Genomic DNA, 57,671 nt, shown 5'->3' on the forward strand with positions numbered 1-57,671 from the left:
GGCCCATGACAGCACCGGCAGCGCTGACAAAGGTCAATTGCCCTTGCCCCTCGAAGAGTGATGCACTGGCTTTTTGCGCAATGTTTTGCAAGCTGCTCAACGGCAGATCGATACTGACCACACCGATGAATTTCCCGCCGTCCATCAACGGTACCGCGATGCTAGAAGTCAAGGTGGGTACATCGTTCAGCAGGAAGGAATACGGCTCGATCAGACAAGGCTTGCGAGTTTTCTTCGGACAGTTCCACCATTCTTTGGCAGGATCCCCGTCATCCTGCATTTCCTTCTCTTCAAGGATGAAGTTTTGCATCGAAGACACGTACACCCCGAAGCGGCCAACGGCATTGCCGGAGAAGTCGGCACCGTTGATGGCACTCGCGTCGGCACCGTCCAGTGCATTAGGCTCGAATGAGACGCCGACCCCGAGTATCTCCGGCGTAGTCGCGACCTGGGCGCGAAGCAGCCGGTACAGGTCGCCACGCAGTTGCATCGGCGCCAAGCCATTTTGGCGGGCTTGACGGCGCATCATGACAATCTGGGTCGCCAGGGAACGGGTGAACATCATGCTGCTACGAAATCGCTGCTCGATGCCACTGGCCTGCAGAGATCCCGTCGCCTCCAAGTACCGCATGGACGCCAGAGACAATGACTCCGTGCTGGACTGACTGACCATGGCCGATGTATCGCGCATCTGATGGATCGAAAACCCCACCAGACAGAGCACCATCGCAAACAGACACCCCCCGGCAGCCAGCGTAATTCTCGTTTTGATCGATAAGCTACCCATCGCACCCCTCCTCTGATTCAAGCCTGGAACAAGCGCTTATCCACGGCTCAAAAAAAAGCTCCCCGAATGGGGAGCCTGAAAACACTTGGAAAGACGGTAAGCGTGACCAGCAGCACCGAGAAACGACCCTTTTCTCGCTGCCCGCTCGCCAAGTGCAATAACTGACTGTCCGCCCTCAGGCGGATTGCTTGTAACGACGAATACGGATATCGGCCTGTTCCTTGTGCCCGGCGAAACCTTCCATACCGCACAAACGCGAGCAGTATTCACCAACCAGCACCGAGGCCTCATCCGTCAGGACGCGTTGATAGGTGCAGGTCTTGATGAACTTGCCCACCCACAGCCCGCCGGTATAACGCGCGGTGCCGGTGGTAGGCAGCGTGTGGTTGGTGCCGATCACCTTGTCGCCATAGGAGACGTTGGTCCGCTCTCCGAGGAACAGCGCGCCGTAGTTGGTCATGTGCTCAAGGAAATAGAGCGGGTCGCGGGTCATGACCTGCACGTGTTCGGAAGCAATCCGATCGGCCTCTTGGACCATTTCGTCCACGGTGTCGCAGAGGATGATTTCGCCATAGTCACGCCAGGCGACCGAGGCGACTGGGGCGGTGGGCAAAATGGCCAACTGACGCTCGATTTCCGCCGGCAGGGTTTCTGCCAATTCCGGGCTGTTGGTCAAGAATACGGCTGGGGAGTTGACGCCATGTTCAGCCTGGCCGAGCAAGTCGGCGGCAATAATTTCCACATCGCTGCTGTCATCGGCAATCACCAGGGTTTCGGTCGGGCCGGCGATCAAGTCGATGCCGATCTTACCGAACAGTTGACGCTTGGCTTCCGCAACAAACGCATTGCCTGGCCCGACGATCATGTCGACCGGCTTGAAGGTGTCGGTCCCCAGTGCAAACGCTGAGATCGCTTGTACACCGCCAACGCAATAGATCTCATCCGCACCCGCCAGGTACATGGCCGTCACGATGGCCGGATGCGGCTTGCCGTCAAACGGCGGCGCCGCGGCGACCACGCGTTTCACACCCGCCACCTTGGCGGTCAGCACGCTCATGTGCGCCGACGCCAGTAGCGGGTATTTCCCACCGGGGATGTAGCAGGCCACGGAGTTCACCGGAATATTGCGATGGCCCAGGATCACGCCCGGCAGGGTTTCGACTTCCACATCATGCATCGAGGTTTTTTGCACTTCGGCAAAGCGGCGGACTTGCGCCTGGGCAAAGGTAATGTCACCGATTTCCTGCTCCGACAGACTTGCCACACACGCGGCGATTTCTTCATCGCTCAGACGGAAAGAGACCGGATCCCACTTATCGAACTGCTTCGAGTACTCCCGAACGGCGACGTCCCCGTTCTTGGCGACATTGGCAATGATCTGCTCGACCGTATCGCGGACTTGGGCAGCGATCTCGGCCTGAGCTTCGACAGGCTTACTTTTTTTCAGATAACGAATCATCAATTTGCTCCAGGTAGTTCTTGATGCACGCGGCATGCACTCGCACTGACGCCCATTTTTTCCTACCCCCCCTGCCCCGGGCAATTTCGCAGCCTACCGATTGATGACGCGATCTGACGCAGGACAGACGCAATGCTGAAGCACTCGTGCAAGCGCTGACCGATCTAGAACGGCCTCAGCGTTATTCGTATAACCTACTACCCAAAAAATCTCCCGGCTGAATTCGCCAGGAAGCTTTGCTGAGTCGTGAATGCGAGCCTAAACAACAAGCAATCATTAGGCTTGCACATTAAAAAGGCGATCCAGGGATTGACACCTCGGTTTTGAGTGATAGCTTAAATAAGCGGTTATACGTATAACTGAATAATCACGCCCAACCTTAAGAGGTGATCAACCGTGAGTCGAGTCTTGTATCTGTACGGTGGCTGGCCCGGCCATTTCCCCTACGAAATTGCGGCATGGGCACGGACCGTTTTCCAGGAGCTGGATTTCGACGTTGAAGAGTCGACCGACATCTTCACATTGGACAGGGACTTGACCGGTTACGACCTGATCGTGGTCGGCTGGAACAATGCGGTCACCACGGAAACGCTGACCGCTTCACAGGAGAACCGCCTGCTCGAAGCGATCGAAAGCGGCACCGGGCTGGTAGGTTGGCACGGTGCCGGCGCGGCATTTCGCGCCAGCCTCAAGTACCACTGGGTACTGGGCGGCTCATTTCTTGAGCACCCGATGGGCGAAGGGTTTCCCCATCCTTACCAGGTCAACATCATTGATCGCACCCATGAGGTCACGCAGGGCGTGGAGGATTTCGAGGTTCGGTCCGAGCAGTACTACATGCAGGTTGACCCGAATATTCATGTGCTGGCCGAAACCACGTTCGACGGCAACCCATTCCCTTGGATCAAGGGGCATCGCAGCCCGGTCGCCTGGGTTCGTCAGTGGGGCGAAGGCAGAGTGTTCTATCACTCGATCGGACACGACACCAGCAACCTGGCCGACCCGAACATCCGCCGCCTGACCAAACAGGGCCTGAACTGGGCAACCCGTGGGCGCACGGCAAGCACCGGTAAATCCACCGTATACACCACACTTTCATCAACCCAAGGAGTGCTGTCATGACTAAATTGACCGGCAGCCAGATCGTGGCCCAAACCCTGAAAAACTACGGCGTCGAATACGTCGCTGGCATCCCGGGCCACGGGATCTGGACCCTCACCGATGCCTTCCTCGAAGAAGACTCGAAACTCAAATTCATCCAGGTCTTCCACGAACAGAGTGCGGTTCATCTCGCGGATGGTTACTACCGGGTGTCTGGCAAGCCGATGGCCGCCGTTACTTCCATCGGTGCCGGCGCCGCCAACACCGTGATCGGCATGGCCACGGCCTTCACCGACTCCACCAGCCTGATGCTGATCACCGGCGGGCCACCCACGCACATGCGCGGCCATGGCTTGTTGCAAGAGCTGGAGCGCTACACCGACAACGACTTCCCCAAAATCGCCGAAGCTGTCACCAAGCGCCACTGGGTCGCCACTCGCGTCGAAGAGCTGCCCTTCATGATGCACCGTGCCTGGAGCGCGATGGTCACCGGTCGCCCGGGTCCGGTTCATCTTGAAATCCCGATGGACGTTCAGGCCGAAGCGGCTGAAGTGACCCTGCACACCCTGGAAGAACGCACCCCCATCGGCAAGTGTTTCCCGGACCCAGCGGCGACGGCCCGCGCGGTTGAGGAATTGAAGGCGTGCAACCGCCCGGTGCTGGTGATCGGCGGCGGCGTCATCACGGGTGAGGCAAGCGCCGAAGTGCTTGCACTGGCCGAAGCCTGGAAAATACCCGTGGTCACGACCTGGAACGGTAAAAGCGGTTTTCCCGAAGATCATCCGCTGTTCGCCGGCAGCGTCGGTCAAACCGGCACGATGTGCGGCAACAAAGTGGCCTCCACCGCCGATGTCATTATCGCTGTGGGTTGCCGCTTTACCGACTGGTCGTCCTCCAGCTATGCCAAGGGTGTGACCTTTGCAATTCCGCCATCGAAATTGATCCACATCGACATCGACCCGCACGAGATCGGCAAGAACTACCCGGTGACCGTGGGCATTTGTGCCGATGCCAAGTACGCGCTGGCCCATATCGTGGAAGGCTTGAAAGGCCACACGGTTGATCGCCAGGCGTACATGAGTGACCTGCGCGGCTATCAAGAGGAATGGGAAACCAAACTGGCCGGCCGCCGGGACTCCGACCGTTTCCCGTTTACCTCTCAACGTCCGTTGGGCGCGCTGCGCAAGGTTTTCCCCCGTGACACCATCGTGGTGGTCGGGTCCGGCAACACCCAAGGGGCAGTCAAACAGACCTTTCCTGTCTATACCCCGCGCACCCACCTGACCTCTGGCGGATTCTCCTCCATGGGTTGGGCAGTCCCGGCAGCTATCGGTGCCAAGCTGGCGGCACCGAACCAACCGGTGGTGTGCATCCTGGGCGACGGCGATTTCCTGATGACCTCTCAGGAAATTGCGATCTGCGTGACCAACAACATCCCCGTTGTGTTCATGATCCAGAACAACGCCGGCTACATGTCGATCCGCGGTGGCCAGCGCAAGCAAACCAGTCGCCATATCGGCACCGAGTTCAACCATCCTGACGGCACGCCCTACAGCCCGGACTTCAAAGCCGTCGGCGAAGCCTTCGGCCTGAAATCCTACCGCGTGGAGCGCCCTGAAGATCTCGAGCCGACCCTACAGGAGGCCCTGGACCTGAACGTGCCGGTGCTGATCGAAATCCCGACCGATCGGGACGCCGCGGGTCCTTGGGTTCCAGGCTGGTGGGACTTCCCGATTCCGGAATACATCACCGATGAACGTCAGGATGAGTACTGGCAGATCCGGAACTCAGAACAACACCTGTAAAACCTGGAGCGGCTTAAATGAGTGATGCATTGATTTCGCATCATGCAAAGCTGAATCCACAGCCGGGGGCGCCGCACCATCAGCGCGCCCTCGACGTGGTGACACCTGATGCAGATGGCAATATCAACTGTGACGTAGTGATCATTGGCTCGGGCATGGGCGGTTCGACCTTTGCCCATGCCCTGCGCGATAGCGGGCTGGACGTCGTTATCGTTGAACGGGGAGATTTCCTGCCCCGTGAAATACAGAACTGGAGCGCCGAATCGGTGTTCGCCGAAGGCCGCTATCGCAATGCCGAGCAGTGGCTGGATAAAGCCAACCAACCCTTTTCCCCCGGTGTTTTTTATTATGTCGGTGGCAATACCAAATTCTATGGCGCCATGCTGCCCCGGTTTCGCGAAGAGGATTTTGCCGAAATTCAGCATGCCGAAGGCGTGTCCCCGGCATGGCCCATCCGTTACGCCGACCTGGAACCCTGGTACGCCGAAGCCGAAAAACTCTATCGGGTTCATGGCTCGGCGGGCTCGGATCCCAGCGACCCTTGGCGCTCGGGGCCTTTTCCCCAGCCTGCGCTCAAACATGACCCGGCGCTGGTGCCACTGGAGCAAAGCATGCGCCGTTCAGGGCTCAAGCCGTTCGTGATGCCTGCGGCCGTGGATTATGGCGATGGCGGTGATTGCGTATTGTGTTCGACCTGCGATGGATATCCTTGCCTGGTGGACGCCAAGGCCGATGCTGAAGTCAGGGCCTTGAGACCGGCCCTGCGCAGCCCGAACATCAAGTTGTTGACCCGTACCCTGATCAAACAACTGAGAACAGGCGCGGACGGTCGGACGGTGACAGAGGCCCATGGGCTCAGCGGTGGCCGCGACGTGACACTTCGTGCGAAACGATTCGTCCTGGCGTGCGGAGCGGTGAACACCGCCGCCCTGTTGTTCAAATCAGCGAACGAGCATCACCCTGAGGGCTTGGGCAACAGCTCGGGGCAAGTGGGTCGCAACTATATGGTGCATAACAGCACGTTCATGCTTGCAGTAGACCCGCGGCGCAAAAACAAGGTGACCTTCCAAAAGACCCTCGCCCTCAACGACTGGTACCGCGCCAGTCCGCAAAATCCGTATCCGCTTGGCAATGTGCAGATGCTGGGGAAGATCCGCGAGCCGATGATCAGCGCCATGCGCCCATGGCTTCCAAAATTCGCCTCACGGTACATTACGGACCATAGCGTCGACTTGTACCTGACCTCGGAAGATCTACCGACACAGGACAATCGGGTCATCTACGACAGGCAACGCGATGCAATCAAAGTGCTCTGGACGCCGAACAACCTCAAGGCCCATGAAGGCCTGGTAAGCAAGACCAGTAAAGTCATGCGTCAGGCAGGTTATCCCTTGATTCTCAGGGCACGCATGGGCATCGCCACCAATTCGCACCAGTGCGGTACCGCTGTCATGGGCAAGGACCCCGCCTCGAGCGTGCTGGATGTGAACTGCAAGCTGCATGACCTGGACAACGTCTGGGTGGTCGACAGCTCATTCTTCCCTTCTTCGGCAGCGGTCAATCCGGCGCTGACCATCGCAGCCAATGCCCTGCGGGTTGCAGCCAGTTTCAAGCGCCTGCCGGGTTGACCGGCAAACCCACCTGAAAAAAGCCGCAGGGTATTTCTACACTGCGGCCTTGGCACACCCTCTCAAGCGTCGGTCGGCTGCACCTGCTGCGTTGAAGTCCGCACGATGAGTTTCGTGGAAAAGATTTTCCGTTCCGGTTCGAGTCGCGAGCCTGCCGGAGCATTCAGCTGCTTTGTCAACATCCGTGCGGCATACAGGCCCTTCTCCACCATCGGCTGGCCAATGGTGGTCAAGCCAAGCTGAACAGCCTCGGGAATATCATCAAAGCCGATCACGGAAAGCGCTTGCGGGACTTTACGGTTGAGCGCATGTGCGGTTTTCATGCAAGCGATGGCCATGACATCCGAGCAAGCCACGACCGCCGTGACATCGCTGGAGGTCAACAGCGTAAACGCTGCCGCTTGCCCGGACGTGGAATCCAGCCCACCGGCTTCGATGATGCTCAGGTCCTCAAATGCCAGGCCGGCCCTGCCCGCCGCTTCCACATACCCGGTCAGCCGCTCCCTGACGATGCGCTCACTGGCAATCTTGAAGCGCTGCTGGTCAATCGGCCCGCGGTAACCGTCAGGATTTAGCCGGTCGATGATGATGCCGATCTTGCGATGCCCCAGGTCCAGCAGATGTTGCACCTGAGCTTGGGCGGCGCCTCGATCGTCGATCCCGACGAAGAAAGAATCTTCCACCAGCGGCGAGTCGATCACCACGAACGGAATGTTCTGTTTCACCACCGCCAATACCGCCGGGTGATCGTCCGGCAGTGTCGAAATGATCAGACCATCCACCAGGCCGCGCAAGGCAAGGCTGCCGTGACTCTCTGCCTGGGCCCGGCCGACGAGCCGGTTGTTATTCAGGGGAAACAACGTCAGTGCGACATTTTCCAACTCGCCGACTTCACTGATCCCCCGCAACAGGGCAATGGTGCACGGATCGGCGAACGCCAGGGACAATTTGTCCATCATCATCAACCCGATCGCGCCGATCTTGCCCGAGCGCAGGCTTCGTCCCAGCACGTTCGGCCCTGGATAGCCCAGGGACGCCGCGACCTCGAGGATATGCTCGCGCTGCGCTTGCGACAGTTTGGAGGGACGATTGTAGGCGTAGGACACCGCAGGCTGAGAAACCCCCGCCGCCAGTGCTACATCTTTCATTGAAACGGATGCCATCGCTTGCTTCCCGATTTTTTGAAAACCTCATGGGAGGTTATGAAAACATGAGGTCAGTGTAACCGTTGAGCGCAAACCTTCGGTATCAGTCGAGTCGCACTGATCATCACCGCAATCATGGATGAGGCAACAGCGAGCAGTGCGACGGACAGGCTGGTGGAGTGCGCGAGAAAACCGATGAGCGCAGGGCCCATCAGGATACCGAGGTAGCCTATGCTGGTTGCCGCAGCGATGGCTAACTCGCCGGGCATGGCCCGTTGCGCGCCGGCCAATGACAGATAGACCGGGGCAATGTTTGCCAACCCAGCACCGATGACCGCGAACCCCACCAGGTTCAACCACCAGTTTGTGATCAGTACGACCATCAAAAAGCCCAGGACGACGATCAAACCACCCCCGATGAGCGCTACCCGCGAGCCCAGCTTCAGCACAATCCTGTCACCGCTCAGGCGCCCTAAGGCCATCATCACAGCAAACGTTGCGTACCCCAGACCGGCAATGGAGTGCTCAACCCCGCGTTCTTCGGTGAGAAAGACCGCGCTCCAGTCGAGAATCGCCCCTTCAGCGAGAAAGGCGAGCAGGCAGAGCGTGCCCAGCAGCAAAACCTTGCGGTTGGGCCTCACGAATATCGGACTGCCCTCCTCACCGCTTCGTCCCAGCATCTGACGGCCGGCAGCCAGGACAAATGCGACCAGTGCCGCCATCACCGCGCTGCTCGCCAACAATGGCGTAGCGCCGAGCCATAACAGTGCAGTCATGCCTGCGGCGCTGACAATCGTACCCAGGCTGAACAAGCCATGGAAACCGGACATCAGCGACCGGCCAGTGGCACGCTCGACCATCACCCCTTGAACGTTCATCGTCACATCCACCGCGCCACACCCAGCGCCGAACACGGTCAAGGCGACCATCAAGCCGGCGAACGAATGAGTCGTCGCCAGCATCGGCAACGTCAGCAATACCAATGCGATACCGATGTGCATGGTAAAGCGGCAGCCCTTCCTGGCGTTCATGACACCGGCAAGCGGCATCATCACCAGTGAGCCCAGGCCAAGGCAAAGCAACAGCAAACCCAACGCACCGTCGTCGACTCCGGCCCGAGTGCGAGCATAGGGAACCAGCGGCGCCCAGGCGCCCATGCACAGGCCCGACATGAGGAACGTCAGTCGATAAACCGCCATATCCGGGGTGGCGCAAGGCATTTCCCAATCCTGAGACGACACGGAGACCTCTTTATTCTGAAAACGAGGTTATACGTATAACCTAAATTATGCATGGAAGCCAATGCGTCTTCGCAAAGCAGGCCTCTTCCCCGCGCACAAATTTGGAGCATTCCGCTTGAAGATAAGCCATGCATCTAAATTAAGTTGACAAGACGCTCACAGGCGAAGATATTTTTTAGGAGTTATACGTATAACTTGAACCTCATTCCAAGCACATGCACACCACAAAAACAAAAAGGGGCGATGCAGCCTGATGAACAACCTTCAAAGAACACCCGTACCCAGCCGTATCCGCAAGGCACGCATCGCGACGTTCCTGGGTTTCATGATGATCGGCGCCATGATGTACATCTGGTCGACAGGCGTAAGCGTTTTCAGGGCGCAGCTGGGTTTTACCGGCGAGTCGGGGGATTCGAACTTCGGCTTGATCGCACTCGGGGTCGGGGTGGGTTCCGCGGCAGGCGCGTTATGGGTGGGCCGCTTCCTGGATAACTTTGGTGCAAAGCCGGTGATTACGGTGTGTGCACTCGCCTATCCGCTCTCCATCATCCCACTGGGGTTCGTCAGCGGCTTCTGGTTCGCGCTGTGCTTCGGCGTGGTCCTTGGGCTCCTGCGCGGGGCACTGGACACTGCCCTTAATGCCCATGGCGTTCAAGTCGAACGCTTCTACCAGCGTTCAATCATGTCTGGCTTCCACGCGTTCTATTCGCTGGGCGGCTTCCTGTTGGGGATGGTGTGCAGCTGGTTGACCGGCATCTACACCGACAGCGTGCAGGTGCCCTACACCGCGCTTGGCGTAGCGCTGTTCATCGTCGGCTGTTTTTTCAGTCGATGGTTGCTCGGCAAAGATGACGTTCCGCTGCCGTCAATCAACGATTGGCAAGCCAGCGCACACCTGCCTGAAGAGGCCGGCAAGCGACCCTCGGCCAAAACGTTGCTGGTGATGATTGGCCTGGGCGTCCTGCTGCTAGGCAGCATGATGGGGGAAAATGCGATTGCCGACTGGGGCCAGGAATACATTCGTCGTGAGCTCTCGACGAGCACCTCAATGGCCGGCATGGCAGTTTCCATCTTTGTCGGCGCGGCGTTCGTCGGACGGCTGTTCGGTGACCGATTGGCCGCGGCGTTTGGGAATGCACGGGTGGTGTTCGGATGCGGCGCAGTGTGCGTCCTTGGCATGATCATCACCCTCGGTGGCGGCACCGCCTTGACCGGCATCGTCGGTTTCGCATTGTTCGGCCTCGGCCTGTCTTGCATCGCGCCCCTGATGATCTCCGCTGCAGGGCGCAGGGACCCGAAACATGCAGGCCGCAACATCGGCATCGTCAACTGCATCGGCTTCTCCGGGATGCTTATGGGCCCCGCCGCCATCACCGTCATCGTCAGCAACTTCGGCTTGAGCAAGCTGATGTTCTTCCCGCTGATCATGCTCGCTATCCTGGCGACCTTTGGCCCACTGCTGATGCGCGCACCTAAAGTCGTCACGCCCCAACAACGTGATGCGTGCAAAACCGGCGCGGCATTGAACAAGAGTGCCTCTAGCGTTTGAAACCCCGGGAGGTGGTTGAGCGATCAACCACCTCGACCTCCCGAGCCCTAGATCATCGGTGAGCTGCTCACCATCCGCAGCGCCAACCCCTCGAACGCATCCAGCGTAATGGTGAATGCGCCTTCAGGTGTAAGGTCACCTTCGACCCGTTCATTAATGATGTCGACCACCGGCCCCGGTGCGATATTGGGCAGGTGCAGGGTTTCAGTGATCGGGGTCGAACCGAAGTTCAGCGCAGTGATTTGCGTACCTTTGCCGGCCGGCAACTCGCGAACCATGATCAGCAGTCCCGGATGCTCGACGTCCGGAATCAGCATCTGGCGACTGGCGCCAGACAATGCGAACACGCCGGGTTGCATGGCGTTGTTCATCGCCAGCAGCAGATGAACCTGGCGAATCTGCTGAATATCCGCCGTCGTAATGGTGTCGAGATCGCGAATTCCCAGCGCTGCGGTGATGATGCTCGCGGTGGTGCGGGACACGCCATTGGTGACGAATTCAGATTGTAAGGCGCATGCTCGCCAGTGAGGCGTTCGTACATCTGCTCACGGATGTGCTCGCGCAGGAGGCTGCCTGGAAACGTCTGGCCTTGATAGAAGTACGTATCGTGCGCGAGCGGGGTCCAGAAATGCACCAATTCCAGGGTCAATTCATCATGATTCTGCAACGCATGAATCAGCGAGCCCGGATCGATGCCAAGGGTGTGCATCTGCCGCAGCATCAAGCAGAGGAATTCGACATCGCCCATCAGCAAGGCGTGCTGGTAGGCGGGTCGGGTGATGAAGGCGTAGGAGAGATCCGCTTCTTTTTTTGATTTCAAACGGGAGCTGACAGTCTGCTCCCCTAGACTTGAGCGGGTCAGCCCGGGCGATCAGGAAATGAGCCGTTGTCTGAGGAGCGTCTCCCATCAAAACAACCTTCCTAGTGCTTCCGGTTCCCAGTTCATTATCACCAGTTCACCGCTGAGCTAGGCCTTGCCGGGCTTCTTTTTCCAGCTGCTGACCGTATCGCCAGCTTTGGACCGCCCAGGCGATGGCCGCCGAAGCGGCGACTAAAACGTGCGGTAGAAGGCCGGCAACCAACACGCGGTATTGCAGCGGAATCAGGTCGACTAGACGCATAACACCGTCGGCAGGCCTCGACTACAGTTCCGTGCCAAGCAGTACTCAAGCAAGCGGTGACACCCATTTGTCACCGCGCTAGGACAACAACTCAGCTTGGGCTCAGGGCGCTGCAAACGATCCGCACAGTCGCGTCGAAATTCTCCGGAGTGAGCACATCGATTGGCGCACGCCTCTTCAGTCGCTCATAAGGCTCACAGACCGCCCGATAAAGCCTCCACACATCGACATCCGGAAATCGCGCTAACGCCGTAAGCACCAACTTGTGCCGCAGTGCTCATAGGAATTGATGCCTTGGGCGACCAAGGCGCGCGCCTCGTCACGTCGGGCACGGGCTTCTTCAAGGCTGATTTGCGGATAACTACCCAGAGACATGCGCTTCTGCACGCCCGCCCAGTAGTATCTGAAACGCCAGATTTTCCCGCCGCGGGCGGTCACGTTGAGCGCGAGCCCATCCGTGTCGCCTATCATGTAGTCATTGCCGGTGATTCGGGCTTGCCGAACGGTGGTATCTGAGAGTGCCATCGCGAGCTCCTGAACAGAGTCAGGGCCGGATGCTCGTCTCGCTATCCAAGCTGCTCCAGCAAAAAACCGCTTCAGTGCACATCCAAATCCAAGATCCTCGTTCGGAACTTAAATCGGGACTTAAATCGGGACTTAAAAGCAGTGGATAGTGCTGGATTTCAGTGGTTCCCGCTGGAACGAAAAAAGGGCCTAAAGGCCCTGATTTCAATCACTTACAGAATTCAGTGGAACTCTGTAGCGCAATATTTGGAGCGGGAAACGAGACTCGTATCTGGCGTCCGACTCATTGAAATCTAAGGGGTTTATTTTCTTGCAGAAGCAGGAAAAGACTTAATTTTGGACTTGTTTTTGGGGTGTATCAAGGGCTAAGAAAGCATGATTCCGGGCGATGCCATTTTCTCTACCCATGGTCAGTCGGCCGCGAAACGTCCAGGCCGACTTTTCAACAGAATCGGCCGATTCCTGCAACTCGACTTGAAAATCCCCGGCAACACCATCGTCGTTTACATTTTTATTCACTGGGGCGCCCAATCTGATCAATCCACCCACCAGGAAACATGATTGAAGGGCTTGGCCACATCAACCCAAGTCAAAGCATCCAGCCGGGAGATGACCGACCTCGGGCCTTGCATACAAGTATCCCTGCTAATGCTCAGCAAGCAATCTGGAATGTCCAGCAGGCCCAACCTTGCGGCTTCCTCGATGGCTTTCACCCGGCAAGCCTGGTCGAATCGGTAGCGGTGGCTGTCGTTCACGAGCCCCAGGATGGTAGCCAGCCGATTCGCCATTGACACCTCTGACCAACGCCTCATACGCAAACGCAGCGTGTGTCCGGCCGTTGAAAATAGGCTGGAAGGCCATGGTGAAATCGAACCCCAGCGCCTCACGGTTGCGGCATTCGGCGCATCCGAGCGATTGGAATGGAGGGCTTTTCGTCATGAGCAATGTTCCGTGGCGGTCGTGATACATTCCTGCGGTTACAAGGGACGGTAGTCGACACCACCTGAGTCGGCGCGGGCCGAAGTGTGTGGCGCACCAAATCGGCACAATCCGTCACCGTATTCACCGTGACGGCGGGCAACTCGCCTGGGAGGTGATCCATGCTTAACTGCTTGGAAAAAGCCAACGCTACCTTGCCCAGGGCGTTGCAATGCAACTGCAGTTCAGTGTCGATGCGCACACCAATATCAACGATAATGGCAGTCTTTGAGTTCGGCTATGCCACCGTCAAACCGGTAGACGAATATCTATCGGCTTAGCCGGGTGTCGACTTGATTCTGGGCCCCGTCGAGGCCCTTGTTTTCAACATCACGTACATACAATCTGACACTCCCACACCAAGGCACCAGGTGTAGCCCAAGGCGAAAACGCACTACTCCTACTCATCACTCACAACCTCTCTTTACAGTTTTCACTTCATATTCGACACAATTGAGTGTAGAGCAGATGAATTCAAAAGCGTCATCTGGATTGCACTTGCTACCACACGTGAATATATCGAGAAACAGAGCCCCGAGTTCCGGATAGGTGTGAAAGGAGGCGTGAGATTCCTCTAACAGAACTAAAACCGTAACGCCTTGAGGCTCAAATTGTTTAACGATAGTTCCACAGACAGTTGCGCCTGCCTTATTCACGGCCGCGCATAAGAGCGCCGTCAAAAAGCCCGTATCATTCAGCTGTTCCGGGTCGACACTGTACAGTTCACCCATGGTATGTTTTCCAAAGAAAGTTCCAGAAAAATTCTCCATGCAAGCGCCGCCTCCAAATTCTTACAATTGACGAAAGCCCCCTCGAACAACCTTCTCATGCAGACAAAACGACACGTCAAGGCCTTCACGCCTGCACAAGAGCAACTGATCAAGGGTCTCTCAGGACAAAGCCATTCGCTTATTCTATGAGTAGTATCTTTTTATTTTTCAAACCGTAATTATCCAGGCGCAGATAACGTTCGTTCATGCTCATAAAGGGTTTTATCAGCGGGGCAATGACGAGCAAAAATGCAAGGGTGCCAATACCGAAAGGGCCGCCCAGGCTCCAGCCCACCAGGAAAATGGATATTTCCAAGAGCATTTTTGCCAGTGTGAAGGAACACCCCGTCTTTTGCATGATAGTAATCACCAGTAAATCAATGACTCGAATACCGATGCCGCTCATGATGATCAGGGCCGACGCATACGCGCACACACCCAACCCGATGGCGAGTAACCAGTAAGGGCCGACACTCGACGCCAATAAGTGATCCAGCGACATATACAACCACAGGTCGATAAACAATCCGGTCAACGTAGTGGTGACAAAAGGGCTTAACGGTGGCCATTGCTTGTTCCAGATGGCCCACCAGATCAACAAGGCAATGGAAAAGATCGCCGAGCAGGCGCCGATGCCGACGCCTAACTTGCCATTAAGGCCAATCACAAACACATCCAGCGGGTCAGTGCCCAGACGACTGACAATAAAGAACAGCGCGCCCATCGAAAACAGCATCACGCCGATCAGATACATGCTCAATCGATCCAGCGATAGCCAGGCACGCAGCGTCCTGATCAGAAGGCCTCTGACCCCGCTTGGCGCTTCCATTTTCTCTTTGCTCATTGAGTGACGCTCCATGTGTGTCAGGGTTTGTGTGTTTGCGGTGCGCAGAGGCGCCACTTAGCGAGTGCACATGGAAATGAAGCTCAGGCCATTGCCCACATGACGAATAGTGGTTTTGGAGGTGTCGATGCCGCCTTCGCAGATTTCGTTCTGGACGTCATGCGATGCCTCGGCCAGATACAGCCCGCCCAACACAGAAGCTTCGGTACCTTGTGGAGACTGCATCACCAACGGAGCGGTGAGGGTTGCTTTCAAATAGCCAGGCTCACGCAGCAGAGCTCCCACCAGTTGCGGCATTTCTGGAAAACGCCCCAACATGCCGCCGCCCAGGCACACCACTTCCACCCGGAAAAGCTCCACCAGGTTGGCAATCGCCAACGACAGTGCCTGCACGGCACGCAGTCGCCAATGAACGAGCGTGGCCTCGTCCGAAAACCCCATCGACGCGACGAATTTGTCCAGTGAGCGGAACGACGCGTAAGCCTGCAGGCATCCCGCACGCCCGCAACTGCAAGGCGCGCCCCCCGGCCAAACCAGCAAATGCCCCAGCTCCCGATCAGGCAACATCCGGCCTTGATAAACCACGCCGCCGCCGACGCCGGTGCCCAGGGAAAAGTGCACCAGGTTCGAGGCCCGCATCACCGTGGCGTCACCGAAGGTGGCGGCGGTACCGTCATCGCACCAAATCACCCGTTCAACCTTGGCGATGCGCAACGCAGAACCGATGGCCAAGCCCTCCCAGTCGGGCCGGTTAGGCCAACGAACGATAGTGCCGTCGGAGTTCAGCGTCGGAGCACTGGCGATCACCAGCGTGTTGATCGGGCCGTATAGGCCAATCTGCTGCTTGAGCAGGGCCACGGCCTGGTTGAGAATGCTTTGCGGCGCGCACCCTGCAGGAATTTCAATACGTTCACGCTGAACCACTCGCCCCATAACACTGAAGTGAATAGCCATTTTGCTGCCACCCAGATCAACACTCGCGCAATGCATCAGAAACGCCCCCCGCCATCGACCGCGATGATCGCGCCATTGATATAGGAGGCCCGTGCCGAGGCCAGAAAGCTCACAATAGGGGCGATCTCCTCGGGGCGCCCCAGACGACGTAACCCGATGTTGCGGCAGACCTCCTGTGCATCAGCCTCGCTGTAATGCGTCTGTGGGCCAGCCACGGCACCGGGTGCCACGACATTCACGGTAATGCCGTACTCACCGACCTCAAACGCCAATGACCTGGCAAAACCGTGCAGCGCAGCCTTGGACGCGGCATATACACTTTGCCCCGGCATGCCCTGTTCGCCCGCACGGGAGCCGATCAACACGATGCGTCCCACGCGTTGGCGCAACATCGGGCGCAAGACCTGCCGGACCAGCCGTGCCGTAGCGTCGAAGTTGAGGTCGAACAACTGATCGCAATCCGCCTGGTTCGTCAGCAAGGCAGACTTACGCAGCATCTTCGCGGCGCAACAGATCAATACATCGATGCCGCGCCCCCCCTCGGTCAAGGTCGCCAGCATGTGCGTGGTCGCCTCCGGGGACGTCAGATCACACGCCAACGGCGTGAGGGTGCCGGGCAATGCTTCGGTCTTTGCAACCAAGGCATGCATCGGTTCAACATTGCAATGGTACAGCCCGACGACAAACGCGCCTTGGCGAACCAGTTCTTCACATATTGCATCACCCAGTACACCGGAGGCTCCTGTGACCAGGCATACCCGTCCATTCAGTTCCAGCATAATCTTCCCTATCTGCGATCAATTAAACCGGCAGCTGAACCGCTACCCTGTATGACACCTGATATTGTGCGGTGCATGCCGTCGCCACAGGGAGCTGGCGGAAATACTGGTGTTTGAAACAACTCAGGCAGGGTGCCCCGTCCCGATCATAAGCCTCGACAGGCGAGAGCCTAAGCAAGGCGCCCATCGGTGATCGGTACAATGGCCACGCGTTTTGCGACAATCCCGCGTGCTGCGACAAGAGGCGAATCATGAGCGGGTCCACGGCAATCCACTCATCTCGAACCCTAAATTCAGCCCAGTAATGGCCCGTGGCATAGGGAGCACTGAGCAACAGGCCGAACACTTGCCTGGCCGGCAAACCGCGCCGATGCGCCTGAGCCACCAACAACTTGGAAAAGCCGCCGCATTCCGCCAGTTTGTGCATGCCCATGAACTCGACATCCCAACGCACGGCGTCGTGCAACATATAAAATTGCATGTCGGCACTGATCTCTTCGACCAGTTCCCGGAATGGACTCGGCAGCAAAAAATGTCGGCCGGATATGACCAAAGCCTCTCGGTATAAGTCGCCGGTTTCAGGCACCGGCACGGACAGCAGATTTCCAGCACGTGTCAACACCTGCACCGGCCCCGTGGGCAGGGGTTTTTCGCTGAGCGAATAGACCAGGTCGAGGTGACGTTCCCGCTCGGATTCACGAAATGCCGCTGCCCAACTGCGCATGGCCAGTTTGTGCAACGAAGGCCTGCGCAAATGCAGCGACAGGTTGTACAGGTCGTCCGGATCAAAGGACTCATCACGCCCTGGCCCTGTTGAGGCCAACCCCATGAACTTGAGCGATTCAAGCTCTGCGGCCGACAACCCATACAAGGTCGTATCGGCCGCCGTGACACTGAAGCGCCGATGGCGATCATCGACCTTCGCCAGGTTGCCCAGAATCTCTTGAGCCGATGCTTTGTCATTCATGCCTGGGTTCAGCATATGAAACTCGGCATTTCGCACTGCGCCGGCGCCGCGCAGCCACTCAACGCGGCGATCGAGGGAGCAATCTGCTGCAACTGCAAAGCCCCTTCAGGCGCCTCAATCGACGCGCCGTCGAGCAGCACGAAACCTTGGTCCCGATGCCAGCCCGATTGTGAAGTGCGCCGGACATGATTGGCCCAACGCGGGTCGCCCAACGGTGGCCGTCGTGCATCCGCCGGGGTGACGATCAAGGTCGGCGCGAGATGCGTGAACGGGCCCTGGTAAACCTGTTCCCGATGGCGAACCTGGGCCAGCGCAGGGCTGCCATCGCCGAAGCGGATGTTACGCAGGCATTGTTCGACCAACTGCCGCTGGTGCAGGCTGGAACGTCCTTGATTGCATAGGTCGGCGCACAGCATCACGCCATGGGAGCCCTGCACGGTTTCCAGCGCCACACTGCGCTTGAGGTCCACCCGACCCTGCGCGTCGAGCACCTGCAAACCCGCCGCCTGCAGATGCTCGTCGATGGAGAAAAAACCATTCAACTCGCCAAAGCCCATCTCCGAAAACACCAACATCGACTCGGGGTCGAGTGATTGCAGGCGCTGACACGCTTGATCAATAAAATCATAGGCGCGCAGCACATGCGGGCGCTCCCCTGCATCGTCTGCCTGCATCTCATACCACAGGAAATGCGACAAACGATCCGCCAACGTCAGGTTGACGATCATCACGTCCGCTTCTGCGCCGAGTGCCATGGCGGTATCGAGTTGATGCTCAGCAATCCGATAGGCCTGCGTGGCAAAGTCCTCGAAGGGTTGCCCCGTATAGAACAGCGAGACGTCGTGGGCATAACGCACCCCACGACCATTCAAGTCTCGCAGCAGGCTCCGTGGATGGCTGGTGTTCATGGAGTTTTGCATCGGGTAGGTGATCAGCGTGCCGTTGACAGGCTGTGGCGGTTGGGTCAGCTGGACATTGATCACTGCAAAACGCTGATCGGCCATTTCCGGCCACTCCCAAAGGCGCGCCGACATGACATCGGTGGACTCAAGGATACGCGGGATCTCTCCGGAGCTATGGGCGCTCCAATAGGAAAAGCAACCATGCTGCCCAGGGTTGACACCCGAAAAAGCCGTCGCAAGATTGCTCGGTTCGTAAGGCACCGGACCACAATCCAAATGCCGATAAGAGTGACCGTGCATGCGCTGTGAAAACCACGGAAGTCGACCTTTGGCAACTTCGGATTCCAACACTAACGGATCCATCCCTTCGGCAATGACGACGAGTGTCTTCATATTACCTGCAACCTCTTATCATCCATGATTGAAGTCTGCCAATCCCTTTTCAATAGGGGCAAGCAGAACTTTACCGCGACACCGCTCGGGCAGCCTGGCTGCATCTTAGTTGCTCAAGCCATTTAACAAGCACGACATTGCCTACGTCTAATTATTCAACAGACGCTTATCTATCAGCCTCATTGCTTGACCCTCGCTGCTAGAAAATCCGGGCGAAAGGCGCCAAACCACGGCGGTCTGGCGCCACCGCCGGGAATCCGGTGCAATTGGCGATTTTTTAACACAGAAAATCGTCACGTACGATAAATGCGAAAACCAGGTTATTTCACAATATTACAAAAGATTTCCAAAAATAACCTTGCAATAAGTTTTTCAAGCCATGCTATCTTTTTCCCGACGCTTCGCTTACAACTGAAAACGCGAGCGGCGCAAAAGTAAAACTTGCCAGCTATAACTATCGACGCACGAACAACCGAGCTTGAAGATAGTTGAAATATTTCGCGGAGCAGTACATCGGCTGCTCTTATTTACCTCTCCAAGGGACTGGATAAATGACCTTAGCTCTTCATGGTGGTACCCCTGTGCGTCAAGCGCCGTATCCAAGCTGGCCACAGTTTGGAGCCGCGGAGGAAAGTGCTTTACTGCGCAGTCTGCACCAAGGCCATTGGTGGCGGATGCAAGGCAATGAGAACCTGAATTTCGAGAAAGCCTTTGCCCAATTGCACGGTGCCCACTCAGCATTTGCCGTCGCCAATGGCACCGTGGCCATTGAAATAGCCCTGCAAGCCGCCGGCATCGTCGCAGGCGACGAGGTCATCGTTCCGGCGTTCACGTTTATCTCGACCTCAATGGCCTGCCAGCGTATCGGTGCGACTGCCATTCCCGTCGACGTCCTGTCCGATACGTTCTGCATTGACCCGGCCGCTGTGGAAGCCAACATCGGCCCGCGCACCCGGGCCATCATTCCGGTGCATATGTCTGGGCACATGTGTGACATGGTCCGCTTGCTGAGTATCGCCGACCGTCACCAACTGGTGATCATTCAAGACGCTGCCCATGCTCATGGCGCCCGCGGTCGTGCCGATACCGGCATTGGCGAATACGGCACCCTGGCGTGCTTCAGCTTCCAGAACTTCAAACTGATGACCGCCGGCGAAGGAGGCTTGGTGCTTTGCCCAAATGAAGAACTGCGCGAAAAGGTCTTCCTCTACGGCAATTGCGGGCGGCCGCAAGGCGATCGCAGCTATCAGCACACGGTGGTTGGCACCAATGCCCGCCTGAGTGAATTCAGCGCGGCGGTGCTCAGTGCCCAGTTAACCCGCCTGGACTTCCAGACGCAGGTGCGCCAGCGCAACGCGGCGCTCTTGTTCGAGGTGCTCGAGCGTTCCGGCCTGGTCACCCCACAGGCTCGCACTCAAGATGCTCACACCCACCCGTACTACATGTTTGTCTTCACCCTCAATACGCGTTCGGGGCAAGCAAAGTGGGACCGCAACCACGTCGTCGAAGCGCTGATTGCTGAAGGCATACCCGCGTTCCGGACGTATCAGGCGCTCTACCGCATCCCGAGTTTCTGGCAACCGCCTGCGCCTTCCGAGCACAACCTGGCCCATTACATTGCCGCCTGCCCTGTGAGCGAACAGGTTGCCCAGCACGGCATCTGGATACACCACCGCGCCCTGCTGGGCAATGAACAGGACACGCTGGACATTGCCACCGCCATTACCAAGGTCCTCACACTCCTGGCCAACGAGCCATGAAAGACCCGTGCGTCGCCTTCATCGGCGCGGGTTGGGTGGTACGCACTATCTGGGCACCGTTGCTGGCGCAACAGGCGGCTCGGATTGTCTCGATCATCGACCCCCATCTGCCCTCCCGAGAGGCGTTCAGTGACTTGCCTGTCGCGCCTCGCCAACACGGGTGCGTCAGCGACAAGGCCCTGGAGGGCTGCAACCTGGCGTTCATCTGCTCTCCGAACGCCAGGCATGTCAGCCAGGCAATCAGGGCGATGAACAAAGGCTTGCACGTTATCCTGGAGAAGCCCGCGTGCCTGAGCGCCAACGATGCCCATGCCTTGATCGAGCACAGCCGCCAGGCCGGAGTCGAGGTATTGGTCACCGCGGCCGCTTCACACCGCAGCGACGTAGGCGCCATGCTGGAAGCCGTCGCCCGGGGCGATGTAGGCACCCTGCACTGCATCGACGTGAGCTGGCGCCGGCGTAACGGAGTGCCCCGCCCCGGTTCCTGGTTCACCCGCGCGGACCAGGCACTGGCGGGGTCCGGAGCGGACTTGGGTTGGCACTTGCTGGAGGTGGCCTTACAGGTACTGGGCTATCCCCTTGTCGACGCGGCACTGTGCAATCACGTCCCCGCCGCCCCCGACGAGGCCAGCCGCGAGGCCACCTGGCGGGAGGACGAGGATGGCAACAGCACCAGCGCGATCGACGTTGAATCGCAATCCTACAGCTGCCTGCAAACCCGCGGGGGTGCGCTGATCCGCTTGAGCACCGCCTGGGCCTCCCATCAACGGCAGGACGAAACAGTGATCACGCTGTACGGCAGCGCCGGGCAATTGTGCTTGCGCACCACCTTCGGCTTCAGCCAGAACCGCGTCAAACACCCCAGCCTGGTGTTGAGCGTTGCGGGAATCGATACCCCGCTGGGATTTGCCGACGAGGAAAACGTGGCGCCTTACCGACAGTTCCTCGCGCGCAGGATTGCGCTGATTGGCGAATGCGCAGCCAGCCGAGAGCTGGAATACCGCAAGTTGCAGTCGCTGGCCAGCGCCATGTCGGCCATGTACCCCCACCAGTCACCCCCCGGCGGCGCCCTTCATCGCCAGCCCTGATGCTGCTTGCAACGCCCAAGGAGAAAACACCATGGCAGAGTTCACACTGCTCAAAGACAAGCTTGTGCAATTGTCCAAGCTGTCAGGGCCGATTGTCGTGTCGCGCATCGGCTTTTTGTTGTTGTCACTGGTCGACACCCTGATGGTCGGCCGCTATGCCACCGAGTCACTGGCGGCCATCTCCATCACCCATGCCATCGCCGACACCTACATGCTGATCGCCGCCGGCCTGCTCTTCGGCATTCTGGTCATGGGGTCGATCGCCATGGGCAAGCAGGCGCCAGGAGAGGCCGGGCTCGCTGCTCAACGCGGAGTTGTCTGTGCCCTGGCCCTTGGCCTGGCTTGCGCGCTGGCAAGTGTCGCAAGCTTGCCTTTGCTGGTGCTGTTCGGAGTACAGGCGCCGCTGGCTGCCGCGATTTCCGAACTCATGGTGGTGGTCGCCCTGGGGTTGCCGGCGATCCTGATCTACATCGCCTATTCCTTTTTCCTTGAAGGTATTTCCCGCCCCCTGCCGGCGACCGTGGTGATTCTGGGCGGTAACCTGATCAATGCCGGCTTGTGCTACGCCATGGTGTACGGCGAGTTCGGCTTTACTGAAATGGGCGCCTTGGGTTCTGCCTGGTGCACCACGTTCGTCAGGGTCCTGATGGCGCTGGCGATTATTGTGTATGTACACCGTGTGATGGCAGATCGTGCCGATTTCGGGGTCAATGAACGCTTCAAATGGGCATGGGCCGACTGGAAGATGCAGCGTCAGATCGGTTATGGCGGGGGCCTGAGCTTTGGCATCGAAGCCGGCGCCTTCATGTTGATCGCGATCATGGCCGGGGCGGCCTCGCCGGTCATCGCGGCGGCCTGCGCAGTGGTGGTCAATATTCGCTCGATTCTGTTCATGATTCCCATGGGAATCGGCTTCGCCACTTCGATCCAGGTTGGCATGGCCTATGGCAACGACGACGCGCGAGACATCAACCTTTCCACCTGGAGCGGCCTGTTTCTCGGGGTGTCGCTGACGGCTGCCTGTGCGCTGCTCCTGGCCGTCGTGCCAGGCCCTTTGCTCGCTCAATACAGCAACGATGACCAACTGTTGCAGGTGGCCGTACCGGCCCTGTTGGTGCTTGCTCTGGCCCTGCCCTTCGATGCCTGGCAAGGCGTCATGTCCAATGCCCTGCGCGGGCGGGAGGACGCCATGGCGCCGACGGCAATTCATGCAATCGCTTACCTGCTCGTCATGACCCCGCTGGGGTGGCTGCTGACGCTGCATTGGCAACGGGGCCTTAACGGCATCGTCGAGGCTATTCTGATCGGCAACCTGCTCGCCGCCGGGCTGATGACCCTGCGCCACTACCGGCTCAACCAACGAGCCCGGCTACCGGACCTTGCATGAGCGCGTCCGTGGGGAAGAGTCTTATGCGACTTTCAGTGATCATGCCGGTGCATGCCAAGGCCGAACGTTTGCGCTTGTGCCTGGCCAGTTTGCGGCGCCAGCACCAGCGCTGCCATTTTGAAACGATTATCGTCGCCGACGCCGCACAACCTGCGGTCCTGGCCCAGGTCAAGGCCCTGTCGTTCGCCCGTGTGCTCACCACACCCGGGCTGGGGCGGGCCGCTGCCAGAAACCTGGGGGCCAGTGTGGCAAGTGGCGACATCCTGCTGTTCATCGATGATGACGTGCTGGTCCAAGATGGTTTTATTGAAGCGCATATCCAGGCCCAACGACGTCAGCCGGGGCTCGTGCATGGCCGGCTGCGCGAACTGATCGCCCTGACACCTCTGACAGACCCGGCCCAAGGCACCCCGGGTTGCCCGCCAATCCTGGAAGAGGACCTGCTCCAGGGGCGCTGGTGCCCCCAGTCGGCGCGAGTCATGGCCAACCCGCTGGAACAAGCGGCAGAACACCCGCGCGCAGTGCAGTGGCCATGGTTGGCGAGCGCAGGGGCGAACATTTCGGTGAGCCGCCAGGCCTGGAACCTGGTCGGCGGCTTCGACGCCTCCTATGGCAAGCGCTGGGGCATGGAAGACCTGGATTTCGGCTATCGGCTGTGGCAAGCCAGGGTACCGATCGCCTTGGAAATCCGGGCCTGTGGCTACCACATGTCCCATCACAACCCTATGCGCTGGGATGATCACCGACACAACCTGACATTGTTCCAGCAACGAGCAAAGACCCCTGAGGCCATGGCCCTCGACGATTTGCTCTCGCCCACCGGTTCGCTGGTGCGTTACATCGAACGGGTCGACCAGATCCGGCAAATCGCCTCATCGCCTTGAACCTGGCAGTGTTCGGCCAATTGCTCGAGAAAACGCCCCTGGCTCCCGAACAACATCAATACCTGGCTGCGGTAGCACAGCGCAGCCTCCCGCCAGGCCGACCATGAGCACCTGAGTGTTTCTTCGCAGGCACTCAGACCCAGGCTGTCCAGATGCTCGCGTAACGTCTGCTCGCCCAGGCCATGGGCATACGGGAAGTCGGCGTAGTAATACACCCTGTTAACGAGCTGACGGGCCAGGCAATGGGTCAGGCAATGATCGACGTGGCGGCCAATGGCCAAGGGCGCAAAGACAATGTCTTCTGGCGTTAGCAATGCCTGAACGCGGGCCACCTGCTGCGGGTCCAACGCCGGCCAGCGTTCAGGCTCTGGTGCAAGGAACAAGGCTTGGGGCGCATCGTAGGCAAAGTCCCCTGCGTAGTCCCGTCGCAGAGCGGCATCTTCGAATCCCATGCTCAGGCGCTCAAAAGACAGGCGTGCGGCGCCATTACAGTCCTCCTGGCGTCGCCACTCAGGCGCTGCAAACCGCCGCCAGCGCTCGTGCGCCGGCAGGTTTGCAACACAGTCTGGCGCCTGCTCGCCATCGAACAGGGTCAATAACACGATGGTGCGCCCGGCAGCCCAGCGACCAATGCCACTGCCAAGGGACCACACCGCGTCATCCGGATGAGGGGACAGCAGCACCACGCGAGCGCTCACGGAACCGCCACCGCCTGGGTGTTATGAGCATACAACTGCCCCAAGCGCAAAAAGCGTGAGACCTCTCGATCATTACGCTGTACCACACGGCAACGCCCCATTTTCAAGGGCGAAAGCTGGATGTCGGGAAAATTGTCCATCGCCACCCACGACAGATGTGCAAAACGTTGGCGCAGCACGCCTAAGGTGTCGTCACACGCCTGCCGACGGTGTTCTGCCGATTGCCGGGCCAGTGCCGGGATGCTTGCGCCAAAGGCGTCTTCGAATGCCGCGCACACATGGGTTTCAGGACACGGCACGGTGTAATCCATGTACACCCCGAACCGCGCCAGGGTTTGGTGCATTTGCGCCTCCAGGTTGAGCTGGTGTGCGCACTGCACTTCATGGCTGCCAAAGTTGAGGTAGCCGCTACGCATCGCCGCAGGGGCCTTGAGTGACTGAAGCGCACGGCAGATAAACATCAGCAACCCGCCCTGGTCCTTGAATCCATTGACCGCGAAGCAATCGAAACGCCCGACTAACGCAGGCGGCAGCGGTTGGAAAACGTCGTATTCGACCACCTCGATGTTGGTGAACCCCTGCGCCTTGGCAACTCGGTCGATGGTTGCGAGCAACTGCGGGTCGATATCGGCCACCACGATCGGCTGGCGGTATCCGTGCACGGCCAGAAACAACGAGAACAGTGCATCATCGCCCAACAGCAATAGGCTGCCGTGGTTCAGGTCACCCAGGCTTTGCATGATCTTGTAGCGGCGGATCAACGTTTCGTAAGTCTCTACGGACTGGCTGTACTGGCTTTTTTTGTCATTGAGCAAATCGGCAAGGATGTCTCTGAACCTGGGGTTCAACTGCAAGCAGTCATCACCCACCAGGTGCAGGCCTTGACCGGGCAGACGCTGTTCGCTTTCCTCTGCCCTCACCCAGCGATATTGGCCGGCGTCTATGACTTGGCGAAGCTGCCCATGCGCCAGCAGATCAACCAGGCACCACAAGACCTGGCGTACCGTCAGCCGGGAGGATAAGAGCTGGTAGATCCGCCGCGGCGCAGCCAGCTTGGAAAGCAAGTCATCCAGCGCCGCCTCATCCACCGCGACGCGTGATGGCAGCGCTGACAAGCCCATCCGTAAGCGTAATTTGATTTCAACGAAGTCTTCCATGCAGCCTCCTGCTCGTAAAAAATGCGGGTGCCGTCAGAGCACGGCTTGAAGAATATGGCTGGCGCAACGGCCATGAAAAAAATTGACCCCCACTTCAAGGGTCTCGCCACGGCGATCGGAAAACCCCAACCCCGTACCAAACAGCCCGCCCACCGCAACTCCCTGGACCATGAGTTCACCCGTGTTCCGGTGTTTGCACAGGTTGCCCTCAAGCTGATCGAGCGTCATGGCCGTGCCCTGCTGGTCGAACAAGGCGGGCAGCCGCGGGAGGTAGCCCGTGGCATTGATCAACAAAAAACCGTCTTCCAGCCAGGGCTCGATATCCGCATCGCCGATGTGCAGTGCCACACTCGGCTGCTGCCCGGCCTCGACACTCAGCAGCGTCTGTTGCGCTGCGCCACGCAAGCCGCAGAATCGATTGACTTCACCGCTCTCCTCATCCACCACATCCGTTGCCTTCAAGAGCCGCGCCCCAGGGCTTGACGCCGACCACAAGGCCGGGCGCCTGCGGCACAGCACCGCAATGGCCTGAGGTGCCAGGCAGTCATGGAAACGCTCAAGCAAGTAGCCGACCGCGGAGAACGCACTGTGGCTACCACCCACCACCAGCACTCGCTGCCCTTGCGCCAGACTCTCACGCAACTGCGCATCGGCCTGCCCCCGCAGCAGGCGATCGGAACAGATCGGTGGCGATCCCGGTTGCTGAGCCGTGCCGGCACTCATCTGAAGATCGCGGATCCGCGCGCCACACGCCAGCACCAGGTAGCGGCTGGAACGGATACCCCAGTCTCCCGTCACACAAAAGCCGCTGCTGACGACTGTTACGGCGTCGACGTTGTGCCCAAAATGTATTGCCGCACGGGGATGTCCTGCGCAAAGCGCCACGACGATTTCGGCCAATTGACGCAGGAATATCGAGACGTCGGTCAATTGCACGACATTCCCCGGCGCCTGCAGCCAGCGCTGAACCATGGGCTGGTTCAAGCATTCGGCAAACACTCCGTCCACGCGAATGCCCTTGAGAAAATCCTCAATCGGCGAATTGGCCTCGATGTCATACGCCAGGCAATTCCACTGCGCGAGGGATGCGCTGCGCTCATGCACCTGAACACCGCGCTCCAGCAAGCTGTGCAACTGGCCGGTGCGGTCCGCGGTGATAAAGAGCCCGAGGGCCGCTGGGCCGAACCCTATGATCTGTAACAACGTTTCCATATCAGAAACCTCGGTAATTGAACGCTGGACCGAACCTCAGGCCACGGCCTGTGGGTCGATCAGAATGAATAGGAAACCTCCAGCGCGACATGGGAGTCGCCGGATAACGCATCCCAGGTTGGGTCGCTGCGCGAACTATTGATGAGCACCGCACTGAGGGTCGTGCGCAACGCGTCGCTGAGCCCCAGATCCAGCGATGCGTTAATCATGTTGTTGCCCTGGTCAGACGCTTGGGCGGTGTAGCCCAGGAACAACGAAGACAGGTGCGCGTCGTTGACTTCCAGGCGAGCCCCCAGCAGAAACTTGCGATTGAAGATGCTCACCGGCGCCAGGCGTTGATCACGGTCGCGATGATATTCAGCGATCAGGCTCAAGTCCGCGTCGCGCCATGCGCGGTTCATGGCGTACTCAAGCCCTACCGACAGCTTTTGCGAGTTGTAGGCGCTGTCCGAAACCCGCTGAGTCAGTGCCTCGACTTTGTACAGCCATTGCTCGTTAACCCAGATCGCGTCCAGCCCCCATTGCGACAACGCGGTGTACTGCGCCACCAGGCTGTCACCAACCTGGCGCAATGCCGGCGTGCGATTAGTCCCCTTGAAGTAACTCAAGCCAATGTCCACATCCGCCAATGACACGAAGTAACGCGCCGCCAAATCAATCCCGTCGGGGTTGGCGCCGTGGATGTATTCAGCCCCGGGTTGCACCCGATACGCCGCGAATCGGGCAGGCTCGGCGTAAAACTGGACGGGCTCGAACCCGTCCAGCAGGTACAGGCTCAGATGCCCAGGCCCCAGGGTGCTGCCGAGTTTGAGCGCCTTCTGCGACAGCTTCTCTTCAGGCTGCAGACCATCCAGGTTGTCGTAGGTATTGATCACGTCCACCAGTTGCCGGGTTTCCATCACGCCCCAGTGCTCCTTGATGCGCCCCAGCTTCATCTCGCGCCCATCCTGTTCGAGCAGCACAAACAGCTCGTCCCAGTAGAAGTTCGGGCGCGGGTCGTTGTGATCGCTGGCCCTGTAGCGCGGGTTGGCCACCACCCGCATGCGCCATTCATCCCAGTTTTGCAGGTACTGATAATCAAGGCCGAACTGCACGGTGCTCGGCAGCTGCCGGTCATCCACACCATCGGCCGGCGTCGAGGGGAAGTAATAGCTTTTGAACCCGACCTTGGCTGACAACGAATGGAGCGACTCGGCCACAACCTGGGTGCTGCTACACAGCAGGGTCAATGTCGCCAACTGCGAACTAACCCGCCAACAGCGTGAGCCCTTGATCATTGCGTGAGGTTTCCGAGCCTGGCCGGTTCGAATGCGTCCTCCCTGATCCCGGTTTTAAACTGCACATCGGAGCTGACCAGAATGGTCTGGCGCCCCGTGACGTGGTTGACCATGGTCATGTTCAAGGCACGCCAGTAACGGCCCAGGAAAAGCTGGTAGTTATCCAGGGACAGCGTCTTGAACTTTGTGCCCTTGCGGTCGTAGTACTCCGTTTTCATCTGCCGGTAATCGGCCTTGTTGTACCAGACCCAGATCGCCGAATACCCCGAGTAGGGATAGAGCGGAACCTGCTTGACCACTGCGCACTGGAAATCGCCGCAAGGTTCATCGCGCAACCATTGGTAATCGTAGTTCCCGACTTCCATGGAACCAATGTCTTCGTAGGAAAACTCGCTGCCGGAAAACGCGCCGGAACGATCAGCGGCGGCGACGCGCTTGACCCGTTTCAAGGCCGGCAGATACAGCCAGACCTGGTCGCCTTCCTTGATCTTGGAGTGGATCAGCACCCTTGAATTCTTGATGTTGTCGGGTGCCTCGAACGTCAGCAGCACCTTGTCCCCGGCGGCCTTGCTTTCAGTCTCGAAGCTGTTCATGCGCATGAATCGATCCGTGCTGGCGCCGCCTTTTTCCACCAGTGTGAGACGAATTTTCGCCGAGGTGTCCTGATACCCAAGGTCACTGTCCCGCCAGAGATGGGCATAGTGCTGCCCGCGTTCCTGCTCCGTGTCGGCATGCAATAGACGGTGTTCGAATGTGCCCCCGACCATCAGGCAAACGGCAAGCAGTGCTTTGTAATTCATGGTGTTTTCCTTGTGTTATTGCTGCTCGAGGACGGGTCAGGCTTCGCGGGGCGCAAGTTTTATTACCGACCGCCCCCACAGGAAGCGATCGAAGGTCAGCAGCACCAGCGGCAGGCACAGTGCGTCGAAGATCAAGCCGAGGAAGATCGCCAGGACGGCCAACATGCCGAAATCAGCGTTCATGGAAAAAGGGGACAAGGTCATGACCATGAACCCTGACGCCAGAATCACCGAGTTGGCGAACACCGACGGCAGTACATGCTGGTAGGTGCGACGCAGTGCTTCGCGTGGCGGATGCCCATGCTCCAGGCGCTGGGTCTTGTAATGGCTCATGATGTGGATGGTGGCCTCCACGATCAGCCCATAGACCACCACACACACGTTGATCGCTGCGGTGTTGACCTCACCGCGCAGCAGGCCCCAGATGCCGAACATGATAAAAAACGGAAACATGTTGGGCAGAACGCTGATCAACCCAAGACCCGCGTTGCGCAAGAACAGCGCGACCATCAAGGTAATGACCACCAGTTCGAACACCAGGCCGTTGACCATGTATTCGATGCTGATATGCGTCAGGTTGGCGAACACCACCGCCTCCCCTGTTCCCAGCCCCGGGACCAGCGCAGCACGGTCGGCGTTATCGCGCCACCAGTTGTCGGCGCGCTCTTTGATGTCGCGAATCTGTTGGGTATCCAGGCGAGTCAGGGTCACCACCATGCGGGTGGCCGACTTGTCGATGTTGATCTGGCTGCCCAGGTCCAGGCCGAACGGCAAGGACATCTCATAGACCAACAACATCTGCGCCGCCATCGCCGGATCATCCGGCAGTCGGTATTCCTCGGGGCGCCCGCCATTCATGGTCTGGTTAAGTTTCTTCAGGGCATCACTGAGCGTGGTCACCGAGTCGACTTCCGGCTGGGTCCTTAGCCACTGGGTAAAGCGGTCCAGGTCAGCCAGAAAGCGCGGATCAGAAATGTCACCCGTGCTGGAGGTGGCGACATACTCCAGGCGATAGATACCGGACAAGTTATCCATCGCAAACTCGGTGGCCGTGCGCACAGGAATGCTGGTGTCGAAATTTTCGACGATCCGGTCATTGATGAGGTTATTGCGCGCCGGTTCGATCGCGATCACGAACAACACGACAAACCCCAGCAACCAGAGTTTGGGGTAGCGCAACAGGGGTTCCATGTACAAAAAGTAACGGCGACTGGCCGCGCCTTCGAGCGGTTTGAGCCGCAGCAGCGGAATCAACACCGCCGCCACCGAAATGGTTACGACCAGCGCAATGACCGCACCGATCGCGGCCAGCACACCAAACTCCTTGTAAGGCGGTGACGCCGCGAACACCATGCTGTAGAAGCCCACGGCATTGGTGGCCGTGCCTATCGCTATCGGCTTGATGGTGTCTTTTATCGCCGCGCAGGCCAGGTCCACCCGCCGGTTTCCATAGTCACCACTCATCTGTCGAGCCGCCGATAGTACATGCATGATCTCGGCAACCGATGTCGCCAGCACGATCGTCGGCAACAGGCCGGTCAGCGCCGTCGCCTCGAAGCCGAGCCAGCCGCTGGCGCCCAAGGTGGCGGCGGTGGCCATGCTGATTGCAGTCAATACCACCAGCAACGCGCCGAGGCTGCGCAACATCAATACCGAGACCAGCAAAATGATCACGTACATCAGCGGCGTGAGCACCGCCATGTCTTGCTGAGCGGCTTCGGGATAGGCCGCCTCGACCGCCGCCAGCCCCGTCAGATGCACCTGCAGCTCAGGATTTTGCAGCTTGAAGGCCTCCAGCATCCGCTGCCCTTGCGCCGTGGCGGCAATCGCTGCATCCAGGGTCTCTGGCGGGAATTGCAAGGTCACCAACACGCCCACGGTCTGGCCGTCTGTCGATACCAGGCGCTTGACCAGTTCAATATCGTTGCGACCCAGGCGTTCCATCAGGCTGATGTGCTGCGGTGTCAGGTCCGCGGGCTCGCGAACAAGGGCCTCGACGTGCACTGTGTCGCCTTCGGCAAACACATGCTGGAAGTTAGTCACCGAATCGACGCGATACGCATGCGGGATACGCCAGGCCTGCTCGGTCAGCTGGTGTATCTGTTCCAGGTAACGGCGGGTGAACAGACTGCCCTGGGGGTTCTTGATCACGAAAAGCAACGTATCGGACTTACCGAACTGACGATGCATCGCGTCCAATTGCTCGACGGTTTTTTCCCCTTCGGGAAAAAACGAGCGGTAATCGGCGGCGAAACGAATCGAGGTCATGCCCCAGGACAACCCGGCCACCAGCACGAGCACGAGGGCAAACAGTAGGTAGCGATAGCGCTTCAACAAGCGCTCGAATGTCGACGTCGGCATCAGCCTCGTTCTCCGTTGCAAGGTAATTGAGCCATTTGCGGTTGCATCGCCGGGTGCGAGGTGGGTACCGCGCAACGCTTGAGCACCATCGCCAGCACCTGCTGCACGCTCTCATCGATGCTGCGATCAGCGGTCTGAACCACACACTCACAGGACAGCGGCGGCTCATAGGTGCTACCGATGCCGGTGAACTGTGGCAGCTCTCCGCACCGGGCCCGTCGATACAGCCCTTTGGGATCACGCGACTCGCACACCGCCAAGGAGGTGGCGACGTGCACCTCGACAAACTCTGCCGCGCTGAACAACATCCTGGCCCGCAGGCGGTCCTCGGCGAACGGCGAGATAGCACTCACCAGCACAACGTAGCCACTGTCACAAAACAGCTTGGCGACTTCGGCGAGGCGCCGGACATTTTCCTTGCGATCTTCGGCGCTGAAACGTAGATCGCTGTTGAGGCCGGTACGCAGGTCATCGCCGTCCAATACCCGTGCGCGTATGCCGGCATCGCCCAGGGATTGCGCCAGGAGAGTAGCCAGGGTTGTCTTGCCGGCCCCGGACAAACCGGTAAACCACACGCATAACGCGCGATAGGCCGGTGGCTCCGGCATTTCGGCGCGCCGGGGAACCTCACAACGATTGATCAGGCTCATGTCATCGATGCTCATAAAATGTTCCTGTAAATTCACTCATAAACGGAGCGAATGATTCGGCAAGGGTTACCGGCTGCCACCACCCCGGCGGGTATCGAACGGCTGACCACACTGCCCGCGCCAATCACGCTGTCGTCACCGATTTCAACGCCACCAAGCAGCGTTGCCCCCGCGCCGATCCATACATCATTGCCAACGGTGATCGGAGCGGCGCGCAGTACGCATTTGAGTTGGCCGTCCACCCGTACCGAACGCTGCCGGGGGTGCACCGGGTGGGTCGTGGTCATCAGTTGCACGTTGGGCGACAGGTAGACACGGTCACCGATAACAATCCGATGGCCGTCCAGAAACGTGCAGTTCATATTGATGAACACGTCATCGCCAATATCGATATGAATGCCGTAGTCGCAATGAAAACTGGGTTCTATCCAACTGTTCTCCCCTAACTTTCGGAGTAATTTCTTGAGCAACGCTTGTTGCTCTTTCAAGGCCAGCGGCGATGTATTGTTAAACGCGTATTGCAATGCCTTGGCGCGAATATGCAGGCGTGTAAGTTCCAAGCTGGGGGAATGAAACCACTCCCCCGCGAGCATTCTTTCGCGCGAAGAACGGGTGTCTCCCGCCTGGGTGGACGGGACGTTTAAAACATCCATGGTGAACTCCGACGTTCAAGCGCAATCAGCGAAGGGGGCGCTTTTCGTAGACCGAAATATGTTTGAACGCGCCGTCGACAAACGGCGCTTGTTCCCAATTGGCCCAGCGCTGGACCAGGCGCATCCCCGCCAATTGCGCCATCAGGTCGAGTTCGGCCGGCCAGGCGTAACGCAGCTCCACGGGAATCACCTTGACCCCTTCGCTCTGCATGCGGATGAACCGGCAACTGACCCGCTGCTTGACCGCCTCATGCCGCGATGCTTCCAGCAGTACCTCGTTGCGCTCCAGCCCGCCGACGTACACCGGCTGGTCCTTGCCATAGCGCGAAAGGTCCGGGAAGAACGTTTCGATCACCAGCAGCCCCTGCTCGCCAAGCTGCGCGCTGGTGGCCTGGAAACAATTGACTTGAGCGTCCTGGGACAGCAACAGAAACAGTGAGCTGAAGGTGCAGAACGCCATCTGGAAGGGGCCACCCCGGACCCCTTCCAGCGTCGCGAAATCCGCCAGTGTCACCGGGACGTCAGCACCTCCAGGCTTGGCCTTGAGCTTATCGAGCATCGATTGCGAGGCGTCGACGCCATGCACATCAACGCCGCGTTCGCGCATGGGCAGTGCGAATCGCCCCGTCCCTACACCTAACTCCAGCACCGGGCCACCGCGACCGGCCAATGCCACCAAGGCATCAATCGCGATCGCTGGCGCCTCTCCGTACAAGTCATCATAGATGTCGGCCAGGGTTTCACCGTAAGTACTGGGATCGCTCATATCCACTTCCGTTAGTTAGTTAATTCAGGGCAATACTTCCCCATGCGAGGGGTAACCCCCCCGCAGGAAAATCAAGGTTAAATACTCTGTTGGATCAATTATCCAGGGCTTGCCTTACATACTCCGCAAGGTGCTTATCCTGTACATCCGACACACTGAATAACTTGATATGGCGACGAAACTTTCCGGTGCCTTCCAGTACATGATAAGGATCGTCAAACCTGTAGCCCTGCCCGAACTCCACCGACACGTGGCTGGTGTAGGCGTAGACCCCGCAAAACGGCGTTATCCGCGAAAACAGGATGCCACCGTACTTGACCGTTTCGGTCACGCCGCCACCGGGGGCGGCCACCTTGCGCACCTTCTGGACCACTTCCAGCAAGGCACCATGCGTGCTGCCAATATCTTCAAGTAATGCCGCAACGGCATCGTCCGTTTTACCTGCCACGCTGTCCTCCTTGGATCGTTGCCTGCAACGTGAAGGTCATTGACCGACCGGTGTACACAGTTCCACGAGAGTGCCCGCCGGGCAGCGCACGTAGGACACCACCTGGCCCCAGGGTTTTTTCTGCACCGCAGCATGCTCGCTCGCCCCGGCCGCCAACGCCTTGGCATGCGCGGTGGTTACATCATCGGTAACCAGGGCTATTTCAATGCCCAAGGGCTTTTGGTGCGGACTGCAGAACTCATATCCGCCATCGCAGTTCGATTCGGCAAGGCCGCGACTGGCGAACGCGAGTGTAGTGCCACCGGTTTCAAGCTCGCCGTAGTCGCCCGACTCATCCAGAAAGCGCCGCTTGAAACCAAAGGCTTGCTCGAAGAACACAAGGGTGGCTTCGACCTGAGGTACATAAACAATCGTGTATCCAAATTTCACGGTGCTTCTCCTTAGATGTTGCTGTTTATGAGGCTCGTGCCGTAGGAACGGCGATAGTGTTCGAGCCAATGCAAATTTTCAGGGCACGGGCCCGATTGCGCCAGCGCAGAATCGATAAATGTACGAATTGTCAGGCTTGTTCTCCTGCGCGCCGCGACAGCAATCGAATAGCCGGCCAGCGAAGCCGTGTGTGCGAATCGCCATGGCGACGGGCCCGAGGCCTCTTGAGCCGGTGGCTGGCAGGCAAACCCTAGCCTGGACCATGCTCGGCCGATCCCTTGCCCACAGGCCTTGGCGCCTGCCTCTTTCAGGGTCCAGAGCCGATAAAAAGCTTCTTCGCGCGCAGGTCCGGCGAGCTTGGCCAGCACTGCTTGCTCCTCGTGGCTGAAAAACCGCCGGCTCAGGCTTTGCGTATCCCGCGCCTGGTGAGCCTCGACATCGACCCCAACCGGTCCCGCGCCGACCCCCAGCACTAACAGGCCGTCGGTATGGGCAAGGTTGAAATGCACCGCCGCGCGGGCGGGCGCCGCGAGCACAGGCTTGCCCGCGGCCCCGTAACTCAGGGCAATGCGTGCCGGTTCACACGCCAGATAACGGGCCAGAACCTCGCGTAGCCAGCCATGCCCAACCAGGTATTGCGCACGCGCGACGGCTGTCCCCAAACCTTGGTAACGAGCGCGCTCATCATCGGCCAACCAGGCCAGATACTGCTCGCGCCGAGGATGGGACCTTGAGCCGCTCCACGGCAACCGCCACAGGTCGACGCCCGGGAGTACAGGCCCACTCGCAGCGAGTTGCACCGCCGCCGATTGTCGGCTCATGGTTCACCAGGCCTTGCCGCATGCTGCGCGGCCCGCTCCAGGTAAAGGATGACTTGCTCCAGCGCGGCATCCGACAAAATACTGTAGTGATTCGCAACGATCCGCACGCAGGCTTCCTGCGTCGACAACTCGCTCAGGCGATGCAGTCCACTGGCATGCCGCTGTTCACTGGCGTGCAAATGCCACGTCGGACAGGCCACGGGTTGGTAGCAGTAGTTGAGCAACGCCGCATAGTGCCGGCAAAACAGCGCGAAACGCTGTTCCAAGGCCTGGTTCAACTGGGCCTCTTGCACCTCCCCTTCGGCCTGTATCTGTTCGGTGTGCATCAGGTCGTGCTGGAACATCTGTTGCAGCAGGGTCGGCGGCAGTTCCAAGACCTCACCCTGGGCAGCACCGGCGTCGATCGTCACCAACGCAGGCAGGTGTTGGCCGCCGGCGCTGAGCAAGCGCGCGATCTCCACGGCGACCACACCCCCGTATGACCACCCCGCGAGCACCACCTGGCGATACTCGGCCAGCGGTTCACGCAATTGCTCGAAATACGCCAAGGCTTGGGCGTTGATGCTCGCGAAATGTTGCTCACTGTCCGCGCAAATGCCGACGATATCGAAACGACCACCCAGGGCCTCAACAAGCGGCAAGTAACAGGAAAGGGCCCCGCCCACCGGATGCACCAACACCAGAAGCGGCACGTCCCGCACCTTGTCACGTCTGAAATGCACCAAGTTGCGCGCCCCCTTGGAGCGGTCTTGCAAGTACGCCTGCAGCCGGCTGACCGAGGGATAGGAGTAGATATCCGCCAGATTCAACTCAAGCCCCATTTGCGTATTCAGTGCCTGGAGAATATGCACCGCATGCAGGGATGACGCGCCCAGGTCGAACCAGGAACGCTGCGGGTCAACCGCCGCCGGCAGCACGCGCTGTACACAATTGGCCATCAACTGCTGCTTCGCGCAGAAACCCAGGTCTTGTGGTTCGCTGGAGGACTCGCCACAGCGCTGCACCACCTGTTTCGTCAGTTGCTGGCGGTCGACCTTGCCATTGGCGGTCAGCGGCAGTTGTCCCAACTCGACGATCCGCGCAGGCACCATGTAGGGGTTCAGGTAGTGTGCACCGAACGCCAGCAATTGCTGGGCGCTGGGCGCAGGCTCGAAGCCTGGATCCAGGACGACCGCAACCAGCAGGCCTTCGGTTTCCCCCAGACAGGCAGCGGCGTGCAGCACGCCAGGCGCCCTGCGGAACACTGCGTCGATCTCGCCCAGCTCGACCCGAAAACCATTGAGCTTGACCTGCAAGTCCTCACGGCCGAGAAACTCCATTTCGCCATCCATTCGCAAGCGCCCCAGATCCCCGGTCCGATACACCCGCTGGCACAGACCAGGGTCCTCGAAAAACGCTTGCTCGGTCCGTTGCCGGTCATGAATATAACCGACCGCCAAGCCTTCGCCGGCAATGTGCAGCATGCCTTTGACTTCGGGTGGGCAACGTCGCCCCAGGGCGTCGAGGATGTAGAAGCGCTGGTTGGCCAGTGGTCGTCCATAGGGAATGCTCGGCCATTGCGGATCGACCTGTTCGACCTCGAAACAGTTGGACCAGATGGCCGCCTCCGTGGCCCCGCCCAAGGCAACAAAACGCGAGCCTGGAGCGCTGGCGCGCAAGCGGTCGGGCAAGCTCAGGTTGATCCAGTCGCCACTGGCCATCCACAACCGAACCGCAGGCGCCGGTGCGGGCAACTGCGTGGCCAGGGCGTAGCTCAACGCCATTTCCATGATCGCAGGCACTGAATTCCAGATGCTCACACGATGTTCGCGCGCAGCGACGAGCCAGGCATTCGGGTCAGCGCTTTCGGCGCCGTGCCCAAGCACCAGCGCACACCCGCTCAGGGCCGGCATGAAGAGGTCGAACACCGACAAGTCGAAGCTGAATTCGCTGACCCCCAGCAAACGGTCGCTGTCATCGATCGCGAAGCGCTTGCGACAGTCCTGCAGGGTATTGAGTGCTGCCCGGTGAGTCACGCTGACGCCTTTGGGCACACCCGTGGTGCCAGACGTGAACATGATGTACGCCAAGCTGCTGTCGACCGCCGGATAGGCCGGCATTATGCAGGCGCCCTGCCCATGACCGGCCTCCAGCCACTGGCGGTAATTCAAGTACCAGTTCACGGGCGAGGTCAGGATGCCGGCGATGTCCGCGTCGTCATCGCCCAGCACCGTCGTTGCCGCGGCTTGATTGATCATCGAATGCACCCGCCCCCGCGGGGAGTGCTTGCTGACCGGTACGTAGGTCGCGCCGGCCATCAGCGTGGCATAGATCGCGATCACGTTCGCGGCATCATGGCTGCCCCGGATGACCACATGATCACTGGGACCGACGCCATTTTCATTCAGATGACTGGCCAGTCGGCTGGCCTGGCACAGCAATTGCGCGAAGCTCAGGCCGCCCTGCGCATCCAGGATGGCCGGTGCATCCGGTCGCTGCACGGCCTGATGCAGCAGGCCCTGGTAGAGTGCGCCGCTGTCGAAGGCTTGTTGTGTATGGTTGAACGCATCGACTGTCGCCAGCAGGGCCGGGCTCAAGGACACCTGAGCGTCATCCCACTCCCCCGGCTCAGTGGCGAGGCGCTGCAGGGTCGCGTGAAAATGCTCGAACGCCTGGGCGATCACCCCCGGCGAGAACACTCCTTCGCGCTCATCCCAAGACAACCACAACTCACCCTTGTGTGAAAACGTTTGGGCGTCGATCCAGATCTGCGGGGTCATCATGGCGTGGTCCGTCTGCTCCAGCGGTACGGCGGGCAGATCCATTTCCAGCAATGACGAAAACACATAGGGCATGGGCGGTTCGGCACTGCTGGCACGCTGGTCGTGAAGCTTGATCCATTCACGCACCGCAGAGACACCATCGTAGGCGCCGTGCTGCATAGCCGCATACAAGTCTTGCTGCAGGTGTTGCACGATTGCCGAAAAGGCCCTTGGCCCGGTCGGCAGGTCGATCAGTACGGTATCGGCGAAATTACCGATATGGCGAGCAAATTCCTTTGCCAGCCCAGGGCGGGTGCTGTACATGACGCTACAGGTCACCGTGGCCTTGCCGGACCAGCGCGCCAACGTCTGCAGGTACACCGTCAGCAGCACCGCATTGAGCGACAACCGATGCCTGCGCGCGCGTTCGGCAAGGGCGTTGTACGCCTCGGCCGCCAGCAGGCCACGATGTTCCGTGAAGCGCCCAATGCCGGCCGGACCTTTTGGCTCGACGGTAGAGCGGCGTAACCTCGGCAGATCGGGGCCACCAGCCAGCTTGGTGATCTTCTGCGCCCAATAGTTACGCGCCTTGAAGCGCGCCAGCCGGCCGGCCCGCACCTGTGCCGCAATCCTGGCGGATGCATACATGCCCGCTGTCGATTGCGCGCCGGTTCCACAGGCTACCAACGCCATCAAGTCGGCGATGAAAATCTGCACACTGGGAGCATCGAACAGCGCCAGCCGGTAGACCACATGCAGGCAGCGCTCATCCGCGCTCTCCACGATCACCAAGCGAAACAGCGGCCGCTCCAGAGTCAATGCCGGAATCGGTGTGTCGCTCCCTGGCAAGGCCGCGCAGCGCCGCGGGGCCTGCCCCGCTGCTGCGGTCACCTGCTCGACCACAACTGCCTGCCTGGCCATGGGTTTGAGACGCGGGGCATGGGCGTCCAAGGTGTAATTGAGAATCGGATGGAGCGCCAGCATTTGCTCCAGGACCGATTCAAGCTGGGCCTGTGAAGGCAAATCCCCGGCATACACCAGGTGCAGGTAGGCCGCGCTGCCTTGCGTGAATGCGGAGTGTTCACCCAGCCAATAGGCCTGACGCAGGCCGCTCAAGTTCGCCGCCAGGGGATCGGGTTGCGCCAGGTAGCTCAGCAACCGGGTTTTCTCCCGGCTCACCGAGTGGCGAATGTCTTCAGGCAGCGTGGGCTTCTCACAATAGTACTTGAGCTTGCCGGCTTCCTCGTACAGGTGCACGCCACGCTGTTCCCAGCTTTCGATCAATGTCGCAACAGACTGGCTCACAGCTCGCCCTCCGACACACAGGGCGCCGACGCCTGCCGCGCCGATGCCAGCAACTCATTGACGAAATCGGCGAAACTGGCGGTGGCGACGATCAGCGTCAGATCAATTCCCGCTTCACCGCACAAATGCGGGTGCCTATGCTCCAGTTGCACACATAACTGCAGCGCCTTGAGTGAATTTCCACCGTGCTCGAAGAAGTTCTGCGAGGCCTCCAGACTGCCCGCCGGCACGCCCAGCAGCTCACTGCACAGCTGCAGCACGTCGGCCAGAAGTACGGCATGCCCCGGTACCATTATCGAAACATTACCCATGGTCACGCCCCACCAGCACAGACGCTGCAACAGCATAGGCATCAGTGCCCATGCCGGCGATAAAACCATGGCACAGCGGAGCGATCACCGAGGTATGGCGGAAGGCTTCGCGGCCGAACAGATTGGAGATATGCACTTCGATCCAACGTCCCGGATAATCTTCCAGTGCGTCACGCAAAGCCCAGCCGGACATCATCAGCGCGCCAGGGTTGATGATCAGCGCCGCGGCATCGCGATTGGCTTCGACAAAGTCGATGAGCTCGCCTTCGTGATTGCTTTGCAATGAGCGCACCGACCAGCCTTGCGCCGCCGCCACCACGGTGACCTCTTGCGTGACGTCGGCCAGGGTTTTGGTGCCGTAGACCTCGGGCTTGCGCAGCCCCAGTCGTCCCAAGTTTGGGCCGTTAAGCAGGAGTAACGTCGGCATGACGCGGCTCCTCCAGCAAGGCCAGGACGTGACGCGGATCGGTCAGTTGGTAGTCGCAAGCATGGCCCCGGACTTCTTCGCCCGGGTTATCCCAGAGGGCCAGCGCGGTCTGCATGCCTGCGCCCTGCCCACACAACAGGTCAGCCACCGCATCGCCCAGAAACAAGGTGCTCGCCGGCTCCAGGCCAAGGCGCTGGACGATCATCAGGGCCATATCGGGTGCCGGTTTCGGGTTTTCGACATCGTCACTGCCCACGATGCAGGCGAAATAGTCGATCAACCCCAGGCTGTCGAGAATCGCCTCGGTACGCGTATGGTCCTTGCCGGTGGCCACGGCCATGGGGATACCCTGCGCACGCAAGCTATCAAGCAACGGGCGAATACCGTCAAACACCTCAATGCGGTGCATGCGCGCATTGCTCTCGCGCATGAACACCCCGTGCATGGCCAGCGGCAGTCCCATGCGCTTCATGATTTGCGGAAAGCTACGCCCCAAGTGCTTGCAATACTCGCTGAACGGCGGTGCGACAGCCTCAGCGCCCATGACTTCAGCGTGAGCTGCATGGTAAGCCTCGGCAATCACCTGTTTACTGTCGATGACCGTACCGTCAAGGTCGAAGATAACGGCGCTGATCGAGGATTTAGACATGGGCAGGTACCTGCGTGGCAATGTGGTGATCCAGACGTTTGTCCACGGTCTGCACCATGGCATCCACGGCCAGTGGCACCAGGGAAAGAAACTGTGCGACCTTGGCAAACTCGGCCTGAGGCGCCTCAAGCACCTGCTGATAGTCCAACTCCAACAGCTGCATGTTGGGGCGCGAGCGAACCCAGGCGACAACCTTTGCCACGTGGTCGTGGTAAAGCCGGGCTAATGCCTCGCCCTCCACTTCGCCCCAGATATTTCCTGAATGATGCGCCGCCATATCGCGCTGGGAACGGATTACCGCCTCGATGTCGCGGTGCATGAACACCACTCGGTAACCATGGGTGGCCGGCAGGTGCATCAGGAACCTCGACACCAGCTTGACCGCGTGGCCACGAGCCTGATCCATCCAGGTCAGGTAACTGTCCTTGGACTTGACGGCCTCCCACTCGAAGTAACCATGGGGATTGCGCCCATCCCCCTGACGTACGTTGTCGGTCAGCAACGGCATTCCGGCGCAACCCAAGGCACGCATCATCATCGATGTGCCGGAACGCGGTAACCCGGAAACGACCGACACAAAACCAGCCTCGCCCGCGACACAGTCCGGTACATTCATGCAGCGATATTGCTTAAGCATCCCAGCTCCTCATTTTCTCACCCCTGGTGGCAGCCCCTGGAACCCAGATTTCAATTGCGCTGAACCAGGCCGATGCGGTTGCCGAACGGGTCCTGGATGGTTGCCTTGTAACTTCCCCACGGGGTATGCACCGGCGCCTCGATCACCGTCACCTGTTCGCGCAGCCGCGCAAACGTTGACGCCAGGTCAGCCACCTGAAAATCCAGCATCGTTGCGCTGGACGGCCAGGGCATCGAAGCGTCCTCGATCAAGCCGAACCCGGCGCCCTTGTGCTCATCCACATCCAAGCTGATCCACAGGGTCGGCGCAAACCGTCGGCTGACCATGGTGCCCAGGACCTCCACGTAAAACCGCTCGGCCTCAACCAGGTCAGTCACCGCCAAGGTGCAGAAACACAGCGTCGAATCGTTCATAGGTACCCTCTGCGCGGCTCGCTCACGGCGCTACCGGTTGCGCGCCGATCTCAAACTCAAAGTCCACACGTCGGCGAATCAGTGCACACACCGTGGAACATTCGATGCTCTGCGCCAGTTCTTGCTCCAGTTGCTCCAGCTGCTGTGCGGTGCACTCGCCCACCTGCAACTGCAGCTCGATGTCTTGCAGGTGAACAGGCGACGGCGCGACCTCGCACATCCCGCGGATGTCCACCATCGCTCGCACATTGAGCTGTACCGCGCTCGCCAGCGGGTGATGAGCCCTCAGTTGCAGCAACACATCGGCGGCGATCGCCATCAGCAGGTATTCCTGGGGGTTGGGCCCCCAATCGATGCCTGCCAATTGCTTGGGCTGGTCGATTGGAAAGGTACGTGGATCCTCTGGGTCCTGACGTAGGAAATTGCTGCTCAACTGGGTCCCATACAACCACTGGCAATCGAGCGATAAGGCCTGGCTTGGCACAGGTGTGTTGCCGGCAGAAGCCGTGATCCCAGGGAAACGCACCCACGGTCGCGCGCCGGAAGGTCCGGCCAGGCGTGCCGACAGCCCCAAGGACTGAACGAATGTCTGGTGGTTGGGGCTATGGGTCTTGACGGCCTCAATCACGTCCAGCGCCTCGCCGATTTTCTTATCGGTGCCCGAACGAATCTGGTACCGCACTTGAGGTGCACCAACCTGTGCCTGGAACAGAGCGGCACTGGTGGTCATCGACAGGTGATCGACCGTGGTTCGCCGTGCGGAAAACCCGGACACGGCGGATACCAGAAAACATCCCGACAACGCCGTCAGCGCGAGCTCCTGTGGGCTTGCCACGTCCAGCAAGCCGTAGGACTTGAGGGCCGGTTCAGGGCTTATCGGCACCTCGAAATGGCGAGGGGCCTTGAGCAAACCGATGAGCGCCGGATGCACCCCGGCCAGCACTCCGGCGTCAGGGGCGGCGCGTGCGTAGGCCGCATAGCGGAAGATGGCCTGTTCGGGCTCTTCCTGGATCTCGTGGACAATCTCGCTGAAGCCCGAGATGTTCATTCCGTTTCTCATGACGCATTCCTTCCCTGATAAACCTGATGCAGCGCCTGCTCCAGATCGGCGCACAGATCATCCGGATCTTCGATGCCCACAGAAAGCCGGACCAGCCCGGGGTTAAGCCCGATTTTCTTCTGCTGCTCGCTGGTCAGCCCGCTGTGGGAGGTATTGAAAGGCAGACTGACCAACGACTCCACACCACCCAGGCTGGTCGCCGAGGTAATCAGCTTGAGCCGCTCCAGCAGTTCGAGCGCCGCCGCATCCCCGCCCTCGACCTCAAAGCTGAGCATTCCGCAGGTGGTCTTCGCTGCGTACTCGAACAACTGTCGATGGGTGTAATCCTGCGCATACACCGAGTGCAGGGCAGTGACCCGCGGGTGCTGCTCCAGAAAGCGCGTCACCTGCCGGGCGCCATTGGCGTGCGCCTGCATGCGCACGGCCAGGGTCTTCATGCCGCGTTCAAGCAAAAAACACACGAAGGGATCGAGGCTACCGCCAAAGCGCAGCAGTTGTGCCCATACCCGATCAACCAGCTTGCGGCTGCCCGCCACCGCACCACAGGTCGCATCGCTGTGACCGTTGAGGTACTTGGTGGCCGAATGAATCACGATGTCCGCGCCCCACTCCAGCGGCCGACAACTGATTGGCGAGAGGAAGGTATTGTCAACCACCAACAGGATGTTCTCCTGCTTGCACAGGGCTGCAATCGCCACCAGATCGATGGCCTTCATCAGTGGATTGGAAAGCAGCTCGAAGAACATGATCTGCGTTTCCGGGCGAATCGCTCGGCGAATATCCGCCAGGTTCAGTGGGTCGACGTAGCTGACCGAGCGCCCGGCCTGATTGATATCCGCATGCAGCAGGCTGTAACTGCCGCCATATAGGTCATAGGAGGAAATGATATGGCCATTGCGATTGGTCAGCGCGAACAGCGTGGATGCAATTGCAGCCATGCCCGAAGACAGCACTAGCGCACTCTGCGCCCCTTCCAGTGCCGCGACTTTGAGTTGCACCGACCATTGCCCGGGGTTGCCGTAGCGACTGTAGGTCGGAATGTCGCGGATGTAACCTTCTAGAAACGACTCGTAGGTAGTTTGGCTGAACCGAAAGGTGGTGCTGGGAAACACCGGTGTGCCCACGGCGCCTGTTATCGGGTCCTCATAGGTCCCGGCGTGGACGCAAAGCGTCGCTGGGGCTTCGCCCTGGGTCAGGCAACGATTGTTCTCCATCCCGGGGCCCGCCAGGCGCTGGCGGCTCAACTGGTTGAGCCACGGCAACTGGTGGCGGGTACCAGGGCGGTTGGTAAACACCGCTTCAGTCAGTTTTGAGTCGCTCACACACATTTCCTCGATCATTCAATTGCTGCGGTCGGCGTGGCAGGCGGCTGCACACCCGCTGCCGGATGCCGGCAGTGCTTGCTGAGGCGTCACGACAATCAGACTGCCTGGGCTTGCTGCTTTTGCGCGACGAAGGTTTCGAGGCGCTCCAGCGAGTTCACCAGCTCAATGGATAGCTCGTTGTCTTCGATGGAGAAGCCGAACTCGGTTTCCACCTGGATCAGCAATTGCAAGGCGTCGATGGAGTTCAGCCCCAAACTGGCGATGAGGTTTCCTCCCGACAGGTCTTCGCGGCTCAAATGACGGCCTACGGTGGCCGAGAACACGTTGATCAAACGATCGGTATCAGTCATTTCTCACAGCTCCTGGTAAATATCGTCGTGCATTGGAAAATCATCGATTCGGGGCGCGACACTTCGCTTGCGCTGAACCCAAGGCCGGCCATCACGCCGACCAGCTCGTCATGACGCGGGTAAAAATGGCCTCCATGGGTCAACCAGTCGACACCGACGGTGGCGGAGGCTTGGTCGTTAAAAAAAATGTCGTCAATCACCAGTCGCCCGTTGTGCGCCAATCGCTCCAGCAGCCCGGACAACCCCTGTGCCACGCATGCCTGGTGCAGGATGTTGTCAAGGACGATGACATCGAACTGGCGCGCGTCGAGTGCGTCCAGGGCGTCATGGGTATCCACCGGTATATCGAGGTCGAGAGGGTTCAGCCCACCGAGCAGGACCACTTGGCTGGCGGGGCAGTCGAGGCGCCGTTTGCTGAGCAGGGCCTGGGTATAAACCGCACCGGTGGCGCTGACATCCAGTAACCGCAAGGCACCCGGCATGTAATTCAAGACCTTGCGCCACGCCAGTTGCGCCGCCAGGTGTTTTTCCGGGCCGGCCACCGCTCGCTGGTACAACTGGCGCAGTTGCCACTGGTCGGCGGTCTGTTCAAACGGGCGGGCGTCCAGCCCGCGCTGCAATACCGCCAACAATTGATCCAGTTGGTTCCAGCCCTGGCTGTTGAAGGTTTCAAGGTTGAGCACCGGTGCCAGCGTTTCCAGCCGACGTGGATCGCCATGCTGCTCCGCGCCTTCGTGAACCAGGCCGTTGGCCAGGGCCGTATCGAACGCCGCCGCCAAGGTCGTGGCGTGCAAACCGCTGCGCTGGGCGATCTGATCGACATTCAACCCCTGGGCACTGAGTTGCAGCGCGCCGCTGGTCCACAGCGCGAACAGCAGTTGTGAACGCTTATAGGCATGGGCGGCCTCAAGCAGCACAGCATTGTCAGCCGGGTAATAGCGTCGACTCAGCAGCGCCTTGCCGCTGGCGCCCCTCGGGATCAGTGCCGTGCGCTCAAAGCGATCAGGCACCTTATGACTTGCCAGGTAGGCCTGACAGTGCGCGCGCAATTGCGCCTCATCCCATGCCCGATCAGCCCGCCAGACCACGAAGGCAAAGATGTAATCGTTGCCGGCCTGTTTGGACTTGACCGCTCGGACCGTGCAGTCCATCACGTCTTCGTGGCCGGCCAGGATCGACTCGATCTCGAACGCCGAAACCCAACGCTCGCCCCGGCGAATGGCGCTGCTCTCACGGCCGACGATGGTGTACCCCTCAGGGGTACGCTCGGCGATATCACCGGTGTCGTAGACGCGGCCGTCCTCCAGCATGACCTTGAGCGCGAACGGCTGCCCTTCTACGGGCTCGTCCAGCACACGTATACCTGGCAACGGAAAGCCAATGGACAGCGGCGGCAAAGGCGCGACGCCACCGAACAGTGCCCCGCTTTCCGTACTGCCGTAATTACGCGACAGACCTATGCCGAACGCCTGCTGGAACTGCTGCTCAATCGATTCGCTCACCGGACCGGCACCAGACATCACCACCTCAAGCTGCCCGCCGCGTCCGCCCTGCCCGGCCCGTTGTGCCAGTAACGAGGCCAGCAACGGTGTGACGACGCAATGGGTTGCACGCTGACGCAAGGCCGCAAGGGCGCCCGCCAGTTCCGTCGGCTTGACGATCTCGACCTGCGCACCGGCCAGCAATGCACCCCACAGCCAACCCAGTGCATACGCGTGACAGATGGGGGCGACAAACAGCACCCGATGCTCCGGGCCCAACTGCAGCAGGTGGCAGTAGCGTAAACCTTCGTCGCGCCAGCTCTGCAGGTCGCGGAAGACGATGGACGGCTCACCCGTGGTTCCGGATGTCAGCAGGTAGATGCCTCGGCGCATCGTCGCACTGGCCTGCACATCCGATCCCGCCGACGTGGCGTCCAGCTTCAGCACGCGTAGCGCTCCATGCTCCAGCGACAGGCTGTGGGCAATCGCCCCGCGTGCGCCGTAGCGATTGATCTCGTGCACCGTGGCATCACTGGCCACCAGCAGGGGCGAAAGCCCGTGCTCCAGCAGCATCAACAACAGCGCAACGTGTTCGACGCTGCTGTCGAACACCAGCATTACCCGCCCATTGGCGCAGGGTGCCAGCTCACGTAGCTGTTGCCCCCAGGAGCTGCGTTGACCGACCGGTAATCGTTCTAGCAGTGATGCGCTGGACAATGCCTCGAAGCACTGAGCATCGACTGGGTACTCATGCGCCATTCAGGTACGCCTCCTTGGCTTGCTCAAGCAGGGTTCTGACTGCCTGGGGCGCATAGGACGGTGCGCGACACAGTTCATCCAGGCTGATGACACTTTCGAAATACAGGCTCAGGGTGTCCCAAGGCGTGAAGCAGCCTTTGCACGCATCCAGGCGCGGGCGTTCCGATAGCAGCAGTTGATAGAACGGCGAACGATTCACCGGCGCCAGGGCCTTGTTCCAATCGCCCTCGACCAGGTTGCCCATGTCGTGGAACCAGATATTCGGGCACGGCGTCACCACCCCGTCACTGAACGTGGAAAGCACCAGGCGCGGCAGGTGGCAACGCCAGCTACGCCCCCCATCGCGATAGAACGAACTCAGGCGCTCCAGGTACGCCTTGGGTGGCAACACGTCCGGGTAGAGGTCGCGCAGCTCGAACAATTCATCAATGTGCAGGTACTGGTCCGGTCGTAGCTTGAAGGTTTCGCTGTCAGGCCCTCGCACCGGAAACGGAAATAACTGTGGAGGGTTTTCCTTGAAACGTGCACACCATTGGACGAACTCACGCAGGTAGGGCGCACTGCGGTCGTTCAACACGCCGTAGATTTCCAGCGGCAACCCTGCTTCCAGCACCATCTCGATCCGCTCCATGATCATCTCGTGGATACGCGGCGACAAAACCCGGTAGCTGTTGCCCGTGTAATTGCTGCTATCGAGCGAAATCTGCACGACGACATTGCCCAGCTCCGCCAGCCGCTTGATTTTCTCGGCGGTGAGCGGCAAACCGTTGGTCTGTACGATCAACACTTCATGCAGCGGCGACATGCGTTCGATGAACGTCATGATGCCCTTGATAATGAAGATTTCACCGCCCGTCATTTTCAGGATGGGCGGCCTGAAGGTCCGATTGACGCGCTCGACGATGGTGTGCAGGCGCTTGCCCAGGTCGCTCTCTTCGGTGTAGGCGTCATGGGTCGGCGGCTGGAAGATCAGCTTGCCTTCATGGGACGACTTCATATTGCTCTGCCCGGTGAGGCAGTAGGTACACCCCAAGTTGCAGGAGTCTTCATTAATGACCAGGTCGTTGCCAAGCAGCTGGCCATGGCCCAGGAAGTTCACCGGTTCACCGATTGTCATGTTCAGGCCCCTTTGCTGAACTGGATATCACGCAAGCTCAGACCCGCGCGATGAAGCTGCATGCTGATACCCAGTTGCACCTGGCGCAGCTCAGCGAGTTTTGTCCGGTAAAACACCTCCAACTGCGGGCGCTTGTCGTGGGCATAAGCCTCGGTAAGCGTTTCCAGTTCAGCCAGGTCGGTCATTTCGGAGATCAACGCGTAATTGAAATCGCTCATGGCCTTGCGCAGTTCGGCCGCCTTGGCCTCACCTGCTTGAAGAATGGCCAGGCCTTTGGGGTCGTCCAGCACTGCTCTGCGCAATCGCGACATAAAGGTGTGCATGACGATGTCGTAGGTCTCGAACTCGAATACAGCCGGCTCTTTTTCGATGACCATTTCCGAGGCGTATTTTTCGCCATAGAGCAAGGCGGTCATGGCCGAGAGTTGGCGTACCCGCGGGTCTTCGAAGTCATAGCTCAACGCGTTGAGCGAGACATCGAAGTCGTCATGCAGCTTGCCTTCGGCACGCAAGGTCTCAACCGCCTCGGCGCCGGGATACAACTCCAGGCGCACGGTGTAACGGCGCAGGTTGTAGCCCATGTACTCACGCAGGAAGGTGTTGTTGTCGCGGATTTCCTGGAACGTCGACCACGGGTGATAGGCGATAAAGCCAAACGCAACGTAGATGCCGGCAGCGCGTACCAGTTCGATCGCCCGCTTGTTGTCTTCGACGGTCGACTTCTTCTTCCAGCGATCCAGGCCGATCTGCGAGCCCGACTCGATACCAATCAGGACTTTTTCCAGGCCGGAGCGGTAGAGCAGGTCCAGCAAGGGCTTATCTTCGACATGCCAATTTTTGGCCTGCATGCAGCAGTTGTAATAAATCTTCAGGTCGCGATCGAGCACGCCTTGGGCGATGTCGGCGATTCGCTGCTTGGCGAACGGTGCACCACCCGGGTCTTCGAACGTCGAGTCGACGAAGTCGAAAGTGTTGAAGTTGTACTTGTGATAAAGCCGTTCGATTTCATCGACAATGTTGTCCGGTGTGCGCGCACGCCAGAGCTTGCCGGGGTTGATCTTGTTGCCCGCATGCGGCGCGTTGCAGAACGTGCACCGCGCCGTGCAACCACGGGTAGTTGCCAGCCGCAGGTACGGCAGCTTTCCGCTATTGAGTTCGAACTGATCGCGGGCCGGCTCGGGCAACATGTCCAGTTCGGGAACGGGCTTGCCGATCGGATTGTCGATCACAAACCCGCCCTCCTCGCGCCAACTCAGGCTAGGCACGCTGGAGTAATCCTTATGTGCCCAGAAAGCTTCCACATAACGCACCAGCGGCACATCACCTTCACCCCGCACCAGGGCATCGAGGAACCCCCAGTTGGGATTGCTCAGCAGCTTGGAACCGAGAAACGTCGCCAGTGGACCGCCGGCCAGGAATGCGACTTTGTCCGGCAATGCCGCGCGTAAAGCAGAACCGAAAGCCGTGGCGTGGCTGACGGTCACCGTGGTCAGCGAGAAACCAATGAGGTCGGGCTTGAACGCGACGACTTCGGCAATCGCCAGTTCGTCGCCGTGCTGGATGGCCTTGACCTCCACCACCCGACATTCGGCTCCTAGGTCACGCAGGATCGATACCAGGTAGCTCACCCCGAGATGCTCGGAACTCATCACCAGGTCGCCATCGAGCAGCACCGGGAAACACACGCGCATCGGCTGGGGGCTGCGGAAGTCGACGCTGGAGTGCAACGGGTTTGCGACCGGGACGTCGATCGGATCACCCAGGTTAGCCAGCGGAATAAGCGCGCCGGCGGCATTGGAGAACTGCACGGTTTCCATCAGAAGTACCCGATCTGTTGTAATTGTTTGTCCATGAAATGCTGCTCTTCCTGGCTCATCCGTTGGCCGCTGCCCTGGCGGGCAGGTTCGCGCCGGGGCGCCTGGGGCGGATCGACCAGCCAGTGACCCTCCAGCCCCTCGGGAACCACTAACCCCAGGTGGGCCAGAATCGTCGGGTGGATATCTTCGATACGCGCTTGCAGGCCCGCATTGCGGGGGAAGTTGGAGCCGCTGATGAACACGATTCCATCGGGCCGGTGCACACCATGTTGCGCCGGTGGGTTCCAGACCTTGCCACTCAGGGACGGCGTGGGCATGACACTGAAATCTTTCGGAATCAACAAGTAGTCAGGGGCCTCGCTCAGGCGCGGCCCGGCATAGACCTCCGAACTTTTGACCAGGGAGAACCAGGGCTGGCCCTGCTCATCGAGCACCTTGGCCAACGCTTGGCGCAGCTGCGCTTCGGCCGCTGGCAGCGACTCGGTATCAAGGCATCCATGTGCCTCACGCCCCTTGAGGTTGGCATTGACTCCAAAGCATCCCGGGGTCGGCATATAGAACTGCGTGTGTGGCCAGTCCACGGTGCGTCGATAACGTCCCTGGGCTTCGAACCAGGAGCGCACACCCGGGTCATCATGGCCCGCCTCAGCACCTTCCTCCAGCGGCTCATACCGAGTGGCGAGCAAGCCTTCCTGCTGTAGAAACTCGTGCACGCTGAAGTCGACGTCACAGACACCGAAGCCATGGTCGGATGCCACGACAATCAACGTATTCTCATCGGCCAGGGCCAATAACGTGCCCAAGGCCTGATCGATACTGACGTAGCACGCCTCGACTTCCGCACTGGGCAAGGCTTGATCGCCCCAGTAGTAATGACTGACCCGATCAACTTCGGTAAACACCACAAACAATGCATCGACAGGACGGGTTTGCTGCAGAAAACAACAGGTATCCGCACGCCCTTTAATAAATTTAGATGCCTGTTCGCAATAATCCGACTGCCCTCGATACATAGTCACTATATCGGAATGATAATGCAGGCCCGCCTGCATCAACTCATGCACCAAATTAGCTGGCGAGGTATAACGCAATGTCTTCGCCAATGGCCAACTGATCATATAACCGCCGTCCAGATCGGCCGGTGGGTGCGTCATCGGTATATTGTAGGCACCCACTTTCAGCCCCTGTCGTTCAAGGGTCAGCCAACTGGGCTCGCCGCCATAATCGGAGGCATTCATCGCACGAAACTGGTAATCCTCGGACTGTGTTGCCCAGAACTGATAGATGCCATGCGAACCCGGCGAAACCCCTGTAAACATGGAGGCCCAACCGGGTGCGGTATGCGGTGGGAAAGTCGATTGCAGAACCCCATGAGACGAACGCTCACGCAGCGCACTGAAGTTGGGCAACAGGCCGCGAGCCATTAGACGCCCGAGCACTTCATAAGAAGCACCGTCCACGCCAAACACCAACAACTTCAACTTTTGACCTTCCATAGTCATTACAACTCCGCGCCTGAGACACTGAGGGGGGGGCAACCTGATCGACTTCGCGCAACGAACGACGCCAACCGGAACTAAAGCCAGTCAGCACAAACCATAAAAAAAGAACAATCCCGAGAGAGCTATATACAAGACGCTCGGTCACGGCAAAAACAACCTAACACAGCGTTTAAAAAAAACACGTCAAAAAGATTGCTGGCATGTAACAAAAAAGCTCAAAGTATGAACACATATTACAAAATGTTTTACCGCACCCAAAATGCAAGGGATTCTCCAAGGCATTCCAAAGCACCAACTGCGGACGAGGTTGGCATTGAGGCTATAGACCCGGCGATGTTTTATGATGGAGGCGCCGGGCTCGGAGCGCTCCCGGATGAACTGGGCTTTGACAGATTTGCTGTCGCTGGCCATGAACGGCAAAGTGAGCCCCGATGAACGCGGAGGACAGGCAGGGCAGTGAGGATGCAGGCCAACCGCTTGCGCAGAATGAACACACGCTGGCCGCAGTCACGCGACCATCGTGTCAGATGCGGTAGATCAGATCTCCGGTATCGTCGTGTCCTCGAACGGCTCCTCTTCGCCGTTGCCGGTGTCTTCGGAGTTTTCGCTGGCCTCCTTGGAGATCTCGGACGCTTCTTCCTGGACCTGCCACGCCTCCTCCACTTGCGCCTTGAGGTCTGCGCCGAACTCAGTACCCATCTCGTTGACAATCTCCGGCAGCGCAGTGTTCACCTCGCCGAGGCTCTCATTGGCTGCGGGAATATTGCCATCGCTCAGGCTCGCCTTGGCATCCAGCAGATTGCCTTTCGCTCAAAGCACAAAGACTGACATGACGAATGTGCTCCCGCGCGTTACACGGCGAAATCGTAAAGATACGGGCGCTCTCGCCGCTCGTTATGAAAAGCGGCGCACCTTGATAGTCCTGTCCGAAGCTACCTTATGCTTGGGCTTGGCCACTCGAATAACCTTGTGCTGACCATCGGCCATTGTTTCAACGAGCATGCCATTCCTGATTTCCATCACACTGAGTCCGGCCGCCAACGTATTGATATGGGCCGCCTTAATCGCGCCTTTCGCCATGGCTGGAATTTTCTCTTCCAGCCGGCTCACCAGTTCATCATTTAACATCCGGTTGACGTCCATAACGAGCTCCGCATCTTAGGCCAGCACGTAGCCAGCCATCATGTTATTGCTGCGTGTTCCAGGACAAGCACCGTCCGCTCCTAGAACGCACAGAAGACCTATTTGTTGACCGTCGATGCTACGCAAGCCTGTACGGAAGAATCCATCAATGCCCCCATCAAAGCCCGCCGTCTTCAGCAAGATCTAATGACTGAGGAATGGCAATTCCAGCCTCAGAGAGCGGATCCCAGGGGCCACTGCTCGGTCATTTTGACTCAGCTTTTTCCCGCGATGATAACGACCCCAACCCGCTCTGCCAGATTGAGCACCGTGTCGAACACATTCGAGTCGCCGGTCAAGCTGCGTGACGCCTCCTGAGGATGGAGTGCGCCGTCAGGAATCCGGTCATCAAAGAGCACCACCGCACGTGCCGAATCATCTTGTCGCGACACCCAAGACAGCCCTTGGGCATCTGGACACTGACGGTGGATTGCCTCGGCCCATTTGCGCGTCGCAGGGTATTGATCTTTCTCAGTGTCGATCAGTTGTTTGCGCGTGATGCCCAGTTTCCGCAGGGGCACGCTGGACAGATCAACCAGGTGCAGCGGTTGGCTAACCTGGACGGCAGAATGCACCTGTCCAGTCAGCTTGCCTTTGTCGAAGCTCTTAAACCCAGCCGTATGGGGAACGTCGTGGAAGACGGTCTCCATCAAGGCGCAATCGACTGTCGTGCCGCCATACAAGGTGGGAATCGCCCGCCCCTGATCATCCTGGATCGGGCTGAAGCGTGCGTTGCCGTGCACACCAGGATTGAATTGATCAGGCTGATACTTATCCTGGTGCACACGGTGAAGCACATCGCCTTTGGCGATCACGGTGAAAGTGACGTGCAACGTAGCCGCAGGCACTGGGGTAACGGACGCCGCCAAATCCGTGGGAGGCGTCGCCCTACCCTCACTGGACTCGGTACGCTGCTTAGCCATGGACGATGCCTTGGATTTCATCCAGTGCTGCAGCAATCACCCGATCAGGCGCCGATGCCAACAGGTCCTGAGGTCTTTTGCCGCCCAGAAAACTATTATCGGAGCGAAACCAGTAAGCCATCCCCCAGCCGTCCTTGTGGCCAGCGAAAGCCTCAATGATTTTGGCCAGTGCCTTGAACGGCCGATAGCCCGCATCCGGATCCAAGCCGTAACCAGGGAAATAATCGACCCCACCGTGACTGATGGCAAAGATCTGCCCCTGCTTTTTCCATTTGTTGGGCTGGGCACTCGGGTTTCTAGTACTCAACTGGGCCACCTGGGCGATGTCCGCGGCGGTCAGCCAATCACCGCTTTCCAACACCGCTTTGCGGGCTTGGACCAGCATTGCCGCTTCCTTGAGCAGGCGAGGCGAAGGCGGCTTACGTGTCACAAACACCTCGGCCAGTCGCTCCAGCGACTTCGGGTCCTGACGCTCCTGCAGCACCTCGTACATCGAAGAAGCCACATTGGCGAAGTTTTCCGCCAACGCCTCAAATACACTGAGGTTGACCTGATCGAAAGACACGACCAATACTCGGTCCGCATGCGAGCGGCTTAAGCTAGCCCGAGCCTCCTTAGGCGTACCGACCAAGGTGGAAACGCCCGACTGCTCTGTAACGCTCATGGAAATCTCCTCACCAGTTATCTACGCTATCTAATCCTAGCATAGTCTTGATAACCTTAGATCGAGCCTAAGCTCCATTCATCTGGATGCATGGTAGGTTTGAGGGAAGCACGCCATGCCGTCGATCAGCACGGTGGTTCTGGGACGAAAAGTCTAAGGATACGATCTTGGCTTTCCGGTGTGCGGGCGAGCTAAAGACCAGCAATGGTAGACCGAAAGAGTTGGCAACCCAGTTCAGCACTGCTTGAATTCCCAGCAGTCCGCGACGTCAGATCGGGCGGTGCCGCCCTTACCCCCCTAGGGCTGAAGATCTGCATCACATCGTTTGGCATTGCGCTCAAGGCGTCGCTGATCGCGGGGATCGAGACCCTTCGCGACCAGCGCCCTGACGATATCGCGCAGAGCGCGAGCATCGCGTAGACCTATTTCAGGATAAGTACCGAGCGAAATACGAGGCTGTTTACCCGCCCAAGAAAAACGGAAGTGCCAGCTTTTGGTACCTTTCGTATTCACGAAAAGCGCAAGGCCGTCAAAGTCAGGAAGGGTGTAGTTTTTGGCGCGAGGCCTGGCGTGTCGGACCGCCGTAACTGTAAGAACCATCGTACTAACTCCACTCATATGAATGAAGGAGTGTTGTACGGCTTTCAGAGGGTCAAGCAGCTCTAAAAAATGATTTACCAAGCATCGAATTGATGTACTAAATAATGTACTAAAAAATCGTGGCTATTGGTGTATCAGAATGGACTTTACTGGAACAAAAAAAGAGGCCGAAGCCTCTTTTTTTGGTTTCTACAGACTTCAATGGAACTCTATAGAAAAATAATTGGAGCGGGAAACGAGACTAGTATCGGGTGTCCGACTCATTGAAATATAAGGGGTTTCCGTTATTCCTGAAGCAGGAATGGACTTAATTCTGGACTGGTTTCCAGCGGGCATCAAGAGCAACGTGAACTTCCCCTCATAGGTGCGTTAGTAATCTGCGTGATCAACACGCCAACTCCACCCAATAAAAAAGCCCGAGCTGTTTCATCCCGTAGCTGCCCCTGATCTATTTTGCTGGTCACATTACCAATCACGATCTGCGGGTAGACAACCTGCACCGCCTGGATCGCCCAGAGGGTTTCATTGAGCTGTTGATGCGCGCGCACCCCACCCGTGAACGTCGGCGAGGCAGTGAAACTCAACACCGGACAGCCCCAGCAGCACCGATTTCCCATGAGGGCGGGACAACCAGTCCAACGCATTTTTCAACACGCCGGACATACCGTGGTTGTATTCCGGCGAGCCGATCAATACCCCATCGGCCGCCGCCACGGCGGTGCGCCACGCGATCGCGGCCTGGGGGGCATGAGCGCCATCGTCATCCTCGTTATACGGCGGGATATTGTCCAATCCGTGAAGCGTCAACCGGACATGCTCAGGCAATCGTTCGGCCACCGTACGCAGGATCGCTGTATGTGCCGACTGCCGACGCAGGCTGCCGGACAAGCCCAGGATATTTATCGTTACAGTCATTTAAATACTCACGGGTTGTGGCTTGGGCTTGAGGAGAAAATGCGCGAGCGCGGGCACCAGGAACAACGCTCCCACCATGTTCCAGACGAACATGAAGCGCAGCAAAATGCCCATGTCGGCCTGGAACTTGATCGGCGACAGCACCCAGGTGGTCACGGCCACGCCCAAGGTAATCCCGGTCATCACCACCACCTTGCCGGTGGACAACAACGCCAGGTAATAGGCATCCGACAGGCTTGAACCGTTGCGTAGGTTGGCAAGCGTCACACTGAGGATGTAGAGCGCGTAATCCACACCGATTCCCACCCCCAAGGAGATCACTGGCAGCGTCGCCACTTTTACACCGATGTTGAGCCCCACCATCAAGGCCTCGCACAGCACGGACGTGAGCATCAACGGCAACACCGTACAGACCACGGCTCGCCAGGACCTGAACGTGATGAAACACAGGGCATGACCGCTGCATACACCATGAACAACATCTGCACGTTCGAACGCTTCACGACGATGTTGGTGGCCGCTTCGATACCGGCGTTACCCGCCGCGTTCAGGAACTGAATCTGATCGCTGTCATGGCTTGCAGCGAACTGTTCAACCGTCTGCACCACGCGGGTGAGCGTATCGGCCTTGTGGTCCATCAGGTAGACATACACAGTCAGCAGGTCGCAGTTCTGGTTGAACAATTCCCGCGGTGCACGAGTGATAATCGCGTTCAATAGCCCCTGGTTACGCGGTATCTCGTACCAGGTCATGCTGCCCTCGTTCATCCCGGCTGCGGCCTGTTTGCTCAGTGCCGCCAGGGAGGTGGTTGACACTACGCCAGGCAACTGCTGCAACTGCGCTTCCAGGGCGTCGACCGTTACCAACGCCTGGTAATTGGCGCAGAAGTACTGCGGGGTCTTGACCATCACCACGTACTTGTCGCTGCTGGCGGAGAAATTGCTGACCATGAAGCGGTTGTCGGTGTTGTAGCGCGACTCGGGACGCAACTCCGGCGCTCCGGGATTGAGGTCGCCGATCTTGACCTGGAGGCTGATGGCAAAGCCCACGGCACCCAGCGCTACACCGATGAGGATCGCGCCGGTGGCCCATTTGCGTTCGGTGAAGCGGTCCAGGAAAGCCCAGAGCGGATGCCGGGCGTGATGAGCGTCCAGTTTGGAAAACCGGTCGTTGGCCGCTTCCCTTTGCGCCGCCACTTTGCTCACGCCGGTGTATGAAAACAGGATCGGCAGCAGGATCAGGTTGGTAAAAATCAGCGTCAGCACGCCGACCGTCGCAGTAACGGCCAGGTCCTGGATCACTGGAATCTTGATGATCATCAACACCGCGAAGCCCACGGCGTCCGCCACCAGCGCCATCAGTCCGATCAAGAACAGCCGGCGAAAGGTGAAGCGCGCCGCCACCAGCTTGTCGGCACCACGCCCGATGTCTTGCATGATGCCGTTCATTTTCTGGGCGCCATGGCTCAAGCCGATGGCAAACACCAGGAACGGCACCAGGATGGAGTAAGGGTCCAGGTCGAACCCCAGGGTCGGCAGCAAGCCCAGCAACCAGACCACCGCGATGATCGAGCGCAGCAGCACCAGCACCGTGCTGCGTACGCAACGAGTGTACCAGAACAACACGAGCCCGCAGATCACCAGGGTCGCGGCGAAGAACAGCTGCATCTGTCGCATGCCGTCCATCAAGTCCCCCACCACCTTGGCGAAACCGGTGATGTGAATCTGTATGTTCTGGTTTTCGTACTTGGCTCGAATCTGTTCAAGTCGGTTTGACAGTGCGTTGTAATCCAGCGGGGTACCGTCATCCGAGGCGCTTTCCTGCAGCGGCAGGAGCACGATGCTGGACTTGAAGTTGGAGGCCACGAGCCGCCCCACCTCGCCCGACCGTTCGATGTTCTGCTGCACCTGTTCCAGGCTGTTGGCTGAACCATCGTAATATGACAGGCTCGCCATCGAAACCTTCCTCGGTCACGCCGATCCAACGCGTGGCCGGCGTCCACAGGGACTTCATGTAGGAGCGGTCGACACCGGGAAGCAAAAACACTTCGTCGTTGATCTTCTTGACCGTTTCCAGGTATTCGGCATTGAAAATACTGCCCTGCCTGGCCTCGATCGCAATCCGCAAGGTGTTGCCGCCCTCCCCCAACTGACT

The 57,671-nt window shown here is 59.1% G+C and carries 49 protein-coding genes and 5 pseudogenes (1 of these 54 running past the window's edge); 8 read left to right on the forward strand and 46 right to left on the reverse strand.

Annotated elements, in window-relative coordinates; translation table 11 throughout:
• Both ACE04F_RS03365 and hisD read right to left on the reverse strand, forming a co-directional pair.
• Nucleotides 1–787: cache domain-containing protein (locus tag ACE04F_RS03365; RefSeq protein ID WP_486104858.1), on the reverse strand; the 787-nt coding region annotated here is incomplete at its 3' end.
• A 175-nt stretch (nt 788–962) separates the two neighbouring features.
• Nucleotides 963–2,246, reverse strand: a complete 1,284-nt coding sequence (hisD, locus tag ACE04F_RS03370) for a histidinol dehydrogenase (protein WP_486104860.1) — start codon at nt 2,244–2,246, stop codon at nt 963–965.
• Nucleotides 2,247–2,642: 396 nt separating this feature from the next.
• Between hisD and ACE04F_RS03375 the strand changes: the two genes are divergently transcribed.
• The 3 genes from ACE04F_RS03375 to ACE04F_RS03385 are packed head-to-tail and all read left to right on the forward strand — an operon-like array spanning nt 2,643 to nt 6,780.
• Entirely contained in the window at nt 2,643–3,368 is a 726-nt protein-coding gene (locus ACE04F_RS03375) for a ThuA domain-containing protein (RefSeq protein WP_486104862.1), read from the forward strand.
• Nucleotides 3,365–5,152 (forward strand): thiamine pyrophosphate-binding protein, encoded by a 1,788-nt coding sequence (locus tag ACE04F_RS03380; protein ID WP_486104864.1) that lies wholly within the window; start codon nt 3,365–3,367, stop codon nt 5,150–5,152. The genes ACE04F_RS03375 and ACE04F_RS03380 overlap by 4 nt, the downstream gene beginning before the upstream one ends.
• A 17-nt stretch (nt 5,153–5,169) precedes the next feature.
• Nucleotides 5,170–6,780, forward strand: a complete 1,611-nt coding sequence (locus ACE04F_RS03385; RefSeq protein ID WP_486104866.1) for a GMC oxidoreductase — start codon at nt 5,170–5,172, stop codon at nt 6,778–6,780.
• A gap of 62 nt (nt 6,781–6,842) precedes the next feature.
• On the opposite strand, the gene ACE04F_RS03390 is transcribed toward ACE04F_RS03385, so the two are convergent.
• A complete protein-coding gene (locus ACE04F_RS03390; protein WP_486104868.1) occupies nt 6,843–7,943 on the reverse strand; it encodes a LacI family DNA-binding transcriptional regulator in 1,101 nt (366 codons plus the stop codon).
• 53 nt (nt 7,944–7,996) lie between these two features.
• Nucleotides 7,997–9,124, reverse strand: coding sequence for an MFS transporter (locus tag ACE04F_RS03395; protein WP_486104990.1), 1,128 nt, complete (start codon nt 9,122–9,124; stop codon nt 7,997–7,999).
• 295 nt (nt 9,125–9,419) lie between these two features.
• Between ACE04F_RS03395 and ACE04F_RS03400 the strand changes: the two genes are divergently transcribed.
• Entirely contained in the window at nt 9,420–10,715 is a 1,296-nt protein-coding gene (locus tag ACE04F_RS03400) for an MFS transporter (protein ID WP_486104870.1), read from the forward strand.
• Nucleotides 10,716–10,762: 47 nt separating this feature from the next.
• Here ACE04F_RS03400 and ACE04F_RS03405 read toward each other — a convergent pair.
• From ACE04F_RS03405 to ACE04F_RS03450, 10 genes and pseudogenes are all read right to left on the reverse strand, one after another.
• Nucleotides 10,763–11,517: pseudogene (locus tag ACE04F_RS03405) on the reverse strand (hypothetical protein); the annotation flags it as partial.
• A 592-nt stretch (nt 11,518–12,109) separates the two neighbouring features.
• Nucleotides 12,110–12,361 (reverse strand): annotated as a pseudogene (locus ACE04F_RS03410) (Arm DNA-binding domain-containing protein); the annotation flags it as partial.
• A gap of 330 nt (nt 12,362–12,691) precedes the next feature.
• Nucleotides 12,692–12,880, reverse strand: coding sequence for a hypothetical protein (locus ACE04F_RS03415; protein ID WP_486104872.1), 189 nt, complete (start codon nt 12,878–12,880; stop codon nt 12,692–12,694).
• A 125-nt stretch (nt 12,881–13,005) separates the two neighbouring features.
• Nucleotides 13,006–13,300, reverse strand: a pseudogene (locus tag ACE04F_RS03420) (EAL domain-containing protein); the annotation flags it as partial.
• Nucleotides 13,301–13,746: 446 nt separating this feature from the next.
• Nucleotides 13,747–14,109, reverse strand: coding sequence for an adenosylmethionine decarboxylase (gene speD, locus ACE04F_RS03425; RefSeq protein ID WP_486104874.1), 363 nt, complete (start codon nt 14,107–14,109; stop codon nt 13,747–13,749).
• Between the two features lie 139 nt (nt 14,110–14,248).
• Complete coding sequence (locus tag ACE04F_RS03430) at nt 14,249–14,953, reverse strand: YczE/YyaS/YitT family protein (protein WP_486104876.1); 705 nt, start codon at nt 14,951–14,953, stop codon at nt 14,249–14,251.
• 57 nt (nt 14,954–15,010) lie between these two features.
• Nucleotides 15,011–15,943: an ROK family protein gene (locus tag ACE04F_RS03435; RefSeq protein ID WP_486104878.1), complete on the reverse strand. Its 933-nt coding sequence runs from the start codon at nt 15,941–15,943 to the stop codon at nt 15,011–15,013.
• The gene (locus tag ACE04F_RS03440; protein WP_434694718.1) at nt 15,943–16,686 is read right to left on the reverse strand and encodes an SDR family NAD(P)-dependent oxidoreductase; all 744 of its coding nucleotides are present in this window, start codon (nt 16,684–16,686) and stop codon (nt 15,943–15,945) included. The genes ACE04F_RS03435 and ACE04F_RS03440 overlap by 1 nt, the downstream gene beginning before the upstream one ends.
• A 22-nt stretch (nt 16,687–16,708) precedes the next feature.
• Complete coding sequence (locus ACE04F_RS03445) at nt 16,709–17,653, reverse strand: transglutaminase domain-containing protein (protein WP_434694720.1); 945 nt, start codon at nt 17,651–17,653, stop codon at nt 16,709–16,711.
• 8 nt (nt 17,654–17,661) lie between these two features.
• On the reverse strand, nt 17,662–18,948 hold the full coding sequence (locus tag ACE04F_RS03450; RefSeq protein WP_486104880.1) for an alkaline phosphatase family protein: 1,287 nt from the start codon (nt 18,946–18,948) through the stop codon (nt 17,662–17,664).
• 551 nt (nt 18,949–19,499) lie between these two features.
• On the opposite strand from ACE04F_RS03450, the gene ACE04F_RS03455 reads away from it, so the two are divergent.
• Genes ACE04F_RS03455 through ACE04F_RS03470 form a run of 4 tightly spaced genes read left to right on the forward strand, consistent with a single transcriptional unit; the run spans nt 19,500 to nt 24,067 of the window.
• Complete coding sequence (locus tag ACE04F_RS03455; RefSeq protein WP_486104882.1) at nt 19,500–20,708, forward strand: DegT/DnrJ/EryC1/StrS family aminotransferase; 1,209 nt, start codon at nt 19,500–19,502, stop codon at nt 20,706–20,708.
• On the forward strand, nt 20,705–21,796 hold the full coding sequence (locus ACE04F_RS03460) for a Gfo/Idh/MocA family protein (RefSeq protein WP_486104884.1): 1,092 nt from the start codon (nt 20,705–20,707) through the stop codon (nt 21,794–21,796). The genes ACE04F_RS03455 and ACE04F_RS03460 overlap by 4 nt, the downstream gene beginning before the upstream one ends.
• A 31-nt stretch (nt 21,797–21,827) precedes the next feature.
• Nucleotides 21,828–23,183, forward strand: coding sequence for an MATE family efflux transporter (locus ACE04F_RS03465; protein ID WP_486104886.1), 1,356 nt, complete (start codon nt 21,828–21,830; stop codon nt 23,181–23,183).
• 23 nt (nt 23,184–23,206) lie between these two features.
• Nucleotides 23,207–24,067, forward strand: a complete 861-nt coding sequence (locus ACE04F_RS03470) for a glycosyltransferase family 2 protein (RefSeq protein WP_434694729.1) — start codon at nt 23,207–23,209, stop codon at nt 24,065–24,067.
• On the opposite strand, the gene ACE04F_RS03475 is transcribed toward ACE04F_RS03470, so the two are convergent.
• From ACE04F_RS03475 to ACE04F_RS03630, 32 genes and pseudogenes are all read right to left on the reverse strand, one after another.
• Complete coding sequence (locus ACE04F_RS03475) at nt 24,019–24,765, reverse strand: PIG-L deacetylase family protein (protein WP_434694730.1); 747 nt, start codon at nt 24,763–24,765, stop codon at nt 24,019–24,021. The two genes, ACE04F_RS03470 and ACE04F_RS03475, sit on opposite strands and share 49 nt — an antisense overlap.
• The gene (locus tag ACE04F_RS03480) at nt 24,762–25,922 is read right to left on the reverse strand and encodes a bis-aminopropyl spermidine synthase family protein (RefSeq protein ID WP_486104889.1); all 1,161 of its coding nucleotides are present in this window, start codon (nt 25,920–25,922) and stop codon (nt 24,762–24,764) included. Before ACE04F_RS03480 ends, ACE04F_RS03475 begins: the two co-directional genes overlap by 4 nt.
• Nucleotides 25,923–25,955: 33 nt before the next feature.
• Nucleotides 25,956–27,134, reverse strand: coding sequence for a hypothetical protein (locus ACE04F_RS03485; RefSeq protein WP_434694733.1), 1,179 nt, complete (start codon nt 27,132–27,134; stop codon nt 25,956–25,958).
• Between the two features lie 59 nt (nt 27,135–27,193).
• The gene (locus tag ACE04F_RS03490; protein ID WP_486104891.1) at nt 27,194–28,333 is read right to left on the reverse strand and encodes a hypothetical protein; all 1,140 of its coding nucleotides are present in this window, start codon (nt 28,331–28,333) and stop codon (nt 27,194–27,196) included.
• Nucleotides 28,334–28,407: 74 nt separating this feature from the next.
• Nucleotides 28,408–29,211 carry an outer membrane lipoprotein-sorting protein gene (locus tag ACE04F_RS03495; RefSeq protein WP_434694735.1) on the reverse strand — a complete coding sequence of 268 codons (804 nt, stop codon included), beginning with the start codon at nt 29,209–29,211 and terminating at the stop codon, nt 28,408–28,410.
• Nucleotides 29,212–29,247: 36 nt separating this feature from the next.
• The gene (locus ACE04F_RS03500) at nt 29,248–31,572 is read right to left on the reverse strand and encodes an efflux RND transporter permease subunit (RefSeq protein ID WP_486104893.1); all 2,325 of its coding nucleotides are present in this window, start codon (nt 31,570–31,572) and stop codon (nt 29,248–29,250) included.
• Nucleotides 31,572–32,237, reverse strand: a complete 666-nt coding sequence (gene cysC / locus ACE04F_RS03505; RefSeq protein WP_486104895.1) for an adenylyl-sulfate kinase — start codon at nt 32,235–32,237, stop codon at nt 31,572–31,574. The genes ACE04F_RS03500 and cysC overlap by 1 nt, the downstream gene beginning before the upstream one ends.
• A 17-nt stretch (nt 32,238–32,254) precedes the next feature.
• Nucleotides 32,255–32,875, reverse strand: a complete 621-nt coding sequence (locus tag ACE04F_RS03510) for a sugar O-acetyltransferase (RefSeq protein WP_106274320.1) — start codon at nt 32,873–32,875, stop codon at nt 32,255–32,257.
• A gap of 25 nt (nt 32,876–32,900) precedes the next feature.
• Entirely contained in the window at nt 32,901–33,641 is a 741-nt protein-coding gene (locus tag ACE04F_RS03515; RefSeq protein WP_486104897.1) for a class I SAM-dependent DNA methyltransferase, read from the reverse strand.
• 94 nt (nt 33,642–33,735) lie between these two features.
• A complete protein-coding gene (locus tag ACE04F_RS03520; protein WP_486104899.1) occupies nt 33,736–34,089 on the reverse strand; it encodes a DUF1801 domain-containing protein in 354 nt (117 codons plus the stop codon).
• Between the two features lie 36 nt (nt 34,090–34,125).
• Nucleotides 34,126–34,518 (reverse strand): VOC family protein, encoded by a 393-nt coding sequence (locus ACE04F_RS03525; protein ID WP_486104901.1) that lies wholly within the window; start codon nt 34,516–34,518, stop codon nt 34,126–34,128.
• Between the two features lie 11 nt (nt 34,519–34,529).
• On the reverse strand, nt 34,530–35,213 hold the full coding sequence (locus ACE04F_RS03530; protein ID WP_434694742.1) for a 4'-phosphopantetheinyl transferase family protein: 684 nt from the start codon (nt 35,211–35,213) through the stop codon (nt 34,530–34,532).
• A gap of 122 nt (nt 35,214–35,335) precedes the next feature.
• Complete coding sequence (locus ACE04F_RS03535) at nt 35,336–39,385, reverse strand: non-ribosomal peptide synthetase (protein WP_486104903.1); 4,050 nt, start codon at nt 39,383–39,385, stop codon at nt 35,336–35,338.
• On the reverse strand, nt 39,382–39,696 hold the full coding sequence (locus ACE04F_RS03540) for an acyl carrier protein (RefSeq protein ID WP_434694744.1): 315 nt from the start codon (nt 39,694–39,696) through the stop codon (nt 39,382–39,384). The genes ACE04F_RS03535 and ACE04F_RS03540 overlap by 4 nt, the downstream gene beginning before the upstream one ends.
• Nucleotides 39,689–40,123 (reverse strand): type II 3-dehydroquinate dehydratase, encoded by a 435-nt coding sequence (locus ACE04F_RS03545; RefSeq protein ID WP_106274327.1) that lies wholly within the window; start codon nt 40,121–40,123, stop codon nt 39,689–39,691. The genes ACE04F_RS03540 and ACE04F_RS03545 overlap by 8 nt, the downstream gene beginning before the upstream one ends.
• The gene (locus ACE04F_RS03550; RefSeq protein WP_158264762.1) at nt 40,101–40,772 is read right to left on the reverse strand and encodes an HAD-IA family hydrolase; all 672 of its coding nucleotides are present in this window, start codon (nt 40,770–40,772) and stop codon (nt 40,101–40,103) included. Before ACE04F_RS03550 ends, ACE04F_RS03545 begins: the two co-directional genes overlap by 23 nt.
• The gene (locus ACE04F_RS03555; protein WP_434694747.1) at nt 40,765–41,409 is read right to left on the reverse strand and encodes a sulfotransferase; all 645 of its coding nucleotides are present in this window, start codon (nt 41,407–41,409) and stop codon (nt 40,765–40,767) included. Before ACE04F_RS03555 ends, ACE04F_RS03550 begins: the two co-directional genes overlap by 8 nt.
• Nucleotides 41,410–41,459: 50 nt before the next feature.
• Nucleotides 41,460–41,822, reverse strand: coding sequence for a VOC family protein (locus ACE04F_RS03560; protein WP_434694748.1), 363 nt, complete (start codon nt 41,820–41,822; stop codon nt 41,460–41,462).
• 22 nt (nt 41,823–41,844) lie between these two features.
• Complete coding sequence (locus ACE04F_RS03565) at nt 41,845–42,882, reverse strand: OsmC family protein (RefSeq protein ID WP_486104907.1); 1,038 nt, start codon at nt 42,880–42,882, stop codon at nt 41,845–41,847.
• Nucleotides 42,879–44,204, reverse strand: a complete 1,326-nt coding sequence (locus tag ACE04F_RS03570) for a trans-sulfuration enzyme family protein (RefSeq protein WP_434694750.1) — start codon at nt 44,202–44,204, stop codon at nt 42,879–42,881. The genes ACE04F_RS03565 and ACE04F_RS03570 overlap by 4 nt, the downstream gene beginning before the upstream one ends.
• Before the next feature lie 98 nt (nt 44,205–44,302).
• Nucleotides 44,303–44,557: an acyl carrier protein gene (locus tag ACE04F_RS03575; protein ID WP_106274333.1), complete on the reverse strand. Its 255-nt coding sequence runs from the start codon at nt 44,555–44,557 to the stop codon at nt 44,303–44,305.
• Nucleotides 44,554–46,797 carry an ANL family adenylate-forming protein gene (locus ACE04F_RS03580; protein ID WP_486104910.1) on the reverse strand — a complete coding sequence of 748 codons (2,244 nt, stop codon included), beginning with the start codon at nt 46,795–46,797 and terminating at the stop codon, nt 44,554–44,556. Before ACE04F_RS03580 ends, ACE04F_RS03575 begins: the two co-directional genes overlap by 4 nt.
• Entirely contained in the window at nt 46,787–47,914 is a 1,128-nt protein-coding gene (locus tag ACE04F_RS03585; RefSeq protein WP_434694755.1) for a radical SAM protein, read from the reverse strand. Before ACE04F_RS03585 ends, ACE04F_RS03580 begins: the two co-directional genes overlap by 11 nt.
• Before the next feature lie 2 nt (nt 47,915–47,916).
• Nucleotides 47,917–49,731 (reverse strand): B12-binding domain-containing radical SAM protein, encoded by a 1,815-nt coding sequence (locus ACE04F_RS03590; protein WP_106274336.1) that lies wholly within the window; start codon nt 49,729–49,731, stop codon nt 47,917–47,919.
• Complete coding sequence (locus ACE04F_RS03595; RefSeq protein WP_486104913.1) at nt 49,731–51,200, reverse strand: alkaline phosphatase family protein; 1,470 nt, start codon at nt 51,198–51,200, stop codon at nt 49,731–49,733. The genes ACE04F_RS03590 and ACE04F_RS03595 overlap by 1 nt, the downstream gene beginning before the upstream one ends.
• Before the next feature lie 570 nt (nt 51,201–51,770).
• Complete coding sequence (locus tag ACE04F_RS03600; protein WP_486104915.1) at nt 51,771–51,932, reverse strand: hypothetical protein; 162 nt, start codon at nt 51,930–51,932, stop codon at nt 51,771–51,773.
• Nucleotides 51,933–52,127: 195 nt separating this feature from the next.
• Nucleotides 52,128–52,376 carry a hypothetical protein gene (locus tag ACE04F_RS03605; protein WP_434694758.1) on the reverse strand — a complete coding sequence of 83 codons (249 nt, stop codon included), beginning with the start codon at nt 52,374–52,376 and terminating at the stop codon, nt 52,128–52,130.
• Nucleotides 52,377–52,630: 254 nt separating this feature from the next.
• Nucleotides 52,631–53,338, reverse strand: a complete 708-nt coding sequence (locus tag ACE04F_RS03610) for an RES family NAD+ phosphorylase (RefSeq protein WP_486104917.1) — start codon at nt 53,336–53,338, stop codon at nt 52,631–52,633.
• On the reverse strand, nt 53,331–53,969 hold the full coding sequence (locus ACE04F_RS03615) for a hypothetical protein (protein WP_486104919.1): 639 nt from the start codon (nt 53,967–53,969) through the stop codon (nt 53,331–53,333). Before ACE04F_RS03615 ends, ACE04F_RS03610 begins: the two co-directional genes overlap by 8 nt.
• Nucleotides 53,970–54,335: 366 nt before the next feature.
• Nucleotides 54,336–54,602: pseudogene (locus ACE04F_RS03620) on the reverse strand (Arm DNA-binding domain-containing protein); the annotation flags it as partial.
• A gap of 522 nt (nt 54,603–55,124) precedes the next feature.
• A complete protein-coding gene (locus ACE04F_RS03625) occupies nt 55,125–55,517 on the reverse strand; it encodes an NADPH-dependent FMN reductase (protein WP_434694761.1) in 393 nt (130 codons plus the stop codon).
• Nucleotides 55,518–57,671, reverse strand: a pseudogene (locus tag ACE04F_RS03630) (efflux RND transporter permease subunit); its annotated part runs 75 nt beyond the window's last position; the annotation flags it as partial. It abuts the gene before it with no gap.

Source organism: Pseudomonas sp. AGC41, from assembly GCF_057334555.1.

Bases quoted from the DNA above. Each gene is read 5' to 3' on its own strand.
- hisD (WP_486104860.1), bottom strand. From the start codon at position 2,246: ATGATTCGTTATCTGAAAAAAAGTAAGCCTGTCGAAGCTCAGGCCGAG.
- ACE04F_RS03380 (WP_486104864.1), top strand. From the start codon at position 3,365: ATGACTAAATTGACCGGCAGCCAGATCGTGGCCCAAACCCTGAAAAAC.
- ACE04F_RS03385 (WP_486104866.1), top strand. From the start codon at position 5,170: ATGAGTGATGCATTGATTTCGCATCATGCAAAGCTGAATCCACAGCCG.
- ACE04F_RS03390 (WP_486104868.1), bottom strand. From the start codon at position 7,943: ATGGCATCCGTTTCAATGAAAGATGTAGCACTGGCGGCGGGGGTTTCT.
- ACE04F_RS03395 (WP_486104990.1), bottom strand. From the start codon at position 9,124: ATGGCGGTTTATCGACTGACGTTCCTCATGTCGGGCCTGTGCATGGGC.
- ACE04F_RS03400 (WP_486104870.1), top strand. From the start codon at position 9,420: ATGAACAACCTTCAAAGAACACCCGTACCCAGCCGTATCCGCAAGGCA.
- speD (WP_486104874.1), bottom strand. From the start codon at position 14,109: ATGGAGAATTTTTCTGGAACTTTCTTTGGAAAACATACCATGGGTGAA.
- ACE04F_RS03430 (WP_486104876.1), bottom strand. From the start codon at position 14,953: ATGAGCAAAGAGAAAATGGAAGCGCCAAGCGGGGTCAGAGGCCTTCTG.
- ACE04F_RS03435 (WP_486104878.1), bottom strand. From the start codon at position 15,943: ATGCATTGCGCGAGTGTTGATCTGGGTGGCAGCAAAATGGCTATTCAC.
- ACE04F_RS03440 (WP_434694718.1), bottom strand. From the start codon at position 16,686: ATGCTGGAACTGAATGGACGGGTATGCCTGGTCACAGGAGCCTCCGGT.
- ACE04F_RS03445 (WP_434694720.1), bottom strand. From the start codon at position 17,653: ATGAATGACAAAGCATCGGCTCAAGAGATTCTGGGCAACCTGGCGAAG.
- ACE04F_RS03450 (WP_486104880.1), bottom strand. From the start codon at position 18,948: ATGAAGACACTCGTCGTCATTGCCGAAGGGATGGATCCGTTAGTGTTG.
- ACE04F_RS03455 (WP_486104882.1), top strand. From the start codon at position 19,500: ATGACCTTAGCTCTTCATGGTGGTACCCCTGTGCGTCAAGCGCCGTAT.
- ACE04F_RS03460 (WP_486104884.1), top strand. From the start codon at position 20,705: ATGAAAGACCCGTGCGTCGCCTTCATCGGCGCGGGTTGGGTGGTACGC.
- ACE04F_RS03465 (WP_486104886.1), top strand. From the start codon at position 21,828: ATGGCAGAGTTCACACTGCTCAAAGACAAGCTTGTGCAATTGTCCAAG.
- ACE04F_RS03470 (WP_434694729.1), top strand. From the start codon at position 23,207: ATGCGACTTTCAGTGATCATGCCGGTGCATGCCAAGGCCGAACGTTTG.
- ACE04F_RS03480 (WP_486104889.1), bottom strand. From the start codon at position 25,922: ATGGAAGACTTCGTTGAAATCAAATTACGCTTACGGATGGGCTTGTCA.
- ACE04F_RS03485 (WP_434694733.1), bottom strand. From the start codon at position 27,134: ATGGAAACGTTGTTACAGATCATAGGGTTCGGCCCAGCGGCCCTCGGG.
- ACE04F_RS03495 (WP_434694735.1), bottom strand. From the start codon at position 29,211: ATGAATTACAAAGCACTGCTTGCCGTTTGCCTGATGGTCGGGGGCACA.
- ACE04F_RS03500 (WP_486104893.1), bottom strand. From the start codon at position 31,572: ATGCCGACGTCGACATTCGAGCGCTTGTTGAAGCGCTATCGCTACCTA.
- cysC (WP_486104895.1), bottom strand. From the start codon at position 32,237: ATGAGCATCGATGACATGAGCCTGATCAATCGTTGTGAGGTTCCCCGG.
- ACE04F_RS03510 (WP_106274320.1), bottom strand. From the start codon at position 32,875: ATGGATGTTTTAAACGTCCCGTCCACCCAGGCGGGAGACACCCGTTCT.
- ACE04F_RS03515 (WP_486104897.1), bottom strand. From the start codon at position 33,641: ATGAGCGATCCCAGTACTTACGGTGAAACCCTGGCCGACATCTATGAT.
- ACE04F_RS03540 (WP_434694744.1), bottom strand. From the start codon at position 39,696: ATGGGTAATGTTTCGATAATGGTACCGGGGCATGCCGTACTTCTGGCC.
- ACE04F_RS03545 (WP_106274327.1), bottom strand. From the start codon at position 40,123: ATGCCGACGTTACTCCTGCTTAACGGCCCAAACTTGGGACGACTGGGG.
- ACE04F_RS03550 (WP_158264762.1), bottom strand. From the start codon at position 40,772: ATGTCTAAATCCTCGATCAGCGCCGTTATCTTCGACCTTGACGGTACG.
- ACE04F_RS03555 (WP_434694747.1), bottom strand. From the start codon at position 41,409: ATGCTTAAGCAATATCGCTGCATGAATGTACCGGACTGTGTCGCGGGC.
- ACE04F_RS03560 (WP_434694748.1), bottom strand. From the start codon at position 41,822: ATGAACGATTCGACGCTGTGTTTCTGCACCTTGGCGGTGACTGACCTG.
- ACE04F_RS03565 (WP_486104907.1), bottom strand. From the start codon at position 42,882: ATGAGAAACGGAATGAACATCTCGGGCTTCAGCGAGATTGTCCACGAG.
- ACE04F_RS03575 (WP_106274333.1), bottom strand. From the start codon at position 44,557: ATGACTGATACCGATCGTTTGATCAACGTGTTCTCGGCCACCGTAGGC.
- ACE04F_RS03580 (WP_486104910.1), bottom strand. From the start codon at position 46,797: ATGGCGCATGAGTACCCAGTCGATGCTCAGTGCTTCGAGGCATTGTCC.
- ACE04F_RS03585 (WP_434694755.1), bottom strand. From the start codon at position 47,914: ATGACAATCGGTGAACCGGTGAACTTCCTGGGCCATGGCCAGCTGCTT.
- ACE04F_RS03590 (WP_106274336.1), bottom strand. From the start codon at position 49,731: ATGGAAACCGTGCAGTTCTCCAATGCCGCCGGCGCGCTTATTCCGCTG.
- ACE04F_RS03600 (WP_486104915.1), bottom strand. From the start codon at position 51,932: ATGGGTACTGAGTTCGGCGCAGACCTCAAGGCGCAAGTGGAGGAGGCG.
- ACE04F_RS03605 (WP_434694758.1), bottom strand. From the start codon at position 52,376: ATGGACGTCAACCGGATGTTAAATGATGAACTGGTGAGCCGGCTGGAA.
- ACE04F_RS03610 (WP_486104917.1), bottom strand. From the start codon at position 53,338: ATGGCTAAGCAGCGTACCGAGTCCAGTGAGGGTAGGGCGACGCCTCCC.
- ACE04F_RS03625 (WP_434694761.1), bottom strand. From the start codon at position 55,517: ATGACTGTAACGATAAATATCCTGGGCTTGTCCGGCAGCCTGCGTCGG.